Genomic DNA, 57671 nt, shown 5'->3' with positions numbered 1-57671 from the left:
TCTATCCCAATCCCGAAGACTAAAATCAGCGCCAGCGCATGAAACAAGCTTAAGGGCGAGCCGACTAAGCCTAAAATGGCCAAGGTGAGTAAGGCGGCCAGCGCGGGTACGGCGACCACTAGGGCGGCTCTTTTAACGCCAAAGCTCAGGCTAAATAGTAAGAGGGCGATAACGAGTGCTAGCCCCAATAACTTCAGGGTAAGCAGGCGATAGTGGCCCATCACGGTGGAAATATCCGCGACCTTATCTATAAGCTGTACCTGCGGATCCTCGGCAAAGCGCGCCTTGAGGGCCGCAATATCTTCAATACCACCAAGCAGCACTATAGCGCCATGGCTATCATTCCCTAGGTTGGTATTATCTAGACTGGTCGCTGACTCTGTTGAGTGCTCAAGCTGTGCGAATCCCTGCGGTGCAAGCCAGAGTGGCGCTAACTGTTTGCCTAGGCCCAGCTCGAAAAAATCCGCCGGGGTGATATAGCTATCCTTAGCGGCAAGATAGGCGGCAGAAAGCTCAGGTGCTAGGTTGTCATCGAGGCCAATGTTGTTTAGCACTGTGGTTAATTGCGATTGGTAAATCTTGCCCTGTAATTGATACGCTGCATCCTGCTTTTGCTTGCTTGGCAGATAACGGCTAAGGCTGACATAGTTGCCCAGCTCTTGCTGTTTAATGGCGGCATCGAGCTGCGGACTGAGGGCTTCGAGTCGTTGCAGTAAGGCTTCTTCGCTGGAGGCGCGCACCAATAAAAACTGATTATCCGTGCCGCCACTGAGTAATTTTCTGAGCTTGTCTTCAGGTTCAGTCACGCTCGCAGGGCTTTGCTGTAAATGGCGAATATCATCATCGACGTTAAGCTTGCTGATCCCCAGCAGACAAACTCCCGCGAGCACTAAGGCAAACAGACTCAATCCCCATGGCGAGACCAGTTTATTGGAGAACCCAGTGAGTTTCGCAAGATAAGCCTGTGCCAGAGTTAACGGGCGTTCTCCCGAAGGCAACTTGCTGCCCGCCAATAATGGATAGGCGAGCACTAACGTCAGGTAGGCGCCGAGTAAGCCCGAGGCGCAGAAAATTGCCACCTGCTGCATGCCGGGAAACGGCGCTAAACCGATACCAACATAGGCCAAGGCGCTGGTGATAAAGGCGAGTGACACTGTGGGGAAGATATAGGCCACGGTCGCCTGCGCGCTACGCTCATTATCGCTTAACCGCTCGCAGTAAAAATGGAAACTGTAGTCTATGGCAATCCCAATCAGGCTAGTGCCAAAGACGAGAGTGAGTAAATGCAGTTCTCCGAACACGCTTAAGGTAAAGGTCACCGCCAGCAGCAGGCCGCTGCCTATGGTCACCATCGCCAGCAAGAGTGGCATCACGGAGCGAAAGGCGAGCCAAACAAATAACACTACGCCGAGCAAAGAGGCGAGACCGAGAACAGAGATTTCGCTCTTCGCGGTATTGGTAGCCTCTATGGCATGGAACAGCGCGCCCGCCTGTAACACTTTAACGCTGGCATATTGGGCGCTGACGGCATTCAGCGCTTGAGTGAGTGCCGCTTGCTGGCGTAACTGCGCATTAGGGTTAAAGGCGCTATCTGTGCCTTTTGCCATCACAATGGCGGCCACGCCTTCACTGTTATCAACACCTTGTTTGGTATCAACACCTTGGTTGGGATGAGCAAGTAAAATCCCTTGGCTGGCGCTCAGTTTCGAACTAGGCGCAAGGGCGAGCAAATTGTCGGGAAACAACAGCAAAGGATCTTGGGTCAAGAGTTGGCTATTGGCATAACTAAAGGCGTTGTAGAGCTGCTGAGTGGCCGAGGCGATTAAGTGCTCGAGGCCATCATGGCTTAAGGCTTTGGTTTGTTCAGGGGTGAGCAGTTTAAAGCGATAGGGGAAATAAAATTGCCCTAGGGCTTCACCCATCTGCAGATCGGCGCTGCGAATATCGGTAAAAGCGGTATGTTGAGTCTTAAGCTGCTCCATCAGGAGTGTTGCCGCCGCAATCGCCTGAGGTTCATCCTCGGCAATCAGGGCGAGATACACTTGATCGGCGAGTGTCGATTCCACTTGTTCGAGGGCGCGCGCCGTGAGTGCATCCTGCTGCAGATGGGGCAACATGGCGAGAATATCGCTTTGTACCTTAGCCCCATTTTGCCACTGTTGCAGCGTCCACAGGCTTGCCGCCAGCATCAAACACAACCAAATAGCGAAGCGCCATTTAGTCGAGGTTTGCATCAGGCTATGGCCAATACGCGTGGCAATCTTGGGCGCCATGATTCTGCCTTACTCCCTTGAACCCGCGTCTTTAGAACTCGTCTGGCTGATGGCATATTGGGCTAACTCAGCCTCACTCAGTGGACCTTGGCGCAGCTCGCTAAAATCGATACGGGTGATATCCTGCGGACTCACACTCGGCTTGGCGCTGAGTAGCACTAAGGCGTGTAAAGTATCGCTGCCTTCGAGCACCATGTGGGCGATAGCCTTCTTCATCAGCGGATCTTTTGGAGTTAATCCCAACTGCCAGTCTGCGCTGCTTGAACTTGAGCTTTCTTGTGACGACTTGTCTTGCGCTAAGGGTTCTTGGGCTAAAAAGTGCAGTTCGAAGTTTGCACTTAAGCCCGAAATATCGCCGCCCAGCATGGCATTCACTAGACTCGGTAACAAATCCCCCATGGCCGCCGCGCTTGCCGAAGCATCGGCTTGGCTGATTTGCACTCGCCCTTGGCTATCTTTTTGGATCAGTTGCTTATCTTTTAAAATTAGCAGGGATTCGAAGGGGTTAAGTTGCTGCCAGATCAGCCCTTGGTCTTTGTCGAATACAAACTGGCCTTGGCTCACTAGCGGCTTTTTCAGCACTTTAAGCTGGCGCGATTGCACAAAGTGGCCGCGCACCGTCTCGCCAAGGTTAAGTTTTTGGCTAAGGGCGAGTAATGCGGCGCTATCGGCTCCTTGGTTAAATAGGGGCTGATATTGGCTCGAACTTGTGAGGTTCAAATCGGCGAGGCTCTGCGCCTGTGCCGAGCCAAACAGCAGTGTGCAGCTTAAGAGTAGGCTTTGGCAGAACCCTAGCCACCACTTAGAACGTGCAAGGAGGGAAATCATTCGCTATCCGCCTTTGCCAGCAGCGGGGCGATTTTGCTGCGGAATATCTCTGGCGTCACAAAGCACATTTCTTGGCTCGTCATATCCACCGCCGCCTGAATGGTATAGCCCTTGGTAATACGCTCACCAGTTGCCGTATCACGGATTTGATAATTGATTTTTAAGCGATTTTCCCACTCGACCAACTCGGCGCGCACGGTAATGTTTTGCTCGAAGGTGCTGGCCTTAACGTATTTGATCTGCAAATCAATAATCGGCCAAGCGTAGTTCGAGGCCTGCATTTGGCGATAGTTGTAGCCTAACTCGTCGAGCAATTTGCAGCGGGCAATCTCGAAATAACGCAGGTAATTACCATGCCAAGTGATCCCCATCGAATCCACATCGTGGAAGGGGATCTGCATGTCCATTTCTATGCTGAGCAAGGCTTTCATCGGCACACTTCCCATTCGCCCGCTTGGATTTTCGCAACGGTTTGGCGCAGCACGGCTTCGAGCGGTCTGTCTTCGACTAATGGCTCAAAATCGGCGCGCACTTGGGCGAGTGTGGTCGCCAGCGAAGGGGTCAGCGAGGCTTCGTCTAGCTCGTTTTGTTTAATACGAAGATCAATGCCTTGAGTCATGGCAAGCAGGGCTGCGGCGGCGACTTGCTCTGTGAGTTGCAATACGCGCATACAGTCACGGGCGGCGATAGTGCCCATGCTGACTTTATCTTGGTTATGGCATTCGGTTGAGCGAGAAAAAACGCTCGCGGGCATAGTGTGCTTGAGCGCCTCTGCCGTCCAAGCTGATACGCCGATTTGCACCGCCTTAAAGCCATGGTTGATGGCGCGGCGTGGCCCAGTTGAACCCGAAAGGTTAGCGGGTAAACCGTTGTTAAACTTAGGGTCCATCACTAATGCCATTTGGCGGTCGATGAGATCGGCGATGTTGGCGACAGTGTTTTTCAAGGAATCCATCGCAAAGGCAATGTGTCCGCCGTAAAAATGGCCGCCATGGAGAATATGCTCGCCTTCACCATCGACTATGGGATTATCGTTGGCGCTGTTAACTTCAGTCTCGATAAATTGGCGCATAAAGGGCAGCGCATCCTGCAATACGCCAATGATGTGCGGCGCGCAGCGGATGGAATATCTGTCCTGCAGACGATCTGAATTGCGGGGGTGAACATGGTGGTTCAAATCTTCCCTAATCCAAGCCGCGATTTGGTTTTGCCCCGGATGGGGTTTGGCGGCAAACAGAATATCGTCGAAATGGTTCGAGTTACCTTTGAGGGTTAAGGACGCCATGGCGGTAATGCGGCTGGCTAAACGCGCTAAATATTGTGCGCGATCAAAGGCTAAACAGGCTAATGCCGTCATCACCGCCGTGCCATTCATCAGGGCTAAGCCTTCCTTAGGGCGCAGCACATGGGGCGTGATGTTCAGCTCGCGGTAAACCTCTTGGGTGGCTCTGCGCTCGCCGTTATAAATCACTTCGCGCTCGCCAACTAACACGGCGGCAAGGTAAGACAGTGGCGTTAAGTCACCGCTGGCGCCGACCGAACCTTCCTCTGGGATCACTGGCACTATATTGAGATTAAGCAAGGTTTCGATGCGCTTTAATAGCTCGTAGGTCACGCCGGATTTACCAATCGCGAGGGAGTTTAAACGGCAAGCCATCACGGCGCGCGCCTGCATCACGCTCAAGATTTCGCCGAGGCCACAGCCATGGAAGCGGGATAAGTGCAGTGGCAACTCATGGACTAAGTCGAGACTCACGTTGACAGTGCAAGAGTCGCCATAGCCGGTGGTAACGCCGTAAACCACACCTTCTTCGTGCAGCAGGCTATCGATAAAGCGGGCGCCCTTTTGGATATACGCTTGGTAATCGGCATCATCACAGAATTTGACTTTAGCACCCTTAGCAACGGCGACGACTTGCTCTAATGTGAGTAACTGACGACCAAATTCGATTGGCGGCTCAGCGGTTGTCGTGTGAGTAACTGCGTGGCTCATAAATGCTCTGTCCTGTCTGTAGTGCGCTCCTGCTCCGGGAGTGCTGCTGTCGTTTGTGGGGCGGGTGTCGCGCGGTTGACCTTGCTATCGTCCCGCCAAAAATCAAAAAAGTTAAACCACTGCAAAGGCTCACGCCTTGCGTAGTGTTCTAGGCGCTCGCTGTAGTTATGCACCGCCTGTTGTAGTCTTTCCATTCGCCCTGCACGTGGCCCTTTGAGGCTGTTGCTAAAGTGCTCTAAATGCACGCGATATCGCCCTTGTTCGCGCAGGCAGAACATCAGATACACAGGGCAATCCAAGAGGCCGGCTAGAATAAATGGCCCCTGCGGGAAGGCTGCCTCTTCACCCATAAATGGCGCGTATACCACGCGTCCTTGGGAGTGGGATGAGGTTCTATCGCCTGCAATCACCACTAACTCACCGTCTTCAATCTTTTGCTGCAGCAGCATAGAGGTGGCGGGATTAAGCTCGGTTACTTGGATCAAATTCAGCGTGCTATCGGGGTTTAATTGCTTGAGTACATTATTAAAGTTTTCGGCATGGCTAGTTAACACCATGACATTCACTTTGACCTTACGCTGGTGGATTGAAATCGCGCGGCACAGTTCGAGATTGCCCAAGTGAGAAACCAATAACACCGCGCCTTTGCCGCTTTCTAGTTGATCAGCCAGCACTTGGCGATCGGGAAAATCCACTTGGCTTAATTGAATGCGGTCGCACCAGGCATCGATTCTATCGAGCGCGGCATTACCAAAGGCGAGAAAGTGGTTCAGGCTATCGCGCCAGCCAATGGGCTGATTCAATTGGGGATGTTGCGGCTCGAGGCGTTGCGCACGGCGCAGAAAATCCAACGAGGCCTCACGGCTGACTTTGCCCGTCAAGAAGAAATAACAAATCACCGGATACATAATGGCGCGGCACAGCCAATGGCCGCCGAAACGGTAGCTTTCGACCAACAGTTTTATGCCCCAATAACTGCCGCGCTCCTTCATCCCCGACCAATGGGTTGAGGCCTTATCGTTTTGGGGTGATTGAGCCTTCTGTTTACGGCGCAGCAGTTGTGGCAGGCGTTTTAACATGCCGAAAAATAATCGGGTATGCAGCTTAGTGATGCGCACATTATCGGCCACACCTTGAAAGTGGCTGACGCCGTTTTCGGGATAAATGACTTTAGTGGGGTGAAACAGGATCTCCACCCCTTGCCAGTAGAGTTTGACGAGGATTTCGATATCAAAATCCATCCGCTCCGTGAGGGCGTGCTGGCTCAATAGCCGCTCGGTGGCAGCCAAGGGATATACCCTAAATCCGCACATCGAATCTTGAATATCAAAGCTTAAGGTTTCGACCCATACCCAAAAGTGGGTGAGGTAACGGCCATAGAGTCGCCCCTTGGGGACGGACTCGTCGTACTCGGGCTTGCCCGAGATCAGCGCATCCGGCTTGGCCTGCGCCTTGGCGAGCATGGCGGGGATATCGCTCAAATTATGCTGGCCATCGGCATCGACCTGTAGCACATGGGTAAAGCCATCGCGATAGGCGCGGCGAAGCCCTGTCATCACAGCCGCACCTTTACCGCGGTTGTAGGGGTGTTGCAGCAGGGTCACCCAGTCGTGTTGCTCAGCCAAGGATTGCAGCAGATAGCGGGTCTCATCGTTGCTGCCATCGTCTATCAAATAGCAGGGCAGATTGAGGGCGGCGAGCTCGACTAAGGTCTGGGCGATCGCGGCGCTATGATTGTAATTGGGGATCACCAGCGCTAACTTGATTGGCGAAGTGCCCATTAAATCACTCGGCGGGACTAGCATTGTGTCGCTCATACCGTCGCTCACAGGGATGCTCCATCATCTTGCTGACTAGCAAAGCTGATACGCCCGGAGGCATAGCGGTGGTCGCCATCGCTGTAGGCAAAGGTTAACTTCTCTTTGGCGGCATTATGACTAATCGCTAAGGTGACTTCCTGCCCAGGCAGAATAAGCTGCTGAAACTTTAGCACTTCTAAATTGGCGACCGCAGCGTTGTAACCAAAATGCTCGCAACCTAAGCGCACGGCCCAATCGAGTTGGGTCACGCCAGGGAGCACGGCTTGCTCGGGAAAATGGCCGTTAAAATATTCGAGATCGGCGGCGACAAAGAGACGCAGTTCAATACTCTCTGGGCCGATCTCTGATGCGAGGATCGGCGGTAAACTCGACTTAATCATGGTCAAATAACTCAACTAGCTGGGCGACGACGCGCTTGCCCTGAGTGTTTAACGGTAAGGTTTCGGGGTAACGCCAGCGGCGTGGTAAAGTCACGCGCTCGAACTGAGTCAGTAGATGCGCTTTTAACGCGTTGTTGATACTGAGTTTGCCCTGCTCTTGGTGCACACTTCTGCCTAATGGCGACAGGGTGATCACCGCCCCTAACTGGGATTTAAACTGGGGCAATACGACCAAGGCAGCCTGCTCGACATAGGCGTGGCTACAGAGCAAGGTCTCCATTTGCGCCAGTGAAAGACGTTTTTCTTCAATCTTAACGATGCGATCGAGTCTTCCCTTGAGCCTGAATTGGCCATTGGCCGTCGGCTCGATTTTATCTTCGCAACGTAACCATTGATCGTCGGCCAAGTAGGGTGACTTCAGCAGCAGGGCGCCATCGTCAGCATCTTGGTCTATGGTAATTTGTTCAAACACTTGCCATGGTTCGTCGGCCTCGTGTTGGCGACGATAGGCGATACCGCCAGTTTCGGTGCTGCCGAATATCTCTATGGGTAAATGGCCATAGCACTGGGCAACCCCTTGGGCGGCGGTGAAACTTAACGGCCCGCCGGAGCTGAAGACTAAGCTAGGTGATCGCAGTTGGCGTTCGTGCTCTAGTGCCTTAGGCAAACGGGATAATTGCGCTGGGCTACTGATGAGGCACAAATTCGGCAACAGTGCGGTGTAGTAGCTTAAGGTTTCTGGGTATTCGATCTGCTCGCTTAAAAAAGGGCGACTGGCGGCTAATGGCCAGAGGATCTTAAACAACAAGCCGTAGATATGCTGATGGGAAACGGTCGAGACCACACTGCAATGGGGTAAATGCTCGGCGAAGGTGTGCTCGAGCACTGTCACTTCGGCATCGAGCTGCCTTAGGCTCTTGCGAATCGCCTTGGGCTCGCCACTGCTGCCCGAGGTAAAGAGCACTAGTTCACCAAAGTTGTCGCTCTCTGGCCAAGGTTTGGTGGGCAGACTCAGCTCTTTATTCAGCAGGATAAAGGCGTGACTCTCGCACAGGGGCTTGTCTGACAATATGCCTTCAAACTGATGGGTCAGTTCACTCAGGGTGCCGGTTTGGGTGTTGGGCGGCAGAATAATTTCCTTGCCCGCCAAGAGTGCGGCACATAAACCCACGGCAAACAGATCGCTGGTATCACTCGCCAGTAACCATTTTTGTTCAGGCGCTTGGCGCAGCTGCTCGTAGAAATGCGCAACCTGATTGGTAAACAGGGCACCTGTGACTATGTCATGGTGATTAAAGCTGATCAGTTGTTGGGCGAATGGCCCTTGGGTTAACCAGTTTTTGAGTAGTTGTGTCATGTCTTCTTCAACCAAAAGCTGCGATATAACCATTCCCCACCGAGGAGCAGTCCCATGAGTACGTATGCAATCAAACCGTTATACAAGGTCCAAGTTGCTAGGCTGGTAAACGCGGCGGTATAGGCCGCCACAGTGCCGTTTAGGATAAATAAGCCACACCAAAGTAGGGTGACTTTTTTAAGATAACCTATGGCTTCATCCGGCAAGTCGGGCTCTTTGAGCCGTGCGAGCCGTTCAATCATGCTCGGGCCTTGGTATAGCGAGTAGCTAAACAGGGCTAACATGGTGAGGTTTATCACCACGGGGTAATACAAGAGCCAGTCGCTGCGTTTGGCGACAAAACTGCCCGCTGTGAGCGCAATCCCCACAAGCAAAGGCAAAACTAAGGTTTTAACCTTTTGCTTTTGCAGCATTAAACGCACTACCAACAAGAGGCATAGCACTAGGGCTATTGTGCCTGCTGGCAGATAATTCAGTCCTAAATACACGGCGACTGGATAAGCAATCAGCGCGAGTGCGGTTAGTACTTGTAGCAGGACACGCATTAGTCTTTAACTAGGCCTTCGATGGCGTTAACGACATCGTTGACTGTGCGCACAGATTTAAACTCGTCGGGCTGAATTTTTTTGCCCGTGAGTTGCTGTAGCTTAATTACTAAGTCGACGGCATCGATGCTATCGAGATCTAACTCTTGATAGAGATTCGCCTCTGGCGTAATCGCATCGGCATCGATTTCAAACTCATCCACCAAAATCGTGGTCAACATAGCGAGGATTTGTTCGCGGTTTTGCATCTTCCTCTCCTACGGACGTTGTGATTCGATGAAGTTAGCTAGGCTGGCGACGCTGTAAAAATGCGCCTTAGTGCTATCCGAGTTGGCTTCGATTTTTACATCAAATTTTTTCTTGATGGCTAAACCCAGCTCGAGCGCGTCGATTGAGTCGAGTCCAAGTCCCTCACCAAATAGCGGTGCATCTGTATCGATATCATCAATACTGACGTCTTCTAAGTCGAGGCAGTCGATGATCAACTGTTTAATTTCGTTATGTAAAGTCATAATTATTTTCGAGTTGTTGTTGATAGTATTGTTCAAGGTCTCGGGTTAATTGCCGAGCCATTTTCGCATGCTCACCCAAAGGGGCTTGGTAGCCTTGGTGAGAAATTGTGTTGCCGATTTCGACGGCCATTCCCATGGTTTGCCTTGGGATCTCATACCAAGGTTGTTCCTTTGTCAAACCACGCACATTAGTGCGCAAAACCACAGGTAAAATATCGGCTTGGGTGCGAATAGCAATATTGGCAGCACCGCGGGCAAATTCGTTAATGCTTGCACCAAATACTGTGCGTGTGCCTTCGGGAAAGATAATCAGATTCGTGCCGCGGGCGAGGACTTCGCGGCAATCTTCGAGCATGAGTTCGGCGCCGCGATTGGGGATATATCCCGCGCAGGAGACGACGCCACGTAAGAAGGGATTGCGCCACAGGCCCTGTTTAACGATACAGCCCGCATTGGGCATCAAGCTGATTAAAACCACCACATCGACCAGACTCGGGTGATTGGCAATCACTATCACGCCCTTGGCATTTCGCAGCAGCTCGGCATTATGGGTGCTGACTCGGATAACTCCCGCCCAAGTCAACATGGCCACAAAGCCTTTAAACATAGTGTGCACGGCTTTTTGCACGCGGATAATCCGCGCCTCGGGCGTGCCCGGCCAAAAACGCAGTAACGGCAATATGGTTAACGAGCTTAACAGTCCACCGAGACCAAAGGCGATGTAGCAACTGACGCCGCCGAACCAACGGGGAATATAGTTGATTCCCGCGCGGCGTTTTTCGGGCAGCGTATAAGCGACATTAAATTCGGCATTGTGTGGCACTGGATTAGGCATGCGTTAGGCTCCAGTGCCAGTGTGACAAGCAGCCGTCAATATTCTGTGAGGTTGCCAGCGCATGAATCAACATGCCATAGGATAGCGGCGTGGCGTTTTGTTGCTGCTCGGCTGTCAGTTGGCTTAGGGTGAGGGTGACGGTTGCACTCTCATCTGCGGGCGCTAGGGTCAATCCTAGGGCTAAGGGCAACTCAAACTCTTGGGTAAATTCATCATAGACTGGCGGGACGGGATCGTCGCCAAACACCAACAACAGTGGCTCAGGCGATTGGTGCAGCTGGGCGAACGCTTCTACCATGGCTTGGGAAAGGGTTTCTGTGCCCGCGGCAATCGAGGTCGAAGGGGCGGTGTTATTGGTTAAAATGCCAAAAATACCACTGCCAGTGTTATGCACCGACTGACTAAAACCTAAGGGGGAAAGCGGTTGTTTTTCAATAATATCTTCGAGCAGGCCAATGGTGCGGTGCAGCTCGCCGTGGCGAGAAGCAAATATCGAGCGACAGTTAGGCGCGGCCTCACATTGGAAGCTGACATCCAGCATCATCTTGGTTAAACGGCTAAAACGTCTGCGCTGCATGGCGGGAACTTGGGAAAGTGCAGGGGAAATCCCCTCGAGGTCATTTTCTTTGCTTGTGTCAGCCGAGTGCTTGCACCAAGTTTGCCAGTCATCACGCTGTGGATACTTTGGCGCCCATGCGCCCCAAGAAAGGATGCTGAATCTGAGTTGCACTACTTTGCCTCGACACTATTTACAGCTGTCTTAGTTATCCCTAACTAAGCGAAAATTTTAATGAATTGATTGGCTTATCGCTATTTTCTCGCTGGATTGACGAGCACAATTCCCCCGTTTATTGAGTGGCTTATTCTACACTAAGTCCTTAGTTTTAATGAAGCCATTTGCATTGTGATGGTTAACAAAATGCAATCAAGTTCGAATTTATCACCCAAGAGTAACATTCGTTGCAGCTGAGGTATTGGGAGGATAGAGGATAAAACCTTGGACTGAACCTGAGTTGAACAAGTCTATAGGTAGTATTTTTAAGATACAAAAAAGGCGCACTAGGCGCCTTTTTAGACAAGCTTGGAGCATTATTGGGCGAGTTGGTTTTCCAATTTACGCAGCGCCGCTTTGACTTTACGGGTGTTTTCAGGCCCCATGCGGATCATCAGTTTTTGCGCGCTCGGCAAGGCCTCTAAATTAGGATCCACAAAGCGGTAGTTCACGCTGATTGAACTCAGCTCGATAGGCTCTTCGATGATAGGGGCGGCGAGCATGATCTTAATGGCTTGCAGCATTCTGTCATTGAACTTGGCGTTACTGTAACCTAACTCGGCAAAGGCCTCATCAAACAGCGGTGTGAGCTGTTTGTAAGTGTGCATTAAGCTTGCTTCATCCATGCTGGCAAGTACAGTCGCGTAGGCATCGTATCTGTGGTAACTCTCTGGATTTAAATACACTTTGCTAGTGATTTCAGACACAGTGAACAGCTTTTCTGGGCCTTTGACTGGGCTGACTTTGCGGGCGAGATCGCCTTGGGCCAAGTTGTCCACAAACACCACAAACTGACGGGCCAAATCTTGGTTCACTAAAGAGGAACCGACCACGTTGTTATTGATGATCGCTAGCGCTTTTTGATGCACAAAGGCATCGCTCTCGGGCAGGCTAGGGACGACTTCTTCAGGCATCGCAGGCTCGGTTGGCGTGACTGTGGTTTCGGTTTCCGGCGTGGTCACCGCTGGTGCTTCATTTTCCACCGGCGCAGTTTCAGGCTCTGTGCTTGTCTCGAGCGTCATAGGTTCAGATGAAGGCGGCTCAGGCAGCACTATCGGCGCATTGGGGATGAGCTTGGGTGAGTCATCTTTAGTGTAGTAATAATAACCTCCTGCAGAGAGCAGCACGACGAGCACAATCGCAATCAAAGCAAAGCGATTACTGCTTGAAGAGGTTTCTTGAGGTGTAATTCTATCATCTTGATTAACTTGCATTTTACATCCTTCGCTTAAGTGTCAAGGTAACGGGGTGAATACATGCAGCTAACATTTAAAGTGCAAGTGCCAACGAGTTGTCGGTGGCAGGTTCATTGTGCAAGTTTCCACGCGCTTGTCCATAGTGGTGAGCTGAACAGGCTGAATTTATTTTACCTTGAAGGGGTTAGCTTAAGGTTTAGGCCTGAACGTATTGTTGCCTGTGTCCAAGCCAGCGATGAATAATGGCATCGACCGATTCTGGGGCCTGTGACATCACATGGCTCGCCAGTTTTTGGATATGTGGGATAAGCGCCTGATCGCGGACAAGGTCGGCGATTTTCAGCTCGGCCAGTCCCGTTTGCTTAGTGCCCAGTACTTCGCCCGGCCCACGGATCTCTAAGTCTTTCTGTGCAATCACAAAACCATCATTACTTTGCCTGAGCACATTTAACCGCTGGCTCGCGGTTTGGCTCAATGGCGCCTTGTAGAGTAACACACAATGGCTCGCCACGGCACCGCGCCCTACGCGGCCCCGCAGCTGGTGCAACTGTGCAAGGCCCAGTCGCTCGGGGTTTTCGATAATCATCAAGCTGGAGTTGGGGACGTCGACGCCGACTTCAATCACTGTGGTTGCCACTAAGAGATGTATGCTTCCCGCCTTGAAATCGGCCATAATTTTTTGCTTTTCAGCACTTTTCATCCGGCCGTGGACTAAACCTATGCTCAGTTCCGGCAGCGCTTGGCGCAGCTCTTCGGCGGTATCTTCAGCCGCTTGGCACTCGAGCACTTCGGATTCTTCAATCAGAGTACAGACCCAATAGGCTTGGCGTTTATCCGTGACTACGCTGTTGCGGACGCGCTCGAGCACTTCATTGCGGCGCGAATCGGGAATGGCGACTGTGGTCACGGGCGTGCGGCCGGGCGGCAACTCATCGATAATCGAGGTGTCCAAATCGGCGTAGGCCGTCATGGCTAAGGTGCGTGGGATCGGCGTTGCCGTCATAATCAACTGGTGGGGATGAAAGCCTTGGTTAATGCCTTTTTCCCTCAGCCCCATCCGTTGGTGAACCCCGAACCTGTGCTGCTCGTCAATGATGATCAAGGCTAGTTTGTTAAAGGTTACCTGTTGCTGGAAGATGGCGTGGGTACCTATCACCATTTGCGCCGCGCCCGATTCAATATCGGCTAAGGATTGCGCCCGCGCCTTGCCTTTAAGTTTGCCCGCCAGCCATCCGACTTTTAATCCCAAGGGTTCAAACCAGGCGGCAAAGTTAGCCGCATGCTGCTCAGCGAGTAATTCGGTAGGCGCCATCATGGCCACTTGGTAACCATTTTCGATGGCTTGCAGGGCGGCGAGGGCGGCGACTAAGGTTTTACCCGAACCCACATCACCTTGAACTAAACGCATCATGGGGTGCGGTTGCTCTAAATCTTTACCAATCTCGGCGACGACCCGTTGCTGGGCGCCCGTCGGTTTAAAGGGCAATGAGGCGAGAAAGGGATTCAATAGCTGGCCGCTGGCGTGCATGGTCACGGCGGCGTCGAGATTGCTGCGCTGCCTGAGTCGGAGCATGCTGAGGTTATGGGCGAGCAGTTCTTCCTGCACCAGCCGTTGCTGCGCCGGATGCTGGCCGAGCTCTAAGTCAAATTGTGATATTCCAGCGTGGGGGCGATGCAGAGTTTGCAGTGCTTGTTTCAGGCTCATGCTGTTGGGCTGCAAATTGGTGGGTAATAACTCGGTCAAACCGCCGTCTTCTAATAATTCGAGGGCTTGCTCGGTGAGCTTGATCCAACTCGCCTGCTTGAGTCCTTCCGTCGTGGGATAAATCGGCGTAAGGGTATCGCTTAAATGAATGTCTTCACCGGGATACACAATTTTGTACTCGGGATGGACGATTTCTGCCTGATGATTACCACGGCGAATTTCACCGTAGGCGCGGATCATTAAGCCATTTTGCATCGCATTGCGTTGCGCCATCGAAAAGTTAAAGAAGCGTAGGCTCATGCTGCCGGTATTATCCCGCACATTGCACACCAGCATGCGTTTACGGCCTTGAATGATTTGCGTCGACTGGATTTCGGCTTCAATGGTGCCGTAATTTCCCGGCATTAAGGCGGCAATAGGATAAATTTGAGTGCGGTCTTCGTAGCGCAGGGGTAAGTGAAACAGCAGATCTTGTACTGTTGTGATGCCGAGCTTGGCGAGTTTTTCCGCCACCCTTTTGGCGACGCCTTTGAGGTCGGTGATCGGAACAAGATCCAATTGCTGCAAGTCGTTAGCGCTCAATCACTGTGAATTTATACATATACTAACAGAGTATAAGCGTAAGGCAATCTTGGGCTTGGCGCTGGCCAAAGGATAAATGGCGATGGGTTAACTGGCGGAGAGGCGTTACACCAAAAGAATGAACTTAGCCGTTAACATTTAAGTTATCTTATTAAAATTAAAATGAATATCCTATAATTGGTTGCGCTGAACTTAGGCAAAAATAAATATTCTTAGTTACCAAGTTCACTTTTTATTATTTTGTGGTTTAATCAAATAATTGGTTACCAGCGACATGCTTTGGTAATTATGCGGTAACAAGGTTGTGAATCGAAATAATAAAGTGACCTCCAGTGACGGAACACATTTGGGGAAACACCGTCGAGGAGAACTCGCTTTTGCGTCTATGGTATTTGAGTTGTTTATTTATAGGCCTGCTGTGTTCCGCATCGCCTGCATGGGCCAAATTAGAAGTGGCTTTTTTTAACCCCGGCGCCGCAACGGATAGCTTTTGGGGTGATGTCGATAAATTAATGCAAGTGGCTGCCACTCAACTCGATATTAATTTACAAATAACCCATTCAGACCGTAATCATTTTAAAATGATTAACCAATTAGAGGTATTATTAAGCTCTACCTCATCCATCCCTAGCCATATTATTTTGGTAAATGAGAAGCAGTCAGCAATAAAAATGTTGCAGTTGCTCTACCACTATCCCATATATGTGCAGCTGATATTGAATGATATTTCAGTGGCCGAGCGAGAAACCTTATTAACGGATCCACATTGGAAAACCTATTTATTACCAGCCATTATTCCCGATAATTACGCGATTGGCGCCGAAACGGCCAAAATCCTATTAAGTGGTTTAAAGGATGAAAACGCGAAGGTTTTATTAATTTCGGGCGATAAGTCGACGCCTGCCTCAGTGCTGCGCACCCAAGGCGCCAATGACTACTTTTTTATGCAGCACAATGCCACTGTGACTCAAACCGTCTATGGCCAGTGGAGCCAAGATATTGCCTATGGGCAAACCTTAACTTTGCTTTCCCGCTATCCCGATTTAAATCTGATTTGGACGGCCAGCGATAATATGGCTATTGGAGTACTAAAAGCCTTGCGGGAAAAAGGACTTCAGCCCGGGCGTGATGTGTTGGTGAGTTCAGTGAATACCTCCGCAGAGATTTTACAGCTTCGCCAATCACAGCAGATCAGCACATTGGGCGGAGGGCACTTTTTAGCGGGCGCATTGGGGTTAGTGCAGCTGAGGCATTATCAAGAAACTTCGCAATATTATCCCGATGCGGACATACAACTTTTTAGTGTCCTTAATCCAGATTCGGAGTTTTATCGACTGTTAGTCGCTAGGGATTGGGCGGGGATTTTTAAGACACAGATTTTGGATAAGTTGCCACAATCATAAATAGGTATCCATGAAGCATCGTAATCATTCCATCAGTCATAGAATGACGCTCACTATTATTGGGGTGAGTTCGTTTTTTGCTGTCCTAACTATGTTGGTACAGTTGATATGGAACTATCAGGAGAGCATAGATAAAACCACGGCGGATATTCGTGAATACTCCGAATCCATCTTACCCAGCGTGGCTAAGTCGCTGTGGGATGTTGACCATAGTTTGTTATCGGATTTGCTGTCTGGCCTTGGGATGATGCCCATGGTGGCGAGCGTTAATTTAGAGAGTATCGATGGCGTTGCCATGCAACTGGGTAAGTCGATTCATTTGGATAATCGTCGGCAAACCCTGTTTCTCTATCCCATTAACTATCAAGATCAGCAGATTGGCATGCTGACGGTCGGTTTAGATACGGACACGCTCTATTACGAGTTGTGGCAGCAATTGATCATCATAGTATTAGGCAACGGGCTGAAAACGCTGTTGATGATTTACTTGATCCTCTCTTTGGTGCGCTTGCTAGTCACCAATCGCCTCTCGGCACTGGAGCGGTTTGCCAATCAAATTAACCTGCACTCCCTCCCTAAGCTCAATGTGCCCATGAGTGTGATGCAAAGCCCCGATGAGATTGGCCATGTCGCCCAGTCACTACAGGCCATGTATCAACGCATCCGCAACGATTTGGCAATCAATAAACGCCAGCAACGGGCGCTGCAACAACAGCAAAACCAGTTAGCGAAGCTGGTCGATGAGCGGACTCAAGAACTCAATTGGCAATCCAAGGCAAACCAGCTGTTAGCCGAGATGTCATTGCAATTTTTAACGACAGACACCTCTCTATTAGATGAATACTTGGCCGATGTCTGTGGCCGCATTGGTTGCCTATTTGATGTTGAACGGGTGAGCATTATTGAATTTACCCAGCAGCACGCCCGTTATCGGAGTTTTTGGAGCTGCGAGTTGCAGGCGGGCAAGGTCCAAGATATTTCCATCGACAGTGTGGCTGTGCTGGCACAAAAATTTACCTCAGAGTCGACCTTAGTCATTGAATCAGTTGCTGAACTGGCGAATGAATCGCCAAAGGAATATCAAGCCTTGTGCTCGGTCGGCATCTGTTCAATTGCCGCCTATGCGATTAAAAATAGCAATCAACTCTTGGGGTTACTCTCGTTTTCTATGGTCAGTCGTCCATTAAACTGGAACGTGCAAAAGAAGGTAATGCTGACTCAATTTGCCGCGGCACTGAACGAATTATTACTGCGTGAGGAAAAAGAGCGACAGATGCTCAGCCTGCAACAGGCTTTAGTGTCGGTGAATGCTCAGCTGCGGGTGATGGCCGACACCGATGAGTTAACCGGATTAAGCAACCGCCGCCCCTTCACTCAAACCCTAGAAACCTTGCTCCAGCAAAACACTCCGTTCGGCCTGCTCATGTTGGATGTCGATTACTTCAAGAGCTACAACGATACCTACGGCCACCTCGAGGGCGATGCGGCGCTTAAGCGAGTGGCGCAGGCGTTAACTCAGAGCGATATCTTGCCACAGGAGAGTTTGCTTGCCCGTATTGGTGGTGAGGAGTTCGCGATTGTTCTGCAACAGATTTCACCAATTCAATTGGAGGCGATAGCCAACCAGCTCTGCTACCAGGTGGCCGCCTTGGAGATCCCTCATCGAAGCTCCCCAAAGGGCAAGATCACCCTCAGTATTGGTGGGGTGTATTTTCCTAAGGAGAGCCAGGATAGCTTAACGTTGTCGGAGGTGCTGCGCCGTACCGATATTTGTCTGTATCGCGCTAAAGATCAGGGGCGCAATACCGTGGTGATTGATTCGAACCATAAGTGACTGATAATTGAGGCACGGCATCACTGCTTGTCTTGAGCATGGCGCGGCGCCGATTTATTTCTGCTTTTGGCCTGCTATAATTGCCGCCCTTTAATTTCTAACTCTAGGTTCTGGCGTGTCAAAACGGGGCAAAAATACGGCAAGTGCAGTGTCGATTTTCAATATCGATGATTTGTCCACTTGGCAAAAATATCGCAAAGGCTTGTGTGATAGCTGCCATGCAACCTGCTGTACCCTGCCCGTAGAAGTCACTGTGAGCGACTTAGTGCGCATGGCCTTAGTGGACGAGTTTGAAGCCGAGGGCGATCTCAAAGTCATCGCCAAGCGTCTGCAAAAAGCGCGCATCATCGACAACTTCAACCACAAAACCGCCATTTTTACCTTGGCCCGCATGGCGAACGATGATTGCCTGTACCTCGACAGCAAAACCCGTCGCTGCACCATTTATCATCAACGCCCCGAAACTTGCCGCAATCATCCGCAAATCGGCCCTAAAGCGAATCACTGCCCTTATCGTCCCCGTGAGTAAGCTTTTGAATATGGAATTGGTACAGGGCTTCGAGTTGATGGCTGTCTCGCATCGCTTGTACCTGCCGATTAAATTCACGCGCAATCAAGTCTTTATTGGCTGAACGTTTTGAGATCAGCATATAAAAAGGCTCCAGTTGGGTGTTGGGGGATACCTTAGAGGTGAGCGTTTTAGGCAGTTCGCCCGACTGAGTTAAAGCGAGGCTACCAGCTAAAATCTCCTTACGGGCGATGAAGAATTTACATCTGTGTTTCAACAACATTTCTGGGAGATGTTGCAGAGAATTGATTTCGCTGATGGGCGTTTCTTTTCGCCAGCCAAAGTTATCGTAATTGAAGCCCTTGATGCCGCAAACCGTGCCAAAATCAGCCAACTGATTGATATCATTTATATGAAATTGCGGGTCTAGTTCGGCTTTCAAATAAAAATAACTGGGGGTGAGGTAATAATAAGCAATAGATGGGATATAATCAGTCGCCCTTTGTCGGTTGAGCGATGCGCTCATTGCGGCATCTATGCTGCCATTTTGAACGTCCTTCAAACAGCGTAACCAAGGCAAAGCCTGTACTTCATAATCAATTCCAATGGGTTTAAAGGTGCGTTCTAGCAGGTCGATATCGTAGCCGCTAAGCGTGGAAGTCTTAATGCCATCTTGCCGAATAAAATAATTAAACGGTGGATATTCAGTCTCTTCGACACAAAAGCGTAACCTTAATGGGGAAAGCTCGTCGGCGCCATAGGCAGCAGGCGAGAGCAGAATCACGCATAACAAGGCGATTAGCGGATATAATAAACGCATCATACTTTTTAAACGCAGTGGCGAGTTTTTTAAAGTGTAGCAAAGGGCTTAGCGGCAGCAGGGTTCTTTATTGCCACAGGCTAGAGCCGCTTTATTGGGCAAAATTCAACTGATCCGCGAAAATCACTGCGCGGGTTGGTGCAAGTAAGTCTAGTGTGAAACAAAAGGTGTTACATGAGTCTCTTAGATAACGTGATGATTATATTGTGCTTAATTGCCGCGAGTTGTTTCTTTTCCATGTCAGAAATTGCTTTGGCCGCATCACGGAAAATCCGTTTACGTCAGTTAGCCGATGAAGGCGATGCCAGAGCTGAAAAGGTACTGCATTTACAGTCGTATCCCGGCAGCTTTTTTACTGTGGTGCAAATTGGCCTGAATGCCGTGGCCATCATGGGCGGTATTGTGGGTGAATCTGCATTTCGTCCGTATTTTTATCAATTCCTTTCACCTTGGTTAGCCGATCCTTGGTTGGGTCAGGTGAGCTTTTTGATGTCGTTTTTACTCGTTACCAGTGCCTTTATTTTGGTGGCCGATTTAATGCCTAAGCGTATTGCGATGGCGATGCCTGAGCAAGTTGCCTTGGCTGTCGTTGGCCCTATGAGTTTCTGTATCGCGATCCTTCGTCCATTGGTGTGGTTTTTCAATGGCATGGCCAGCGCGATTTTTAAGTTGCTGCAAATACCCACGGCCCGAAATGATGAAATTACTTCCGATGATATTTACGCGGTCATGAACGCGGGGGCAGAAGCTGGTGTACTCGATAGGGGAGAGCAACAGATGATGGAGAACGTGTTTGAAATGCAAACCGTTTCAGTCACTTCTGCCATGACGGCCCGTGAGAGCTTAGTGTATTTCCTGCTGCAAGACAGCGAGGAGGATATCAAACGTAAGATTGCCGAAGATCCTCACACTAAGTTTTTAGTCTGTGATGGCCAATTGGATATGGTCAAAGGTTTTGTAGATGCGAAGGAGCTGCTGATCCGGGTGATCAACGGCGAGAACATCACCTTAAAGGACAACAGTCTTGTGCATACCTCTTTGATTATTCCCGATACCTTAAGCCTGTCCGAGGCGATGGAATACTTCAAAAATAGTCGCGCCGATTTCGCCGTGGTGATGAATGAATACGCCCTAGTTGTGGGGATTGTCACCACCAACGATCTGCAGCGCGCTGTGATGGGGGCCTGGTCGCTACACGAGAGCGAAGAGCAGATTATTGCTCGCGACGGTAATTCTTGGTTAGTAGATGGGGTCACGCCCATTACCGATGTGATGCGCGCCTTCGATATCGAAGAGTTCCCCCACAGCCAAAATTATGAAACCATCGCCGGTTTTATGATGTATATGCTGCGTAAAATTCCTAAGCGTACCGACTTTGTTAACTATGCCGGTTACAAGTTTGAAGTGGTGGATATCGACGCCTACAAGGTCGACCAACTGCTGGTAACCCGCATCGATGGCAACGATAAGTTGATGTCGCCAGATACCTAATCTTATCAACATCATAAAAAACGGGACTCAGTCCCGTTTTTTTATTTTTAGCCCAAAACCACCTACTTCAGTAGGTGGTTATCATCATTTGAGGCTTTGCCTGTATACCTACCCATGTTAAATGCATCTTTGATTTTTAGCGAAGTCAAAAGAGGCAAATAACATGAGTAGATACGAGCAAGCATCGCATGTGTTCTGGCGATGTCAATATCATATAGTCTGGACACCAAAGTACCGCTTTCGGATATTGAAAGGTAATGTCGGAAAAGAGGTTTATCGATGCATTCAGGTTTATTGCCATCAAATGGGATGCATAGTCATGGAGCTAAATGTTCAAGTTGACCATGTTCATTTAGTGGTGAAGGTACCTCCGAAGATATCGATATCGAATGTAATGGGGGCGTTAAAAGGTAAGATAGCGTTGAAAATATTCAGTAAATTTCCTTACCTACGTAAGAATAAACTTTGGGGAAATCATTTTTGGCAGAGAGGATACTTCGTCGATTCGATTGGAATTAACGAGGAAATAATCCGTAGATACGTTAGGCATCAAGAGAAAGTAGAGCGGCAAGAGCAGGGTCAACTTGCTCTTGAATAAAGGCCCCCTTTTAGGGGGTTAAAACAAAGCCACCTTCTTCAGAAGGTGGATTCTTTACATCGCTACTAAAATTTAGATTGCTTCTAAAAACGCATTCACTATTGGATCGTCCAAGCGTTTGACCTTGCAGCAACAACCCAGCTCAAAGGGGGCAATGTTCACGGGGGAGGCTAATAGCTGGATCCTATCCCGCACCGGGCTGTTATTGATCACTACCTCTGGGGTGATGCTCACGCCACACCCGAGCGCCACCATGGATGCAATCGCTTCTTGTCCCGACACCTGCGCATAAATATTGGGGCTTATTCCCATCTGTTTGAACCAATTATCGGCGCGGCGCCGCCCAGGGCCATGGTCGGGAATGATAAAGGGCACCCGCGACCAGTCGATGGGGGCTTGGCTTATCTGTTGCTGCACCGCGCAGCGCATGGTTGGCGCGATTAAGGACAAAGGCACATCGTCAATCTTGGCGAAATGCAAGGTGGCAGGGAAGGGATCCGGCAGCGCGGCAATGGCAATATCGGCGCGATTTTGTTGCACTTCGGCCAGTGCATTGGCGGCATCCCCTGTGGTCAGGGCTATCTCAACAAAGGGATGCTCCTGCCGAAAACGTTCCAGCAATTGCGGTAAATGGCTGTAGGCGGCAGTTACTGAGCAATAGAGATTTAAGGTGCCGCGCAGTACATCCTGTTTGAGATCGATACTGTGTCGCAGGTTGCGCCAATGGTGCAGGGTCTGCTCGGCGAACAATTTAAACTCGCGCCCCGCGTGGGTTAAGGTCACGCTGCGATTATCCCGTTCGAATAACTTGGCGTTCACTTCTTCTTCGAGCCGCTGCAAGGCGCGACTTAAGGTCGAGGGACTGACGTGCATCTGCTCCGCCGTCTTGGCGAAGTGCAAACTGTCACATAAGTGCAGGTACAATTTGAGGGTGCGTATGTCCATAACCTCGTCCTATTGGCCGCTTATCAAGGCTGTTGTAACCGAAAATGACATTGCATAAAACGCAATGTGAGGTTTCGAATATATCATTTTAAGCAACGATAGCCATAGGTTATAGTGATTTCAATCACAACCAGTCATTAACAAAAAGTTGATATTGGTTGAGTCCCAAATTCCCGACTGAAAGGTGGTATCTCAGATGGCTAACTATTTTAACTCTCTGAATTTACGTCAACAATTAGCACAGCTTGGCCAATGTCGTTTCATGGACCGTTCTGAATTCAGCGACGGCTGCAATTACATCAAAGATTGGAAGATTGTTATTTTAGGTTGTGGTGCTCAGGGTCTTAACCAAGGTCTGAACATGCGCGACTCAGGGCTGAATATTGCCTATGCCCTGCGCCCTGAAGCCATTGCTCAAAAACGTGCCTCATGGCAAAAAGCCACAGATAACGGCTTTAAAGTGGGTACCTTTGAAGAGCTGATCCCAACGGCGGATTTGGTACTGAACTTAACGCCTGATAAGCAGCACTCCAATGTGGTTAGCGCTGTGATGCCACTGATGAAACAGGGCGCAACGCTGTCTTATTCCCACGGTTTTAACATCGTTGAAGAAGGCATGCAGATCCGCCCCGATATCACAGTGGTGATGGTCGCGCCTAAATGCCCAGGCACTGAAGTGCGTGAAGAATACAAGCGTGGTTTTGGTGTACCAACACTGATTGCCGTGCACCCAGAAAACGACCCTAATGGAGATGGTTTAGAGATTGCCAAAGCCTATGCGAGTGCCACAGGTGGTGACCGCGCTGGCGTGTTGCAATCTTCCTTTATCGCCGAAGTAAAATCGGATCTGATGGGCGAGCAAACAATTCTGTGCGGTATGTTGCAGACGGGCGCCATCTTAGGTTACGACAAGATGGTGGCCGATGGTGTTGAACCTGGCTATGCCGCTAAGTTAATCCAACAAGGTTGGGAAACCGTGACCGAGGCGCTTAAGCACGGCGGTATCACCAACATGATGGATAGACTTTCTAATCCAGCCAAGATTAAAGCGTTTGAAATTGCAGAAGATTTAAAAGAAATCCTGCAACCCTTATTCGAAAAACATATGGATGACATCATTAGCGGCGAGTTCTCTCGCACTATGATGCAAGACTGGGCCAATGACGACGCTAACCTGCTGCGTTGGCGCGCCGAAACCGCCGAAACAGGCTTCGAAAATGCCCCAGTTTCGAGCGAGCATATCGACGAGCAAACCTATTTTGACAAGGGGATTTTCCTGGTTGCGATGATCAAAGCCGGTGTCGAATTAGCCTTCGATACTATGGTGTCGGCGGGGATTGTTGAAGAGTCAGCCTATTACGAATCACTGCATGAAACGCCGCTGATCGCTAACACCATCGCCCGTAAACGTCTTTATGAGATGAACGTGGTGATCTCGGATACCGCAGAATACGGTTGTTATCTGTTCAACCATGCTGCCGTGCCTATGCTGCGTGACTATGTAAATGCCATGTCGCCAGAGTATTTAGGTGCGGGTCTGAAGGACAGTTCTAACAACGTCGATAACCTGCAGTTAATCGCCATCAATGATGCGATTCGCCACACCTCTGTTGAGTACATTGGTGCGGAACTTCGTGGTTATATGACTGATATGAAAAGTATTGTTGGAGTTTAATCGATAAAGGCCAGGCCCCTAAGGATGTGGGGCTCGGCGTGGCAAATTTATTCCTGCTTCGTAGGTTGTCGAGCGGGCAAAACCGACATGGGTTAGTTGGCGATAAGGTTCACTAACGCGCGTTTGTTAACGTTTCACTTTGTTGTTTTGCATTGTCTCGGCAGGGAAGCTGAATTTTTTTGACATTAGATAATTTTTTATTGTGTTTGGCTGTCGCTTTATGGTAAAGCTAATAACTCGCGGCGGGACAAGGTTCCCAAGGCAAGCATCGCTCAGGCTTAAAAGTGAGGAGCGATAAGAATTTCAGCGATACACATACAGAACACCGATTAGGAACCCATATTGATGTTTAACCAAGCTGCCAAGCTCATTCTCGTGATTATTACCGTAGTGATTATTAAATCACAGCGGGGGCGGCGCATGGCAAACTGGTAGACCTAAAAGGTTAAAAGTTTCGAAAGAACCCCCCGCTCCGAAAGGACCGGGGGGTTCTTCGTTTTCAGGCCCGAGGTTTTGGAAATGAGGTTTCGAAATAGCACAAATTACGAGTCGATTTTCGGCAATTTAGGATCAAGGTAGCGAGAGAGAATATGGAACCAGGGCAGATGATTAGAGGCGCAGACGCAGTAATAAAAGTGTTGGCAGCACATGGTGTTACCACAGTATTTGGTTACCCAGGTGGTGCCATTATGCCAATCTACGATGCCCTCTATGGAAGCCCTGTCGAACATCTCTTAAGCCGCCACGAACAAGGCGCCGCCTTTGCCGCCGTAGGTTACGCTAGAGCCAGTGGTAAAACTGGCGTGTGCTTTGCCACCTCAGGCCCAGGCGCCACCAACCTAATCACTTCACTTGCCGATGCGTTATTAGATTCTGTGCCAGTTGTCGCTATCACGGGTCAGGTTTCAACCGCCGTGATTGGCACAGATGCGTTTCAAGAAATCGATGTATTGGGCATGTCCTTAAGCTGCACTAAGCACAGTTTTATGGTGACGGATGTCAACGATCTGATCCCGACCCTGTATCAAGCCTTCGAAATCGCGGCATCGGGTCGACCCGGCCCAGTGCTGGTGGATATCCCTAAGGATATCCAAATCGCGCAACTGGAATATCGCACTCCCTTGCTGGCGGTGACCAATGAGCCACAGGCGAGCGCCTGTGAGATTGAGGCGGCCCGCGCCCTGTTAGCAGAGGCGAAGCAGCCTATGTTGTACGTGGGTGGTGGCGTCGGGATGGCGGGCGCCGTCGATCAACTGCGGGAATTTATCAAAGCCACGGGTATGCCATCGGTCGCGACGTTAAAGGGCTTAGGCAGTATTGCCCATGGCACTCCAGGTTATTTAGGCATGTTGGGTATGCACGGCGGAAAGGCGGCCAACCTAGCGGTGCAGGATTGCGATTTATTAGTGGTTGCTGGAGCGCGCTTCGATGACCGAGTGACAGGCCGCTTAGCAACCTTTGCCAATAAGGCTAAAGTCATCCATTTAGATATAGACGCCGCCGAGCTGGGCAAACTGCGCCAGCCCGATGTGGCCATCGCCGGTGATTTACGTCAGATTTTCCCCGCTTTAGCTATGTCACTGAACATCACGTCTTGGCAAGCAGAGGTTGAACATCTTGCCCGTAAACATCAATGGGATTATCAACATCCCGGCAGCTTAATTTATGCTCCTGCCATGCTGCGCCGCCTTGCTAATAAACTGCCCGAAGACAACGTAGTGTGCTGCGATGTGGGCCAACATCAAATGTGGGTCGCCCAACATATGTGGTTCCGCCGCCCTGAAGATCACTTATCCAGCGCTGGTTTAGGCACTATGGGCTTTGGTTTACCCGCCGCTATCGGCGCCCAAGTCGCCCGCCCGGATGCAACTGTAGTCACAGTGTCTGGCGATGGCTCTTTTATGATGAACGTGCAAGAGCTGACCACCATCAAGCGCCGCAAATTACCGGTGAAGATCCTACTAATCGACAACCAAAAACTGGGGATGGTGAAACAGTGGCAACAGCTATTCTTTGAAGAGCGCTACAGCGAAACCGATCTGTCAGACAACCCCGATTTTGTGCAACTCGCTTCGGCCTTCGATATTCCCGGCCGCACGATTTTCTCTTCCGACGAAGTGGAAGAGGCCTTAACCGAAATGTTAGCGGCTAAGGGTCCCTATTTGTTACACGTAGCAATCGACGATGCTTTTAACGTTTGGCCACTGGTGCCCCCCGGCGCATCAAACAGCGATATGATGGACGAAATGGAGAAACAAACATGATCCACTCCCTAGAATTAACGGTTCAACAACGCCCAGAAGTGATAGAACGTGTACTACGTGTGACTCGTCACCGTGGTTTTACTGTCACCCAAATGCAAATGCGGATGAACGACGATGCGAGTCTGTCGCTGGATATGGAAGTGGACAGCGAGCGCGCCATCGAGCTGCTCAGCAATCAATTGAATAAATTGATTGATGTCACTCAATGCAAGGTCTTGTTACCGCTAAACTTGCAACAACAAAAAGTACACGCATAAGCATCCAGTGGCTGCGGTATTAGCACTGCAGCAACGCCCTAAGGGCACGATTTTCGATTTGAGATAAGGGATAGAGTCAATGCCAAAGTTACGTTCAGCAACCAGTACCGAAGGCCGCAATATGGCGGGTGCCCGTGCGCTATGGCGCGCCACAGGGGTGAAAGACAATGATTTTGGTAAGCCGATTATTGCGATTGCCAACTCCTTTACTCAGTTTGTCCCCGGCCATGTGCACTTAAAAGATATGGGCTCTCTGGTGGCGGGCGCCATCGAAGAGGCGGGCGGTATCGCCAAGGAATTCAACACTATCGCTGTGGATGATGGTATCGCCATGGGCCACGGTGGCATGCTCTACAGTCTGCCTTCGCGGGAGCTTATCGCCGATAGCGTCGAGTATATGGTCAATGCCCACTGCGCCGATGCGCTGGTTTGTATCTCTAACTGCGACAAAATCACCCCCGGCATGTTGATGGCGGCGCTGCGCCTCAATATTCCCGTGGTGTTTGTATCGGGCGGGCCGATGGAAGCGGGTAAAACCAAACTGTCGGACAAGCTTATCAAACTCGATTTAGTCGATGCCATGGTGGCGGCGGCCGACTCGAGTGTGAGCGATGAAGATAGCGCTAAAATCGAACGCAGCGCTTGCCCTACATGTGGTTCCTGTTCGGGCATGTTTACCGCCAACTCGATGAACTGTTTAACCGAAGCTTTAGGTCTGTCGCTGCCGGGTAACGGCTCCATGCTCGCGACCCATGCCGATCGCCGTGAGTTGTTTTTAGAAGCGGGCCGCCGCGTAATGGCGCTGACCAAACGTTACTACGAACAAGATGATGCCTCGGCACTGCCGCGCAACATCGCCAGCTTTAAAGCCTTTGAGAACGCCATGGCGCTGGATATCGCCATGGGCGGTTCGTCTAATACTGTGTTGCACTTATTGGCTGCGGCGCAGGAGGCGGACGTGGCATTCACTATGGACGATATCGACCGTATGTCGCGCCAAGTGCCGCATCTGTGTAAGGTGGCGCCGTCGACCGCTAAATACCATATGGAAGATGTGCACCGCGCCGGAGGTGTGATGGGCATCTTAGGCGAACTCGACCGCGCCGGACTGCTGCATACCGATGTGCCACACGTTGCCGCCGATGCGGGGGGCAATCTCAAGTCGGTGCTCGCCAAGTACGATGTCATGCAAACCCAAGATGACAAAGTAAAACAATTCTTTATGGCGGGACCTGCGGGCATTCCTACCACTAAAGCCTTTAGCCAAGACTGCCGCTGGCCATCGCTGGACGATGACAGGCGTGAAGGTTGTATCCGTAGCCGCGAATTTGCCTTCAGCCAAGAGGGCGGTTTGGCCGTGTTATCGGGCAATCTGGCCGACAATGGCTGTATCGTTAAAACGGCGGGTGTGGATGAGTCTAACCTGACCTTTACTGGCAGCGCTCGAGTGTACGAAAGCCAAGACGATGCTGTCGCTGGCATCTTAGGTGGCGAAGTGGTGGCGGGTGATGTGGTGGTTATTCGTTACGAAGGGCCAAAAGGCGGCCCAGGCATGCAAGAAATGTTGTACCCCACCAGTTACTTAAAATCTCGCGGCTTAGGCAAGGCCTGCGCGCTGATCACCGACGGCCGTTTCTCTGGTGGAACCTCAGGTTTATCCATCGGCCATGTGTCGCCTGAGGCGGCGGCGGGTGGCACGATTGCCTTGATTGAAAACGGCGATCGCATCGAAATCGATATTCCTAAGCGCAGTATTAAGCTTGCGGTGAGTGATGCCGAATTGGCTGCGCGTCGTGAAACCATGCTCGCCCGTGGGCCAATGGCGTGGAAACCGCTTTCGCGTCAGCGTTATGTGTCGATGGCGCTCAAAGCCTACGCCATGCTTGCCACCAGTGCCGATAAGGGCGCGGTGCGCGATCGCAGTAAGTTGGAGGACTGATATGTTATCTCTCGCATCGTCGCAAACGGAGCAGGCTGAGGCGCAGGCCTCTCAAGTTCAATCCTCTCAAGTTCAGTCCGATAAGGCGCAATCGAGCACTTCAGCCTTAGAAAAGAGTCAGCTTGCGCAAAGCTACCTGCAAAAAATCCTGTTGTCGTCGGTTTATGACGTTGCGAAAGTGACGCCACTCTCGAGCCTGAATAAACTCTCGGCGCGTTTGGGCTGCCAAGTATTTTTAAAGCGTGAGGATATGCAGCCTGTGCATTCCTTCAAGCTGCGTGGCGCCTATAACCGTATCGCCCAGTTAAGCCAAGCCGAATGTCAACGCGGCGTAGTGTGCGCCTCGGCGGGTAACCATGCTCAAGGCGTGGCCATGTCGGCGGCCAGTCGTGGTGTGGATGCAGTGATTGTGATGCCCGAAACTACGCCGGATATCAAAGTCGATGCGGTGCGTCGTTTGGGCGGTAACGTGGTGTTGCACGGCCAAGCCTTCGATCAGGCCAATGGCTTTGCGATGGAGATGGCACAGCAGGAAGGTCGGGTGTATATCGCCCCCTTCGATGATGAAGCCGTTATCGCAGGCCAAGGCACTATCGCCCAAGAAATGCTGCAACAGCAGCGCGACCTTGAAGTGGTATTTGTGCCCGTGGGCGGTGGTGGTTTAATTGCCGGGATTGCTGCTTATTACAAGGCGGTGATGCCAAAGGTTAAAATTGTTGGGGTAGAGCCTGAAGATGCGGCCTGCTTAAAAGCGGCGATGGAGGCGGGCGAGCCTGTCACACTTGCGCAAGTCGGCTTGTTTGCCGATGGGGTCGCGGTTAAACGTATCGGCACTGAGCCATTTCGCTTAGCTAAGTGGTTTGTGGATGAAGTAGTGACGGTAACGTCCGACGAAATCTGCGCTGCTGTAAAAGATATTTTTGAGGATACCCGCGCTATTGCCGAACCTGCGGGTGCCTTATCCCTTGCGGGGCTTAAAAAATACGTCAGTACCAATGCCGCAGGCGAGAGTGGTAAGGGTGAAAAAGTCGCGGCGATTTTAAGTGGCGCGAATGTGAACTTCCACAGCCTGCGGTATGTGTCTGAGCGCTGTGAGCTGGGTGAGCAAAAAGAAGCCGTGTTGGCGGTTAAAGTGCCCGAGCGTCCCGGCAGCTTCCTGCGTTTTTGTGAGTTGCTCGAAAAGCGGGTGATGACCGAATTTAACTATCGCTTTAGCAGTCGCGATATGGCGGTGGTGTTTGCGGGTATTCGCCTGACTAAAGGCCATGGCGAATTAGAGCAGATCATCAATACCTTAGAAGATAATGGCTTCGAGGTGCAGGACTTATCCGGTGACGAAACCGCGAAATTACATGTGCGTTATATGGTCGGTGGTCATCCGCCAGAGCCGTTAGAGGAGCGCCTATTTAGCTTTGAGTTTCCCGAGCATCCCGGTGCGCTGCTGAAGTTTTTAACCACCCTGCAGAGCAAGTGGAATATCAGTTTATTCCATTACCGTAATCACGGCGCGGCCTTTGGGCGAGTGCTGGCGGGGTTTGAAGTCCCCGAGGGCGATGCCTTGCCGTTTCAGCAGTTTTTAACTGAGCTGGGATTTGTCTATCAAGAAGAGACGCAAAGCCCTGCTTATCAACTGTTTTTGAATGCCGGAAAAGGAAAAAAGAACCTGCCTTTGTAGTCACTTAGCTTTAGGTTACAACTTAGGCTAAAGGAGGGGCGCACAGGCGCCCCTTTTTGTGGTAGTTTGGTTTAACAAGTTAAGAGTGAATGCTCTAGTCCCACAATAATCAGACCTCGACCCTACGCATTAAGGAGACATGATGTTACCTGCACCGCATTTTTCTGCCTTTAATCCGCCTCGCCGCATTTTGATGGGGCCAGGTCCATCGGATGTTTATCCTGAAGTATTAGCCGCGCAGGCAAGGCCTACCGTTGGTCACCTAGACCCATTATTTGTTGGCATGATGGATGAGCTTAAGAGCCTGATCCAATATGCGTTTCAGACCAAAAATGAAATGACGATGGCGGTGTCGGCCCCCGGCAGTGCGGGCATGGAAACCTGTTTTGTAAACTTAGTCGAACCCGGCGAAAAGGTGATTGTGTGCCGCAATGGTGTGTTTGGTGAGCGTATGCGCCAAAACGTCGAGCGCGTCGGTGCGATTGCGGTGCTGGTGGATAATGAATGGGGTACGCCTGTCGACCCTGCTGCCGTTGAAGCGGCGCTTAAAGCCAACCCCGATGCTAAATTCCTTGCTTTTGTGCATGCCGAAACCTCAACAGGCGCATTGAGTGATGCTAAAACCCTGTGCGCGCTGGCAAAACAATACGGCTGTTTATCGATTGTCGATGCGGTCACTTCCCTCGGCGGTGTGGAATTAAGAGTCGATGAATGGGGAATCGATGCCATTTATTCTGGCAGTCAGAAATGTCTCTCCTGCGTGCCGGGCTTATCGCCTGTGTCTTTCTCGCCCAATGCGGTGGAAAAGCTTAAAAACCGTAAAACGCCAGTGCAGAGCTGGTTCCTCGATCAAAGTCTGGTCATGGCCTATTGGACGAGCGCTGGTGGCAAGCGCAGTTATCACCATACCGCGCCTGTTAATGCACTTTATGCCCTGCACGAGTCGCTGCGTTTATTGGCGGCCGAAGGTTTAGAAAATGCGTGGAAGCGTCATCAAGACATGCATTTAGTGCTGCGCGCCGGCCTTGAAAAACTCGGCCTGAAATTTGTGGTCGCCGAAGCTTCGCGTTTGCCGCAACTTAATGCCATTTACATCCCCGAAGGCGTTGATGATGCCGCCGTGCGTGCGCGTCTACTCAAGGATTACAACCTTGAAATCGGTGCCGGTCTTGGTGCTCTAGCGGGTAAAGCTTGGCGCATCGGTTTAATGGGCTTTGGTGCCCGCCGTGAGAATGTCGCGCTCTGTTTGCGCGCCCTAGAAGAGGTGCTGAACTAATATGTCAGTTTCGCGTATAAGGATGTTACGCAGTGTGAGTTTGCGCTCAGTGAGCTCACGTTTATTGATTGGCGGTTTGATTCTGATCTTAAGTGGTTGCGCCTCCAGCAATATGAGTAATACCAGTTGTGATTTTGTGCGAGGTACAGCAGGCAATCAGAGTCAACGCGAGGCCAGCGGTGATGATAGCAATGCCAGGCAGATGGATGTGGGCATTGGGATTTTAACCGCGATCTTCGGCAGTATTAGCCGAGCACTTTCTTCCGATGATAAATCGGATGAGAAGTGTGTTTAATCGGTGAGTTCTAGTCGTCTTTGATTGTTTATAAATCCCCGTAATGCGGGGATTTTTTATAAAGACAGTATCGTTCTTTAGTGCTGGGAATATTGATTAAGCACAGTCATTTCAGTGACACGCCGTGAATATGTCCCTATAGGCTCGACGGCGGCATCCATGCCGCCAACGGTCACTTCCATGGCAGTGCTTAATCCGGTTAAGCCCTTGGTATACCATGTAGTCCTTTGTTAACACGTTAACAATTCTTAGGGTTCGCGTTGCTGGAAAGTTTTTTATTACATTGAATATGATATGTTCTTAATATTTAATGTTCATCATTTCAAAAACATAAATAGATATTTTTTACGGGGATATATGAAAAAAATATACAAATATATGCCTTATCGGCGAGAATTTTTTTCTAGCTTTTGTCCCCGAGCAAGTCAACGAGGTGTCCTAAATGATCCATTTGAGCTAAGTCCTGCACAAGACTTAATTGATAAGGTACTTCGTGATGGTTTAGGGGAGGACTTCTTTGAACAAGCGGAACAGTTTTCATCAGATGCTAATTTTAACGAAGTTGGTGTAATTTCATTTACTGAAAACTACAATAACCTACTAATGTGGTCACACTATGCTAATGAGCATAAGGGGATTGTTATTGAGTTTGATTATGAAAAATTGGGATATTATTTTAATTACAAGCTATCAATGTCAGACACTATTGAACGTGTTCTATATAACAGAGAGCGGTTTTCACCCCTGCAGAAAGGTGTTTGTGTAAAAGATTTGTTGCTTACCAAAAGTGATGACTGGATTTATGAGAAAGAGCACCGTATTTTACCTAAATTACGTGATGCTGACTTTGTTCGGGTAGATAGGGTCTTGTTCGAGCAGCTGCATGATTTTTATGATGATCTATATGTTAGATTATTTAAAATTATTTCAGAAGATGACAAATTTATAACATTTCAGGTTAATCCAGATGAGTATGAACGTTTTGACAATCAAGAGTATGACGGAAACTCAACTGATGATAATGAAGAGATGAAGTTTAGTCCCAGTGAAACAATTCTTAATGAAATATATGGTTCATTAGCGGTAATGCCTTCCTCTGTTTTTTTATTTCAATTGCCTGTTGATTGTATCTCTGCAGTGTTTCTAGGTTGTAGGACTTCTCCGACTGACATTGAGGAAATTAAAGACTTGGTAAAAAATAAAAATATTCCCACATTTCAAGCGGAGTTAAGCAAAACGCACTTTGCTTTGAGCTTCAATGAAGTTTAATTTCATATAAATTCATTAAGAGTTTTCTGAGTTACTTTGATGGTGCTAAGTGAGTAAATTAATCTTATTTCTCGTTTTTATCCTATCTATTCCTGCCGTAATTATTGGCGCATTTGTATTCGAGGATATTGGCGGGCTGCTGTTAATCTCTTGGTTTTCTTTGGTGCTTGGGCTGATTGGGATTGCTGGGATATTAAGATTTAGGCAAGAGCAACTGTTAGCTTATGAGCTGGTTGAAGGGACGGTTGTTTCGCTGCAAGAGAATAATCGATATAGCGATGAGCCTGAGCACTTTAGGGATCAGCAAGTGTTTATTAATCCGGTGATTGAATATTTTTGGCGAGGGCAGCGCTATACCAGTGGCGCGCTGATGAATTACAACGAGCATGCCTACAACCGCTTTGGGCCGAAAATAGGTGATAAGGTGAGTTTATCTGTGCCTATTCAACATCCAGAAGCGGCTATCGAACACAAGTTCCTCGCAAGATACAGTCATTTGATTATTGGTGTGATGGCGCTTTTTATATCAGCTGTCTTGGCCACATTGCTGTTGACGGAAATCGTGGCATTTACGCATGGCTGAAGTGATTGCTCGCTTAGGCTCATCCTAATAAAAACGGCATCTACATAAGTTGCAGATGCCGCCTGTCGCACTGAGTTAGCCCTTAAGCTGGCTTTATACTTTTTATCCGATGGGCTGCTCTTTACTTCTTGGTCTGAACTTTTCCACTAAAAATATACTTAAGCTGCTAATGATGGCGGCGAGTACAGTCGAGAATAGCACATCCTGCGGCCAGTGCATGCCGAGTAACATGCGGCTGAGGCCCATTAATAATCCCCAAGTAAATAACGCGTTGGCAAATAGCGGCAAACCCGCGATTAGCAAGTAATAGCTGGCGGTGAGCACTAAGGTGACTGCGAAAATTGTGTGACCCGAAGGGAAGGAATAACCGATTTCATCCTCCCAATGTTGGTGAATGTTAGGAGCGAGTTTGACCTCGGGCTCCATGGTGTGTAGTTCGGTTAGTGCCTCGGCGATGGCCTGTGAACGCTCAGGTTTGGCTAATTGATAAAAAGTGTGTGGATTAAGTTGCGCTTCCTCAGGGAGGCCTTGGTCGGACAGATATACTAGGTTCGGTCTTGGCTCTTTAAACAAGGCTTTAAGGGTATGACTGGTGCTCAGGCTGATGACTTGGCTGAGGCTAATGGCTAAAAACAGGCTAATAAACAGCGCTTTTGGCATATAGCGATAGGCGAGTGCCAGTACCACTAACACGGTCGCCACTCCATAGGGCGCCGTGCCTGTGGTGGTGAGCCAATATAAGGCCTTGGCTAAGGGCGATTGCAGGTCGATTAGTGGAAATAATTGATTTTGAGTGAGTAACAGTAAGCTTGGAATGGTTGCCAACAGTAACCAGACAAGGGCTAAACGACGTAGAAGATAGGCTGGATGAGTCAAAATATTCGCCTCCGAGTAAACCACATAGGCTACATGCCACGTTTGGGCTTGCCAATAAAAAAATCCCGACAGCAAAAAGTGCGCTGTCGGGGGTCTTCAAGGGTGGAGCGGTAGGTGCTATTGCACCGTATTCTTGGGTTGATGGCGGGTCACGAACATCAAAATCAGTAACACTACGAGTAACAATCCAGTGCCCATCAGTAGGGCGTAATCTTCTAGTTGCAGTATCGAGTACAGCACCGCATACAAGCTCACCAGCATAGTGCCGACAATCGCGCCACGCTTAAGGCTGGCGGTGGCACTGCCCACATATGCGGATACCGACAACACTGGAATACAGGCGGCGATCAAATAGGCTTGCAGGAAGGCAAGGTGCTCCGAGAGTGATAATAACAGCAGGTAGAACAGGGCCATGGCGCTGCCAACCAGCATGTATTGGACTGTGCTTAGGCTGGTCTTTTGACCCAGCTCGAAAATAAATAACATGATAAAAGTCAGTACGATAAACAGCAGACCGTATTTGACTGAGCGCTCAATCTTGCCGTAATGGGTCACAGGCTCAAACAGCATGGCATTGGCCACGACTTCTGTGAGTGTCGACTGGTTACTCTTAATAAATTCTTGCGGATAGTTACGGGTTAAGTGACTGATATTCCAGCTGGCAGTAAATCCATTAGCGGTGATTTCGCGCTCTGCCGGGAGTAAGCCTTTAAAACTCGGGTGCGGCCAGTCGGCATGGATATTCAGCAGGGTTTGTTCGCCTAATGGCAGGGCGCTAATTGACTGTGAGCCGCGCAGCGTCATGGCAAAGTTCACACTAAAATCACTCGCTTCGCCGACTTGGATCCCTTGGTTAAAACCTTTCTCTAGACCGCCAGTCGTCAAGCCTGTGCCCGACATCAGCGAGCCAGAGAGTAGGACTGAATCGCCTGTTACCTCAATTTTTTCCACTTTATCAATTGCTTGATTCGATGACACCCCAAAGACTAAGCGGGCATTTTGATTATCGAAGGCGATAAGGTTTGGAATATCGTAACGGTTTAAGCGAAATTCCGCCTGCCCATTAAGTGCAGCGTTATACACTAAGGATTGATAAATGCCGCGGGTGCGGAAATCATGTTTTAAATCTAAATCGAGGCTGAGTTTTTTCGGCAGGATAACCAGCTCGTCCTGATAGGTGCGCTTTACTTCGTGGCGAGTTTTGCCATCGTTACTGACTTCTTCCTGCATCACAAAATAGCTGTAGGGGATCACCAACGCTGGGCCTGAGAGCGTTTGTTGTTCGCCCCATGAGCGGCCGATTTCATCGACCACACTGTGGTACAGGGCTTCGCGATCGGACGTCATGTCCATGATGATCCCAAGTGGTAGCAAGGCTACAATCGATAGAATGCCAATAGTTAAGGCTTTTAATAGCGTGGTGTTTTTCAATGCCGCTCCCTTTGCTGTGGCAGGCTGTTCCTGTGCTGACATATCTGTTCCTTGATCACGATTGAGTTTTTTAAGGAGTGCGCGCGCCACTAAATAGATGGCGCCGCCAAATAGCGCCAAACTCAGTAACGTGAGCACCCAGAAAATAATGTTAAACATGGATTTCATTCCCTATGAAATACGCGCGAGTCGCCACGGTATTCTGTGGTGCTAACTCGATATTACGGCGGCTATTAAAACAGATTTGCCCGCAGGAGTTGCGGGCAAGTTGCTGATCAATAGTGGCAAAATTATGGCAATCGCCCAGATTCGAGCTAAATCCTAGGTCGCTGCTTGGGGCTTTTGGCCAAACTTGGGGTGTTTTGCCTCAAAGTCATCTTCCTTACGGATATGTTTGAGTAAGGTCTCAAGACATTCCTTAAAGATGTCGGTTTGCTCCGAATAGACGGCGGCATGGTGTGAAAACCATTGGTGTTTTTCACGCTCACGATTATTGGCGTCAGGCCAAATACGTAGCTCATACTCATCGCCAATCACGACAATCGCATAGTCGATGGCACCATTGGTAAAAGTAATGCATTGGGGTAGATATACGGACTGCTCACCTTTGAAGAGCTCGTACCAAATGGCTTCGCTACGCCAAGAGACTATGGGCAAAGGTGCTTTGATGGAGCAGCCAATCGATTGATGCTGGTTAAACAGGACTGCCTTAATATCCTCTATGGCAAAAGGCTGTAAATCGCCATTTTTGTCAGCGAGTGAGTACAGCATATTCATCAAAAAAGGCAGCTTAGTGCCATTGCCAGTTTTGCGGCCGCAGAGTTTAGCTTCGCGGTAATAGATATTCATTCATCAATCCTTAATGAGGGGCTAACCTTGGAGAGTGCATCGCTCGCCTCGAGGTAAAGCGATAGCCCTTAGCCAGGAAATGCCTTATGTTAACCGAAGTTGTCGGCAAGCTGGCAAATTGGCGCCAAGTTTGCGAAATATACGACAAAAGTGAGACAGCTATCCCTTTGATATTTAGCCGATAAGGGTATCCATTTGAGATAGCTATTCGCTTTTAGTACCTTTGGAGAGTGCATGTCGAGCCCTTTTTCACCCCGCGAGTGGTTACAGCTGAATATGCAGCAGCAAGGTTTACTGCAATCTCACTCGTCGGTGAGCGAGCTGATTAGCCGCCTTGGTTATGTGCAGATCGACTCCATCAATGTGGTCGAGCGGGCACATCACCATGTGCTGCATAGCCGGATGCCGCAGTATCAAACCATGATGCTGGATATGGCGTTAGCGCAGGGGGAGATTTTTGAATATTGGTCCCATGCGGCGGCCTATTTGCCGATTACCGACTACCGCTTTAGTTTGCAGCGTAAACAGTTGCTACAAAATGGCGGCAAACATTGGTTTGAGCCAGACGATAAGGTGATGCAGGAAGTGCGCGCCCGCATTCGCGCCGAAGGGCCACTTAAAGCCAGTGACTTTGAGCATGCAGAAGGTAAAAACGGTGCCTGGTGGGACTGGAAGCCCGCCAAAAAAGCGCTAGAGCAGTTGTTTATGCGCGGCGAGCTAATGGTGGTGCGGCGGGAGAAATTTCAAAAATGCTATGATCTTACCGAACGTGTGCTGCCCGAGCATATCAATACCCAAGCGCCTAGCGAGGCCGAATTTGCCCGCCATTTGATTGAGCGTTACCTCGATGCCCATGCCTTTGGCTCGGCGGCGCAAATCGCGTATCTGCGCAAAGGCATAAAAGCCAATGTGAATGAGCAATTAGCCGCAATGCTGTCCCAAGGTGAATTAGCGAGCTTTAAGGCCGAAGGGCAATGGTATTTTTATCGCCCCGAGCTGCAAATAACCGCTGCAATGCCTAACCGAGTCTGGTTACTCAATCCCTTCGATAATCTATTAATTCAGCGGCAACGATTAAAGCAATGGTTTGATTTTGATTATCAAATTGAAGTCTATGTGCCCGCCGAAAAACGCCAATATGGCTATTACTCCCTCGCGATTCTGTGGCGCGACCGCTTCGTTGGTCGAGTAGATGTGAAAGCCGAGCGGCAAAGCGGTTTACTACTATTACAGCAGCTGACCCTAGAAGCTGAATTCGATGGCATGGATGATGACTTTTGTGCGGCATTTGAGGTGGCAGTCACTGAGTATGCGCGCTTTAATGGCTGTAGCCGCTGGAAACTGGTGAAGGCTAACCATAAGGCATTTAAACAAAAATACGCACGGCAGCAGAAGATCTAATCGGGAGCTTTATCGTTATCTGGGCGCTTGTCTTTAGATGGTACATCCATCCAGTGAAAGCACAGGTACAGCAGTGCTAAAAAGAGCAGTGGCAGACTGGCATAGCCCAAGGATAATGAACTGTTTTCACTGCGCGCGAGCCAATAGCTGGGAATGTACACTAAGGGATAAGCTAGGGTTCCCCACAAAAAGCTTTTATTCATCAGCCGGTAAAACCAATGCACTTTAATCGTGGTTTGGCTGGCAAGCCCCATCAGGCTTGCGAGAACCACAAAGGGATAACTTAGCAGTGGCAGGCCGCCAAGGAGTAACAATCCCCAAAGGAGATAGTCCTGATAGAAAGTGGTGCTTGCGGTATCCATTGTCTTCTTCCCTGACGATTCGAACTCGAGCGCTTAAGTCTTGGCGCCCACAACTTTCTCACTCGGTAAGCCCTTGCTGCATCTTAAGCCAAAAGCCTTGTTGGCACAGATTGCTAAAGGACTTTTGCTGCGGCGAAATCGCGATATCGGCCGTCACGACGCGATAGCTGAGCCAATAATCGGCACAAACCGCGTCTGACTCATCAATCTGTGTATCTTGCTCGCTTAACAGACTGACCACAACCCCGTTGTCGAAGTGATACAAGGTCAAGGATTCGCATATTTCAGCATTAGCATCCTGATAACTGTGCTGCTCTTGGGTGTGGCTCACCACTGAAACCGGGCTAGGATAACCTTGAATGGCGAGAATGTAGCTGGCGAGTTGTTGCATTATTTCCCTAAGTGACTCAATGCTTGAACTGTTAAAAACAAAAAAGCACAGCTGCGCTATCGCTAACTGTGCTCTTTCACACATGCATTATCAGTTAGTCCGCGGCGTTCAGCTTTTTCTCAAGCTCATTAACTTGCGCCTGCAGAGCTTCTAACTTCTCGCGGGTTTTCAGTAGTACATGCTGCTGTACTTCAAATTCTTCACGGGAAACCAGATCTAACTTGAGCAATTGATTTTGCAGCACTTGCTTGCTGCGTTCTTCAAATTCACCGGCAAATTGCTTAAGACCGCTGGGCAAACTATCGCTCAGTTGCTTCGCCATTTCTTCGATTTTCTTTGGATTGATCATAATCTTGTCCGCCTCTTTGCTGAATGGATGAATTGTAACTCAGTACGTTAGCTTTCAAAAGTAAAGCCGCGGATTGGGCCCTGCTCATCGCCACGATTGCGCGCTTTGTCACGGCGGTGTGATAACGATTGCAAGGGGATTTGTTGGCCTTAAAACCTTAGCTTCTGCTATGATCCCATCCCCCTTCTGAAGACTTGTTTGGATATTGCGCGAAGATGAAACTCAATCCTGCCCAAAATGATGCTGTTCATTATGTTTCGGGTCCCTGCTTAGTGTTAGCGGGCGCGGGCAGTGGCAAAACACGCGTAATTATCAACAAGATTGCCTACCTAGTACAAAAGTGTGGCTACAATGCGCGAAATATCGCGGCGGTAACCTTTACCAACAAAGCGGCGCGCGAGATGAAGGAACGGGTCGCACAATCTATGGGGCGCAAAGAGGCTAGAGGGTTGTGGATTTCGACCTTCCACACACTGGGGCTTGAGATTGTAAAACGTGAGCATAAAGTGCTGGGATTAAAGCCTGGGTTCTCGTTATTCGATGATCAAGACACGCTCGCACTCCTTAAAGAGCTGACTCAAAAAGAATTACAGGAAGATAAAGACTTACTCAAAGCTCTTGCGGGGGCGATTTCCAACTGGAAGGGTGGGCTGATTATTCCCGACCAAGCGCGCAAGTTAGCAAAGGATGAACAACAGCAGTTGTTTGCCATGTTGTATCAGCGTTATGCCCAGCATATGAAAGCCTACAACGCCTTAGATTTTGATGACTTAATTCTGCTACCGACCTTATTACTAAGGCATCACGAGGAAGTGCGTACGCGCTGGCAAACCAAGATCCAATACTTGCTGGTGGACGAATATCAGGATACCAACACTTCCCAGTATGAAATGGTCAAGTTACTGGTGGGCGAGCGCGCGCGTTTTACCGTGGTGGGGGACGACGACCAGTCCATCTATTCATGGCGCGGGGCTAAACCGCAGAACTTAGTGTTGTTGGGCAAAGATTTTCCCAAGCTTAAGCTGATTAAACTCGAGCAGAATTATCGTTCTAGCCAACGTATTTTGCGGGCGGCTAACATCCTTATCGCCAACAATCCCCATGTGTACGATAAGTCGTTATTTAGCGAGTTGGCTTATGGTGAGCCGATGCGGGTGCTGTTTGCCGCCAATGAAGAGCAAGAAGCTGAGCGTGTCGTCGCTGAAATCATTCGCCACAAGTTTGTTGGTCGTACCCAATTTGGTGACTACGCGATTCTGTACCGGGGGAACCACCAGTCTCGCCTGCTCGAACGGGCGCTGATGACTAACCGTATCCCCTACAAGCTAAGTGGCGGCACCTCGTTTTTTGCCCGTGCCGAGATTAAAGACATCATGGGCTACCTCAAATTAGTGGTAAATCCCGATGATGATAACGCCTTTTTGCGGGTGGTAAACTTGCCTAAGCGCGGCATTGGTCCATCGACCTTAGAGCGTTTGGGTAACTTCTCCAACGAGAAACATATCTCCATGTTTGAGGCAATTTTTGACCCTGAGCTGAATCATCATTTACCGCCTAATGCCATGTCGGCCTTGTATCAATTTGGCCGTTTTATTGTCGATACCGGGGAGCACGCCGAGCGAGGCGAGCCAGTTGAGGCGGTAAAACAATTGATCCGTAAGATTAATTACGAAGACTATTTATACGAGACCAGTACCAGCGCCAAGGCCGCTGAGATGCGGATGAAAAACATCTCCGAGCTCTATCGCTGGGTGACGGAAATGCTCTCGGGGGATGAGTTAGAAGAACCCATGACCTTGCCTGAGGTGGTTAACCGCTTGACGCTTAGGGATATGATGGAGCGTAACAGCGAGGATGAAGGCGGCGATCAGGTGCAGTTAATGACGCTGCATGCCTCTAAAGGGCTGGAATTCCCCTTCGTGTTTATGGTGGGGGTTGAGGAGCGCATTCTGCCGCATCAAACCAGCATAGATGAAGATAACGTCGACGAGGAGCGTCGTCTGGCGTATGTGGGGATTACGCGTGCTCAGCGCGAGCTGTGGTTTACTCTTTGCCGTGAGCGTCGCCAGTTTGGTGAAACCATGCGCTGCGAGCCGAGCCGTTTTCTGCATGAGTTACCGCAGGATGACCTTATTTGGGAAAACCGTAAACCGCAGCAAACCGAACAGGAACGCATGCAGACTGGCCGCAGCCATATCTCAAATTTAAGGGATATGTTTAAAAAGCAGTAATCACAAGATTCATCATGTGATTACTGCATTCAGGCACAAACCTGTTGTGTGGTGTCTGACAATAAAAAAGGTGAGGCTAAGGCACCGCCTTGGCCAAAGCGATAACCTAATGCGTGGAAGATTTTTATCTGCTCTGCGGATTGTATTCCGTCGACAAAGGTTTGTAAGTCTAAGGTCGAAGCCGCTTTCTGGTAAGCTGACATCAGCTTAATATGTTGCTCATCCTGCAATTGTTTAGTGATGTTGGCATCGAGCTTTAAACCCTTAATGGATAAGAATAACAAGCTATTTAATGAGCTGTGGCCACTGCCGTAGTGGCTGATCCCCAAGTTCACGTCCAGCTTTTTCAACAACTCAAAGCCATTAATGTGATTCTCTGTTTCCAGCACTAAGGCCTTTTCATTAAAAAACAGCCATAGCTGTGGCAGCGCAAGCTTAGTCTGCTTTAGGGCGTTTTTGAGTCCACGCAGCGCGTGCTTATGCTTTAGATGTTGGCTCGATAGCATAAGGTGTAATTCGACTTTATCGCCTTGGCTGGCAAGAAGTTGATGATAACTCTTATCCAGCAAGCTAATCGTATACTTATCCAATTCGACCATCAGGTTCGCTTGTTCGGCTAACTGGCTGAGGATCTCCTGTGGAATGGTGCCCCACTGTGGATGTTCCCATGTCAAACGGCATTCTAAAGCTTGGGTTTGCAGTGTCTGTAAATCGACAATCGGCCAAAACTGCAGTTGTAACTCACCGGTTTGTAAAGCCTGCTTAAAATCATTCTCGAAGGCAATGTCCTGCATCTTTTGCTGGGAGGCGCTATCGTCGAAGATAACATAACAGCCTTTGCCATTCGCCTTGGCTTGGTACATGGCGGTGTCGGCATTGCGCAGCATGGATTCACTGGTATCTAGCTTATTGCCGCTGATGGTGATGCCAATACTGGCACCTGAATGAAACTCGATTGCCCCTAAGGTATAGGAGAGTGAGATTTTTTGAATTACTCGCTCGGCAACATCACGGGCATCGTTAATACCATTAATGCTATCGAGCAGGATGACAAACTCATCGCCACCGAGTCTGGCTAAGGTATCGTTACTGCGAATACAGGCGCGTAGGCGGGTTGCGGTTTCAATTAAGAACCTGTCCCCCTCTAAATGCCCCATAGTGTCGTTGATTTGCTTAAAGCGGTCGAGGTCGATAAAGAGCAGGGCAAACTGCTCTAGGCTATGGCGCCGCACGTGCTTTATGGCTTGGTTGAGTCGCTCCATAAACATGGCGCGATTTGGCAGCCCTGTGAGCGCATCGTGCTTGGCATCATGGACTAGCTTGGCTTCCATATTGCGGCGTTGGCGGATTTCTTTTTCAAGATCCTTATTCAACTCGGCAAGAGCAGTGGTACGTGCCGCGACTTTTTCTTCTAATTCTTCATAGCTGCGGCGCAAAGATTCTGCCGTTAGCTTTTTCTCGATGGCTGCGCCGATATGCTGGGACACAAAAGTCAGCAATTCCAAATCTTTAGTTTGGTAGTTTTGGGTCATGCTGAAGCTGTAGATGGTCAAGGCGCCACGCACTTCATCATGGATAAACAGTGGAATACCTATCCATTGATGCATTGTTTGGGTGTGGTTTAGTGCGGGGGCTTTAGCGTAAAGTTCGCCAGAGGTGATTAAGTCATTGATATCATTTTGGTCGAGTAATAATGGGCGCTTATGTTTAAGCACATACTCGGTCAACCCATCCTGCAAGGGTCTTGAACCTGGATGTTGGTTACCTAATTGCGACACGTAAAACGGGAAGGTTAAGTGAGTGCCTTCTTCATTCAGCAGAGCGATATAACAGTTATTGGCTGGGATAAGATGGCGAATCACATTATGCAGTTGGGCATAGAAGTCAGGGTTATCTGAGCCTGAGCTTGCAAGCTCAGCAATCTCAAATAACGACTTTTGTAACCGCTCGGCTCTGCGGCGCTCATACACTTCTTGCTTGAGTTTATCGTAGGCTTGGCTGAGTTCCTTAGTGCGTTGCTGAATGGCTTGTTCTAGTTGTTCTTGATGTTTAAGCCTTTCCATCACGCCGGCAATGTGATGGCAAATAAAGGTCATTAACTCGACCTCGATATCGCCGTAACTCACGTTGGTATCATAGGTTTGCACTACGAGTACCGCGGTCACTATGCCTTCATGTTTTATGGGGACGCCTAGCCATAGGTGACAAGGCGAGCCGAGATTGACTATCTCGCCCGCTTGAACCAGCTCGTCCACTTTAGTCTCATCGCACAATACGGTTTCACCAGTGCGAAAGACATAGCCTGTTAAGCCCTGTTGTAGCAGGGTGGATAGCGATTGCCCGGGATAGAGTTGGGCGGGGTGGGCGTCTTTTTCATCGGCGAAGAAGGGTACCGAAATGTCCCCGCTATTCACATCTAGAGTGGCAATAAAAAAATTATCGGCAGAGATCAGTTGCTTTAGGTGGTGATGCACACCTAGATAGAACTCTTCGAGGGAGGGAACCTGAGTCGCAATATGGGATAATTCGAGTAACGCATTTTGAACGACTTCGGCACGCTTATACTTATGCGCCAAATATTTGAGGCGATTAAGTCTCTTTTTTAAGCGTTCAACCTCATGAGCTCGAGGCGGGGTAGTTCCATCTTCATCCCTAAACATGATACTCACTAATCAGTTCTGCGTTAATTGTTTACCAAACGTTATAATTAACATGAAATACCGTAACATCCAAGCCATATTTACGATGGTGTTTCGTCGAAAAAGCATGCGAATGTATCAAAACTTGAGCAGTCAGTAAAAAAAGTGCAAAACAGCTATAGACTCAAGGGCTATTTGTCCATACTATATGCGGCGCTAACCAAGGCGAGCGCCCATAGCTCAGCTGGATAGAGCGCACCCCTCCGGAGGGTGAGGCCGAAGGTTCGAATCCTTTTGGGCGCACCATTTCTCCGAATGAGTTGTGAGCTTGAAGGTTAGCAGTAAAGTGAAAGTCAGTGGTGATTGTAGCTCAGTTGGTAGAGTCCCGGATTGTGATTCCGGTTGTCGTGGGTTCGAGCCCCATCAGTCACCCCATTTCATTTACATCTCGGTGATTAGCGCAGTCCGGTAGCGCATCTGGTTTGGGACCAGAGGGTCAGAGGTTCGAATCCTCTATCACCGACCACATTCTTCGCATAACTAGCGCGCTTGATTTTTCAGGCAAATAGTTAACAGTTACGGTGATTAGCGCAGTCCGGTAGCGCATCTGGTTTGGGACCAGAGGGTCAGAGGTTCGAATCCTCTATCACCGACCAATTACATTGAAGCCTCAGAATTCCTTAGGAATCACTGGGGCTTTTTTGTATCTGTCTCTCTGCTGTATACCTCTGTTTAAGCCTTGCGAGCAGTCGTTATTGCACTTCATAGTTTGTGATGCCCCAAGCGATTCTCCCCGCTCAAATAATTAAGGCTCCCGTAGGAGCCTTAATACAAAGATATTCGACTTAGTCGATATTCTCTGGCGGAACGATAAAGCCTTGATAGGCGTCAGTTTTAAGCTCATCAAAGCGTTCTAACTGCGCTTTTTCTTGGATACCTGTCACTATCACCTGAATATCCAATCCTTTGGCGACATTGATAATGGCGCGGCAGAGCTCGCTATTATGTGAGGCCTCGTCATAGTAGGAGAAGGATTGGTCGAGCTTGACGTAACTTGGTCTGAGCTCTTGAAGGTACGACATTGAGCCAAATTGGCGACCAAAGTGGTCGATACCAAATTTAGCGCCATTATCACGAATAATATTGCATAACAGCACACAGGACTCTAAATCGCTATAAACGCCTGCTTCGGGGATTTCAAAGCAGATGCGCTCGACCTGTGGCATGCTGCGCAGGAAGTGATTGAGCCAGTCGTGGAACTGGGTATCGCTAATACTCTGATGCGTCAGGTTGATTGCCAGTGGCTCATAGTTACGCTCAAGTAGTTTTTGCTCATATACTTTCTCAATCAGGCACTTATCGAGCAGTGAGCCGAGGGATAGCAGTTCAATATAGGGCATAAACTGGCCAGCGTGGGCCACCTTATCTCCCAACTCAAGTTGACAGTAAAGCTCGCGCTGGGCGACACCATCACCATTACAAAACTGGATAGGCTGCCAACGGAACTTAAACTTCTTATTGCTGATGGCATGGCTTAAGTTGTCGCGCCACTGTTCACGGGTAAACAGCTGTTGCTCTGTAGTTTCGAACCAATGGAAGGATTTATGTTCCTTCAGGGCTTTTTGCAGCGCGTTATCCGCCTGCGCCAGAATGTCTGACACCTTCATCTGACCGATGCGTTCAGCGACACCGATGGCAAAGTTCTCATTGGGCTTACAGCCTGCTTTAGAGATTTCTTGGTTGATGGTGCGGATCAGGGTTTGCAGGTACTTACTGATTTGATCGTGCTCGACATCGGTAACGAGGAAAGCAAATTCAAACGCGGCAATACGCGCCACCACGGATGGGGTGATCTCATTGAGTTGCTGAACCAGTTTTTCGGCTAATAGGCGAATGGTTTCATCCCGAACTTGATAGCCATATTTGCTGTGTACTTCTTCGAGCCAGTCGAGCTTAGCTAAGAATAGGGCACCACTGCTCGGTTCGCTTAGCCAACCATTGAGGCGACTGACCACATATTGGCGATTAGGCAGCCCAGAGGCGGGATCGGTGAGGTTCTTTTTGCGTAAAGAGCCGACTTCTTCATCGAGTGATTGGAACAATTGCTTGAGCTGGGCTGACATGCTGTTGAATGCGGTAACCAAGTCCTTGAGTTCAGTGGTTTTAGGCAGCGGCATATCGGGGCCAAACTGGCGGGCGGCAATCTTTTTGGCATGATCAGATAAGGCATGCAGTGGTTTTAAGATCCAGGTTAAGCCTAATCTCGCGGTAAAAATGGCGACTAAAAAGAGTAATGAGAAGGCGATAATGGTATTAGACATAATTCGCCACAATTCATGGTAACCAAAACCTGGGTGCGCGGTAATTTCTAGCTGAGCGAGCTGTAACCATCCTGAGGTGATAGTGCTTTCTTTTTTGATGGTTTTAAATAGATTGAGATTGATGAACCATTGAGGCACGTCTTCAATTTTGAGTGGGTTGTTCCATTCTTGTTGTTTGCCATCAACCATCCAGGTCAGCTTAATGTTCTTGTAATAGCCGCCCTCAAAAATCACATTAACTAAGGTTTCGGCTGCGGCGGTATCGCCTGCTTGCAGTGCTGGAGTAAGCATGAGTCCAAGCGAGGTACTGGTATTGTTTAGATCCGATTCCATTTGCTTGGTCAAAAAGCTTTGTGTCTCAGTAAATTGCACATAGCCAAGGCTTGCAACAACCAGCAAGAACAGGCTAAAAAGCAGCGAATATATCTGTCTAAACAGTGTCATCTTTGGTGCTACTCCAGTTTTAATTTGGGCTGCCTGAGTCGGTCAACCCCTAACCTATGGTTAAGGTCATTCCATTTTTCGAGTCGTGTCGACGAGCCTGCTAACACACCTCGTCCCTGTTCTTTATTTAGCCATAACTGTTTACCGTTAAAGCTGTAAACAGGGATGAGATCTTTACGCTGAGTCGCAGGTTTAATGACATGGTCTAGGTTATCGAGAACTAAAGGGACTGACGAAGGGGTGTCATAGTAAGCCAACACCATATGATACTGATTCACGCTCGTGGCCTTAACCATAGTGATCCGCATCTTATCTTCGGGCACACCTAATTGGAGTAGCGTGAAATATTTGGCAATGGAAAAGTCCTCACAGTCGCCACCATTTACGCCAATAAACTCCATTGGAGTCGCCCAGTAGTTTGATTCTCCCCATAACTTGATGTCATCGACGAAGCGGAATAAGTTAAAAAAGTTGTTCACTTTTAAAAGTTTATCTTTTTCGTCGAGCGTGCTGGCTTCGGCCACCACTTTAAACCAAGCTCTTGCACGCATACCCGCGCGCTCACCATAACGCTTCTCCAGCGTTGAGGTAATTTTGGCTTCATCCAGCTTTTGGGTCGGGCTGGCATATAAACAGCCGACCGCAAGCGCAGACGCGATTAGGCTTAAGCGACAGGCCCGCAAAAACGAATTGTAATCCCTTAGCCTGCCGTTCATAGCCTAGTCTGTTAGCCTTTATTTAGTGGGTTCATCGACAGAGTAAATCGTCCATTTCATATCTGTCGTCGTATCATCACCGGTCACTTCCGCGACTACGCGGCGGTTACGGGTTTCAGCATCAGGCGTATGCTCGAGTACCAATGGACGGCTAGAGCCGTATCCAATGGCTGTGAGTCGAGATCTGTCGATACTGAAGCGGTCTGCTAGCACAGCTGTTACGGCATCAGCACGTTCTTGAGAAAGTACGGCGTTTCTTTCATCTGTCCCAGTGCGGCTAGTGTGACCTTCGATGGTCACTTTAGTCGTGGGATATTGATGTAAAAACATCGCAATTTCTTCAATCTGTGGATAGTACTCTGGTGCAATATAAGCTGAGTCGTTTGGAAACAATACATTGATTTCCTTACGCTCATTAATTGCTTTTACTTGACCGCAACCATAATTATCCGTACCTGCCCCTTTGGCGGTGTCGTTGCAACGCTCACGTGCTTCAATGACGCCATCCCCGTCCTTGTCGGACAGATCATAGGCCTGAGTCGTGGTCATTTCTTCAATATTAACTGTATCCCGCATGGAACAACCAGCTAAAAGCGCCACGCTCATAAATAGAATTAGGGTTTTCATTGGTTGGCTCCTCCCTCGTAGTTGCGCTCACCACGCCATGCTTCTGGGCGAGTAACTTTTAAGGAGTCAAGTAAACGTCCAGTAGAGTTGAGTACGCGATATTTTGCAATGATTTCATCGTATTCGGCTTGTAAGTAATCTTTACGTGCCTCAAACAGCTCGTTTTCGGTATCGAGTAAGTCGAGTAAGCTGCGTTGGCCCAAGTTAAACTGTTGGGCATAAGCAGATTGGGTGTCTTTTGCTGCCATCACATGGTCGCGGATATATTGCTTCTGTGGGGCCAGCATTTCATAGGCGTTCCACGCCAAGTTCACGCCTTCAACCACTTCACGCTGCGCGCGTTGACGGATTTCTTTGGCTTCACCTAACTTGTAGGCCGTTTCTTTTTCGCGGGCGAGGTCTTTACCGCCTGCGAACAGGTTGTATCTCACTCTCACCATAGCAACCAGATCGTTGTTGTAACCGCCAACGTTTTGGCTGGCTAACGCGCTAACGCCGTCTTCACCGCCCACATCGTTGTTCCAGTTACCGTTTAACTCTAATGAGACTTGTGGATAATAACTGGCTTGCACCGACGAACGTTCGTTCTCGGCAGCACGAATATCATTGGCTGCGGATTTTAAAATCGGGTGGTTTTCCTGCGCGTCGGCAAGACCCGAGTTAAGATCTTTCGGCAGTAAGTCTGCATCCGGTACGGGTTGGATCAAATCAACAGGATCGGCCGCAATCACACGAATAAATTGTGCTTTGGCATCGAGCAGATTATTACGTGCAGAAATCACGTTTGCATTGGCACGTGCAAGACGGCCAGTGATTTGCGAGAGATCTGCCGTCGAACCTAAACCTGAATCGGTACGCTGTTTGATTTGCTCATAAATATCTTTGTGGCTGTTGAGGTTTTTCTCAGCCAATTTGAGCACTTCATCGGTGCGCAGATAGTTGAGGTAGACCTTACTGACATCAAGTGCCATGTCTTCTGCTGCGGCAAGAAGCGCCCACTGGTCTGCGCTGGCTTCAAAGCTGTAACGATCAACTTCACTGCTGGTATAAAAGCCATCAAATAGCATTTGCTTTAAGCTCACACCAAACTCACCACGGTTGAGTTCAGCAACTCCTTTGCTATCAACATCACCCACATTCGGGCGTCGACGAGTCGATACACTGTCGGTTTGTTCATAGCCATAGCCACCAGTGACATCAATTGTTGGCATATAGCCCGCAATCGCTTGATTCACTTGCTCTTCTCTGGCCTTGAAGCGGTTAAACGCAACGCGCAAGTCAGGATTTGTATCAAGTGTATGTGCTACCGCTTGTTCGAGCGTTTGGCTGTGAGCCGATAGCGGTAACAGGATAACTGATAATACAATCGCTAGTTTTGAACATTGAAATTGTTGTCTAACTGAAGTCTTCATTGCAAACCTCCCGGTTTATAACAGGCTTAACGCTCTCTGAGCGCGGTATCCTTAGCCCTTAAAATTGGATTTAAAATGTACTCAAGAATGGATCTTTGTCCGGTGATAACGTCAACGGTCGTTAACATTCCCGGAATAATTGGCATCTGTGTGCCATCGTCTTTTACTAAACTGGATTCTTCTGTTCTTACCTTTATAAGGTAGAAGCTATTTCCTTCATCGTCCTGTGAAGTATCGGCACTAATATGCTCGACTGTACCTTTTAGGCCGCCGTAACGAGTAAAATCGTAGGCCGTGACTTTGACGACCGCGGGCAATCCTGTGTGCAGAAACGCAATATCTTTTGGTAGGATTTTGGTTTCAATCAGCAGTTGGTCCTCTGAGGGAACGATTTCCACGATATCGACACCAGGCTGAACAACACCTCCTAAGGTATTGATATGCACAGACTTGATGGTACCGTTAACAGGGGAAGTAATAATTGCTTTACTCACTTTATCCTGCGCACCCACTTGAGCCTCGTTCATACGTGATAAGCGTGTTTGGGTTTCGTTAAGCTGCGCGCGAAGATCGGCGGCATAAACGAATACGGCTTCACGGCGCTTAAGAATCGCTTCGTCTAATGCGGCCTTCAGCTTAGGTCTGAGTAATCGTAAGGAGTTTAGCTCTCCTTGGGCATCATTAACGGCACGCTCAAGCTTGAGTAATTCGACTTCGGGCACTATGCCTTTTTTGGCGAGTGGCCGAGTGAGTTCGAGTTCCCTCGAAATCAACTGCATACTGGTCGTTAGGGTGGTGGTTTTTGAGGCGAGATCATCAATTTCCTGCTGTCTTTGCTGGATTTGACGTACCAAAATCTCCAATTGGTTACTCAGGTTGTCTAAGCGGCCGTTGTATTCTTCTTGCTGTCTTTTCACTAGCGCTGGCTCAGCCTCGATTAGGCTTTCAGGAAAGACTAGGGCTTTCTTGGTGACTTTAACTTGTTCGCGCCAGTCTGAGGTCATGTCTGAGATCAATATGCTGTCTAGCTCGGCACGCATACGGATGGCATTGGTTTTTAAACCAAAAACCTCTTGCTCTTGTTGAGCAAAGTCGGAGCGAAAACGTGTGTCATCGATGCGAACCAAAGGTTGGCCTTTAGTGACGACATCGCCTTCTCGCACATACAGCTCCTGCATGATGCCGCCATCGAGGCTCTGGATCACTTGCACTTGCGAAGAGGGAATGACCTTACCCGAACCCGTGGTGACTTTATCCAACTTGGCAAAGCCTGCCCATAACAAGAAGCAGACAACCATAGCAGCCAAGGCCCAAATAATGAGTCTGTGCCCACTGGGGGCATCCGTCATCATGGCGCCATAAACGTCATCCACCATGTCCAAATCGTTTGCGGTTAGATTTTTACTCATTGTTTAGGGCCTCCAGTCACTAGGCCAAAATTGAGCTTTTCTAACACTTCGGCTTTAGGACCGTCGGCAACCACATGGCCACGTTCCAGCACAATAATTCTGTCAACCAGTTGTAATAAATGCATTTTGTGAGTGATCAGCAGTAAGGTTCTGTCCTTACTGACATTTTGCATAGAGCGAATAAATTGCTGCTCGGCACGCGCATCCAAACTGGCTGTGGGTTCATCCATTAACAGTACTGGTGGATCGTTAAGTGTGGCACGGGCAAGGGCAACGGTTTGTCTTTGACCGCGGCTCAGTGACATGCCGCCTTCGCCCACCTGCTGATCCAGACCCTCTGCTTCTAAGTGAGTGAACTGGCTAACACCGGACAGTTGGACTGCACGGATCAGTTGATGCTCGGTCACTTGGCGAGTACCGAATAGAATGTTATCTCTGATAGTGCCATGGAAAAGGGTGACGTCCTGCGGCAGATAGCCAAAGTTACGGCGCAGATCGCTAGGATGAATTTGCGCCGAGTCGACGCCATCGTAACGCAGGCTTCCGGTTGTGGGTTGAAATAGGCCAACCAAGAGTTTGGCTAAGGTACTTTTGCCCGAACCATTGCGGCCAATAATAGCGATGCGTTCACCTGGATTGATGGTGAGCGTCATAGGGTAGAGCACAGGTTTTTCTGAACCGGGATAGCTAAAGCCCACGTGATCGGCGTTGATTTTACCCATCAAACGTTGTTTGCTGACGAGGTGGCCCTTGTTCTCGAATTCGTCTTCTTGCACCATTAGTTCGTTGAGCTGGCGCAGTGCGCTAGCGGTATGGTTCGCGCGGGTCATCAAACCGGCTAGCTGTGCCATCGGTGCTATGGCTCGGCTCGATAACATCACTGCGGCAATAATACCGCCCATGGAAATGGCATTATCAGCAACTCGGTATACCCCTAAAATCACTACGCATACAACCGTAAATTGCACGATGAAGTTAGCCATATTGGAGACTGAGTTAGAGAGTTTTTTCGATCTCAATTGCCAGTTAGCACTATGGCCGATCATTTGCTGCCAGCTGCGCTGAACAATCCCTTCGGCGCCGTTGGCCTTAATTGATTCCAGAGCTGAGAGGCTTTCGATCAGATGACCGTGTTTTAAGCTAGAGAACTTATTACCTTCTTCAATCGCTGCTTTTAGCTTAGGTTGGGTATAAAGCGTAAAGCCGATAATAATCAAACCACCCACCACGGGAATAACCGCTAAATCCCCCGCCACAATGTAGATGATGATGAGGAAGAAGAGTGCAAATGGTAAGTCGACCAAGGTTGTGATGGTCGCCGAGGTTAAAATTTCTCGAATATTATCAAACTCACCCAGCTGCTTGGCCATACCGCCAATACTCGGTGCTCGCCGCTCAAGCGGGATACCAATCGCTTTTGCAAACAGTCGAGATGACACTATGATGTCGACTTTTTTACCTGCAACATCAATCAAATAACTTCGAAGTTGTCGCATGATTAAGTCAAATAGGTAAGCGATAGATGCACCTATGGCTAATACCCATAGGGACTCGAAGGCTAGGTTAGGCACAACCTTGTCATACACATTCATGATGAACAGCGGGGAGACTAACGCAAAGATGTTGACTAGCACCGAAGCGATTAACGCATCTCGATAAATGGGCGCGGAGTCTTTTAAGGTTTGTACTAACCAGTGGGTTTTATTGTCGTGTAAGTAAACGTCGAACCCCATATCGCCACGGTATTCCTGTTTTACAAGGAATAAATAGCCGACATATAAGGTTTCAAGTGACTCTATTGTGAGCACTTCTTCACCGCCGGTTTCAGGCAGTTGGATAACCGCTCTATCGGACTCGAGGTTGAGTTCACGCAGGATACAGGCTTTCTTGTCTTTTAAGAGCAAAATACATGGCAGCAGTATCGGGGATATTTCGTTTAACCCTTTGCGCGATAGTTTTGCCGCTAATCCAGCACGAGATGCCGCTTGCGGTACTAAATCGGGAGTTAATGCTGCCCCAGACAAGGGCAGACCTGCCGCAAGTGAATCACTCGAGCATGGATTTCCAAAGTGTTCAGTGAGCAACACTAAACAATCAAGTAGAGGGTCGACTATTACCCGCTGTGAAGCGGAAATAGTCCACTGCTCAACTTTTTCTGAGGCTGTAACAGGCACCTACTTATCTATCCTTTGATTTTTATTTTATTATCAGAAGTATGGGTCATGATGGCCTATATTTCTATAGGCCATATGAACTGATTTCCTAAGGAATGATAGTACCGTTGTTGTTATGAGGGTCTATTAATGATGTAACACCCTGTGGTGCATCAGGTGTGACAGGCGCCGCATCGATGATCAGAGGGCCGTTACCATTAGTACCCAGTAGTCCATTGATGACGCCTGCATTGTCGGTAGCACTATATTGGCTAAACAGATTAACTCCATCCAGTACGATATGTTGATCGAATACGCCATCTTTGTTTGCATCGATATCAATGACAGTTGAACCATTGTTATCTAAGCTAAAGTTCAGATAGCTTTCTAGAGTATTAGCGGTTTCTCCTTGGAGTAGGTCGCTAAGATCCAGCTTATCTTCTCTCACATTAAAGTCCATGATGTGGTCTGTACCTTGGTCCGCATCTGCATAGCGCCACAGGAAGGTATCATTACCGCTATCTCCACGTAGAACGTCATCACCGAGACCACCAATCAAGGTGTCGTTACCTGCTCCTCCACGAAGTGCGTCGTTGTGGCTACCACCATCAATATAATCGTCCCCAGTGTGTCCGTAGAGGATGTCTGAACCTGACTGACCATAAATTCGATCGTTGCCACTACCGCCATTGACCACATCAGCTCTTTGGGAAGATACGTCGTTGGTTAAAAGCAGGCCATCACCATCAACTATACTATTAGAGCCACCTAAGGTACCTGTCATGATATGGTGAGTCAGCAAGTCATTAACTGATAACTCTAGGTCATCGTCAGAACCGTAGTTAGCGGTACCCGTCCTGCCTGCGTAGATAACATCGTCACCTTTACCTGTTTCGATATGATCATTGCCGTCACCACTACTTACCACCTGAGCGTTACTATTGGTATAACTCTTGTGGTTACCAAAACCAGCAGATATCTCCTCACCAGAGTTATTAGTAACAAAACCACCGTGTGAGCCACCAAGTGTGACATTTAATATTTTCTGACTTCGATTGGATGCACTTTCTCCATGCTCGACAATGATTGTGTCATTTAAGCTTGAGCCTTGAGTTGAAACCAAGTTAGCGTCAGCAATATTAATACCATCAGCATTGACTGGATTAACATCAATCTTCAAGGTGGCACTTGCTTTATCACCGTCGCCATCTTGAGTGGTGTAGGTGAAGGTTTCGATTGCTCCTGCGGCTGGAATGGTGTTTGCACTCGCCGTTAACTGATAGTGGTAAGTACCATCAGCATTAAGGACTAGATTACCGTAGGTTCCTATTATCGTTGTGCCAACTTGACCAGAAACGCCAGTATTAGTGTGGTCTCCCGTTGCAACGCCAATTACGGTCAGCGCACCATCAGCTCCTGCCACATCATTCGTAAGCACATTGCCATCAGTGTGAGGCAGAGTGTAGCCATTTCCAGCCACCATGCGTACGACTAACTCATAGCTAGTAGCGGCATCCTCATTGGTGTAGATAGAGGTAACAATATTACCATTGCTATCTTTGAAACCAATCACTTGCATTGTGTACATTTGGCCTTCGTAGTTAAAAGTTACACTAGTTTGGCCGACAGTAACGATATCGCGAGACGCAATAGGGTCGTTACTATTTGGAGTTTCATTATGGCTAAAGTTAAGTGTTAATGTGACTGGTGTGACTACGCCATAGGCATCTGTCACGTTAAATGTCACTTGCATTGTGGCGGCAGTGATAGACGTGCCTGAACTAATCGAATAGTTGTAGTGTGTAAAAGTACCTAACACTATGTCTTGGTTTAAGGATAATGAGCCATTTAATGCGGCATCATTATCGGCAAAACCATAACCTGATTGACTACCAGAGGTAGAACCCCAGCGGAGTTGGTCGTAACCGCTATCGTTGTCAGGACCATCATATTTGTTGACATAGGTTCCGCCTGTGGTACTGGTCCAGTTAGCCACAATGCCTGAGAAGTTAAAGGAATCAACCACCACATCAAGCTGAGCCGTGTCGTTCTGGGCCAAGTTTACATCGTCTGCGACAGTCACTGTCACGTTGGAATGTGCGGTATTGCCGGCGCCGTCGACGGCAATCACCTGAATACCATTTACAGTTAGGTTGTTGGTATTTACGCTGTGTGGCAGGTTCGTTAACAATTCTGCGGTAACAGTCACATCACCTTGCTCACCCGCATTAATACGGTCCCAATCTAGGGTTAAGCGAATCGCTTCGCGCCCGTATACCGTACCGATCAATTGGCCTTGATCATTGAGTGCCCAATGAATTTGAGCGTTGATGCCCACCACAGAAATATTACTAATATCACCAAACTGGAAGCTGCCAATCGAGTTGCTACCAGACTTAAAGCTCAGAGTTTGAACACTTGAATCAGGAGCACCCGCCTGTAGATCAGCTTCATTCAAGGTTGCAAAAGTATTCGGCGTCAGTGCTACTGGCGCAAGCGGTGTTGTACTTGGTGGATCTAAATGTACATTCAGATTACCTGATGAATGATCCCCATCACTGTCAGTTGCAGTCACAACAAAACTCAAATCGATGCTTTGGCTTGAACTGACAATGGTTTGTGCAGTGGTGCCAGTAAACTGGAAGCTGGTTCCAGCTAAGGCAGATAGCTCAATGTAAGCAATCGAACCTAAGTTTTGGATCAATTGACCACTAGAAATATTGCCTTCGCCTAATAGGTGGCCTTGTTCATCGAATGCTTTAAAGTGGATTTGTGAAGCTCCGGTAAAGTTGAAGCTTGCACTAGCTGCATTTTCTGAGTAATCGACAATTAATACTTCATGGCCACTAACACTTGGATTATCAACACCGAATCCATTATTAGTACCATTCACGCGACCAACGTGACCATCTTCATCACGCGCAGTAAGTGTAAAGGCAATATTTGCGCCAGAGGGAACCTTCGTGATGTCGTTGTAAACACCATAACCATGAGTGACCGGATCATAAGTGACATACACCGCTTCACCAATACCGCCTTGTCCTCCAACGAGTCCAGCAATTTGGATTGTTGAAAGCTTATCAATACCCTGATTCATATCGAGAGTGTACTGACCTGTAGTGGCGTTGGTTGTTAAGGTAAAGATTAATGCCTGATTTGCGCCACCGGTATAAGCGGAAGTTGTACCGTTGGTATCGGTATAGGCGATCAGGACATTCGGGTGAGCTGGGTCAACATAGTAGTAAACTTTAAGTCCACCTGCTGTAATGCCTGAGGACGCAAAGGTTGTGCTTGTGCCATTCCAGCCAGTCACGTTTGCACTCAGGCTTACGCTGTAGTTATCCGTCGCAGTATGATCATTACCATCTGCGCCTAAGATATTGAGGGCGCCAACAATATCGGCTGCCGTAGCACTATTGACTCCTGAGCCAGTGCTTGGGGCAATATTAATGACGTCATCATTGATGGTAATAGTTACATTACCAGTCAATACGCTGCTATCAGCACCCACAGCTTCAATGATGATTCCACTGATCAGTGAACTGAGATTTTCGCCACTTAATCCATTAACCTGCTTGATGTTGTCTAATAACTCAACATTAACAGTAACTTGGCCCGTCTCGCCAGCTGCAAGTCCTGATGTCACAGGAGTGCCACTTAGAGTGACTTTAATTACTTCAATACCACCGATGGTGCCTATTAACGCACCATTTGCGGCTAGCGCCCAAACGATGCTGACACCTACAGCAAGGTTAGTTGCCGTAGAGATAGAGGAGTCGTTAAAACGGAATTGTGTAATATTCTGATTACCCGCAGTGAAGCTAATAGTATTAGAGAAGGTATCAGGAATATTATCGCGTAGACTGCTTTCATTAACTATAACGTTGCAATTGTTAGGTTGATATACAGTCGCAGTGTCAGAGCCCTGTGTAGAGGTGTTACCTACAGCATCGGTTTGCGTTGCAGTAACAGTGATGCTTTGACCAGCAGTAGGCGCGGTTTCGCTCCAGCTGATAACGCCGTTAGCGTAGGTAAAGTTACCGAAGGTAAGGGTACCGCTGCCATTATCAGTGAAGTCAGCAAAGTTCAGTTCAATCGCGGCACCACCATTGATGGTAAGCGTGACATAACCGCCGGCTTCAAAATCAGTACCATTGATTGATACTGTCAGTTGTACGCCATCACTGCCCATCTCTGCTGCCGTCAACAGACCATCACCTGGATTACCGTCATCGACAATTAATACCGTTGGCGCATTTGGTGCGGCAGTTTCAATCACTACATCTTGGGTGACGGTTTTGCTGTTGCCGGCCACGTCGGTGACGGTGGCGACCACAGGGTAGGTGCCGTCAGGCAGCACGGTGCCGGTCAGGTCCACACTCCAGTTACCTTGCGCATCAATCACTAAGCCGTTAGCGGTGGTGTAAGTC

At 49.0% G+C, this 57671-nt stretch carries 45 protein-coding genes, 4 tRNA genes and 1 pseudogene (1 of these 50 running past the window's edge); 20 read left to right on the top strand and 30 right to left on the bottom strand.

Translation table 11 applies throughout. From position 1 onward, the window contains the following. From L2713_RS15080 to recG, 14 genes are all read right to left on the bottom strand, one after another. Positions 1–2273, bottom strand: the 5' portion of a protein-coding gene (locus tag L2713_RS15080; protein ID WP_248968435.1) for an MMPL family transporter. It extends 250 nt beyond the left edge of the window; 2273 of the gene's 2523 nt are visible here — the first part of the coding sequence; it begins with the start codon at positions 2271–2273; the stop codon falls past the left edge of the window. A 9-nt stretch (positions 2274–2282) separates the two neighbouring features. Beyond that, a complete protein-coding gene (locus L2713_RS15075) occupies positions 2283–3101 on the bottom strand; it encodes an outer membrane lipoprotein carrier protein LolA (protein WP_248968434.1) in 819 nt (272 codons plus the stop codon). Further along, positions 3098–3532 carry an acyl-CoA thioesterase gene (locus L2713_RS15070; protein ID WP_011621149.1) on the bottom strand — a complete coding sequence of 145 codons (435 nt, stop codon included), beginning with the start codon at positions 3530–3532 and terminating at the stop codon, positions 3098–3100. The genes L2713_RS15075 and L2713_RS15070 overlap by 4 nt, the downstream gene beginning before the upstream one ends. Continuing rightward, positions 3529–5094 (bottom strand): HAL/PAL/TAL family ammonia-lyase, encoded by a 1566-nt coding sequence (locus tag L2713_RS15065; protein ID WP_248968433.1) that lies wholly within the window; start codon positions 5092–5094, stop codon positions 3529–3531. The genes L2713_RS15070 and L2713_RS15065 overlap by 4 nt, the downstream gene beginning before the upstream one ends. Further along, on the bottom strand, positions 5091–6899 hold the full coding sequence (locus L2713_RS15060) for a glycosyltransferase family 2 protein (protein WP_248968507.1): 1809 nt from the start codon (positions 6897–6899) through the stop codon (positions 5091–5093). Before L2713_RS15060 ends, L2713_RS15065 begins: the two co-directional genes overlap by 4 nt. Positions 6900–6919: 20 nt before the next feature. Continuing rightward, positions 6920–7294, bottom strand: coding sequence for an ApeI family dehydratase (locus tag L2713_RS15055; protein WP_011621152.1), 375 nt, complete (start codon positions 7292–7294; stop codon positions 6920–6922). Further along, on the bottom strand, positions 7287–8651 hold the full coding sequence (locus L2713_RS15050; RefSeq protein ID WP_089068670.1) for an AMP-binding protein: 1365 nt from the start codon (positions 8649–8651) through the stop codon (positions 7287–7289). Before L2713_RS15050 ends, L2713_RS15055 begins: the two co-directional genes overlap by 8 nt. Continuing rightward, positions 8648–9196, bottom strand: a complete 549-nt coding sequence (locus L2713_RS15045) for a COG4648 family protein (RefSeq protein WP_011627439.1) — start codon at positions 9194–9196, stop codon at positions 8648–8650. The genes L2713_RS15050 and L2713_RS15045 overlap by 4 nt, the downstream gene beginning before the upstream one ends. Next, positions 9196–9444 (bottom strand): acyl carrier protein, encoded by a 249-nt coding sequence (locus tag L2713_RS15040; RefSeq protein WP_011621155.1) that lies wholly within the window; start codon positions 9442–9444, stop codon positions 9196–9198. The genes L2713_RS15045 and L2713_RS15040 overlap by 1 nt, the downstream gene beginning before the upstream one ends. A gap of 9 nt (positions 9445–9453) precedes the next feature. Then, positions 9454–9708, bottom strand: a complete 255-nt coding sequence (locus tag L2713_RS15035) for a phosphopantetheine-binding protein (protein WP_011621156.1) — start codon at positions 9706–9708, stop codon at positions 9454–9456. Next, a complete protein-coding gene (locus L2713_RS15030; protein WP_248968432.1) occupies positions 9695–10543 on the bottom strand; it encodes a lysophospholipid acyltransferase family protein in 849 nt (282 codons plus the stop codon). Before L2713_RS15030 ends, L2713_RS15035 begins: the two co-directional genes overlap by 14 nt. After that, complete coding sequence (locus L2713_RS15025; protein WP_248968431.1) at positions 10536–11273, bottom strand: beta-ketoacyl synthase chain length factor; 738 nt, start codon at positions 11271–11273, stop codon at positions 10536–10538. Before L2713_RS15025 ends, L2713_RS15030 begins: the two co-directional genes overlap by 8 nt. Positions 11274–11632: 359 nt before the next feature. Next, positions 11633–12529, bottom strand: a complete 897-nt coding sequence (locus tag L2713_RS15020; protein ID WP_248968430.1) for a DUF3014 domain-containing protein — start codon at positions 12527–12529, stop codon at positions 11633–11635. A gap of 178 nt (positions 12530–12707) precedes the next feature. Further along, a complete protein-coding gene (recG, locus tag L2713_RS15015; RefSeq protein WP_248968429.1) occupies positions 12708–14783 on the bottom strand; it encodes an ATP-dependent DNA helicase RecG in 2076 nt (691 codons plus the stop codon). 392 nt (positions 14784–15175) lie between these two features. On the opposite strand from recG, the gene L2713_RS15010 reads away from it, so the two are divergent. From L2713_RS15010 to L2713_RS15000, 3 genes are all read left to right on the top strand, one after another. Continuing rightward, complete coding sequence (locus L2713_RS15010) at positions 15176–16201, top strand: ABC transporter substrate-binding protein (protein WP_248968428.1); 1026 nt, start codon at positions 15176–15178, stop codon at positions 16199–16201. Between the two features lie 10 nt (positions 16202–16211). Continuing rightward, positions 16212–18035, top strand: coding sequence for a sensor domain-containing diguanylate cyclase (locus tag L2713_RS15005; RefSeq protein WP_248968427.1), 1824 nt, complete (start codon positions 16212–16214; stop codon positions 18033–18035). A gap of 115 nt (positions 18036–18150) precedes the next feature. Then, positions 18151–18564, top strand: a complete 414-nt coding sequence (locus L2713_RS15000) for a YkgJ family cysteine cluster protein (protein ID WP_248968426.1) — start codon at positions 18151–18153, stop codon at positions 18562–18564. Here L2713_RS15000 and L2713_RS14995 read toward each other — a convergent pair. Then, complete coding sequence (locus tag L2713_RS14995) at positions 18527–19327, bottom strand: substrate-binding periplasmic protein (RefSeq protein ID WP_248968425.1); 801 nt, start codon at positions 19325–19327, stop codon at positions 18527–18529. The two genes, L2713_RS15000 and L2713_RS14995, sit on opposite strands and share 38 nt — an antisense overlap. Positions 19328–19537: 210 nt before the next feature. Between L2713_RS14995 and paeA the strand changes: the two genes are divergently transcribed. Both paeA and tnpA read left to right on the top strand, forming a co-directional pair. Then, positions 19538–20854, top strand: coding sequence for a polyamine export protein PaeA (paeA, locus tag L2713_RS14990; protein ID WP_011621165.1), 1317 nt, complete (start codon positions 19538–19540; stop codon positions 20852–20854). Between the two features lie 163 nt (positions 20855–21017). Further along, positions 21018–21452, top strand: coding sequence for an IS200/IS605 family transposase (tnpA, locus tag L2713_RS14985; RefSeq protein ID WP_248968424.1), 435 nt, complete (start codon positions 21018–21020; stop codon positions 21450–21452). Positions 21453–21524: 72 nt separating this feature from the next. Here the strand turns inward: tnpA and ilvY are convergent, their stop codons facing one another. After that, positions 21525–22397, bottom strand: a complete 873-nt coding sequence (ilvY, locus tag L2713_RS14980; RefSeq protein ID WP_011715584.1) for an HTH-type transcriptional activator IlvY — start codon at positions 22395–22397, stop codon at positions 21525–21527. A 196-nt stretch (positions 22398–22593) separates the two neighbouring features. On the opposite strand from ilvY, the gene ilvC reads away from it, so the two are divergent. The 9 genes from ilvC (at position 22594) to L2713_RS14935 (ending at position 33630) form a co-directional block, all read left to right on the top strand. Further along, positions 22594–24072 (top strand): ketol-acid reductoisomerase, encoded by a 1479-nt coding sequence (gene ilvC / locus L2713_RS14975; protein WP_248968423.1) that lies wholly within the window; start codon positions 22594–22596, stop codon positions 24070–24072. Positions 24073–24662: 590 nt separating this feature from the next. After that, positions 24663–26336: an acetolactate synthase 2 catalytic subunit gene (gene ilvG, locus L2713_RS14970; RefSeq protein ID WP_248968422.1), complete on the top strand. Its 1674-nt coding sequence runs from the start codon at positions 24663–24665 to the stop codon at positions 26334–26336. Beyond that, positions 26333–26593, top strand: coding sequence for an acetolactate synthase 2 small subunit (gene ilvM / locus L2713_RS14965; protein WP_011621169.1), 261 nt, complete (start codon positions 26333–26335; stop codon positions 26591–26593). The genes ilvG and ilvM overlap by 4 nt, the downstream gene beginning before the upstream one ends. A 79-nt stretch (positions 26594–26672) precedes the next feature. Continuing rightward, positions 26673–28532 carry a dihydroxy-acid dehydratase gene (ilvD, locus tag L2713_RS14960; protein ID WP_248968421.1) on the top strand — a complete coding sequence of 620 codons (1860 nt, stop codon included), beginning with the start codon at positions 26673–26675 and terminating at the stop codon, positions 28530–28532. Between the two features lies 1 nt (position 28533). Further along, positions 28534–30207, top strand: a complete 1674-nt coding sequence (gene ilvA, locus L2713_RS14955; protein ID WP_248968420.1) for a threonine ammonia-lyase, biosynthetic — start codon at positions 28534–28536, stop codon at positions 30205–30207. A gap of 142 nt (positions 30208–30349) precedes the next feature. Continuing rightward, the gene (locus L2713_RS14950; RefSeq protein WP_248968419.1) at positions 30350–31483 is read left to right on the top strand and encodes a pyridoxal-phosphate-dependent aminotransferase family protein; all 1134 of its coding nucleotides are present in this window, start codon (positions 30350–30352) and stop codon (positions 31481–31483) included. A gap of 34 nt (positions 31484–31517) precedes the next feature. Next, positions 31518–31778, top strand: coding sequence for a hypothetical protein (locus tag L2713_RS14945; protein WP_239000481.1), 261 nt, complete (start codon positions 31518–31520; stop codon positions 31776–31778). A 357-nt stretch (positions 31779–32135) separates the two neighbouring features. Beyond that, positions 32136–33047 carry a DUF2971 domain-containing protein gene (locus L2713_RS14940; protein ID WP_248968418.1) on the top strand — a complete coding sequence of 304 codons (912 nt, stop codon included), beginning with the start codon at positions 32136–32138 and terminating at the stop codon, positions 33045–33047. Between the two features lie 49 nt (positions 33048–33096). Then, positions 33097–33630 carry a DUF3592 domain-containing protein gene (locus L2713_RS14935; RefSeq protein WP_248968417.1) on the top strand — a complete coding sequence of 178 codons (534 nt, stop codon included), beginning with the start codon at positions 33097–33099 and terminating at the stop codon, positions 33628–33630. A 102-nt stretch (positions 33631–33732) separates the two neighbouring features. On the opposite strand, the gene L2713_RS14930 is transcribed toward L2713_RS14935, so the two are convergent. The 3 genes from L2713_RS14930 to L2713_RS14920 form a co-directional block, all read right to left on the bottom strand. Beyond that, positions 33733–34506 carry a phosphatase PAP2 family protein gene (locus L2713_RS14930; protein WP_248968416.1) on the bottom strand — a complete coding sequence of 258 codons (774 nt, stop codon included), beginning with the start codon at positions 34504–34506 and terminating at the stop codon, positions 33733–33735. A 117-nt stretch (positions 34507–34623) separates the two neighbouring features. Then, positions 34624–36096, bottom strand: coding sequence for a cell envelope integrity protein CreD (creD, locus tag L2713_RS14925; protein ID WP_011627421.1), 1473 nt, complete (start codon positions 36094–36096; stop codon positions 34624–34626). Positions 36097–36258: 162 nt separating this feature from the next. Next, a complete protein-coding gene (locus L2713_RS14920) occupies positions 36259–36786 on the bottom strand; it encodes a hypothetical protein (protein WP_248968415.1) in 528 nt (175 codons plus the stop codon). A gap of 234 nt (positions 36787–37020) precedes the next feature. Here L2713_RS14920 and L2713_RS14915 point away from each other — a divergent pair, with 234 nt between their 5' ends. Next, positions 37021–38187 carry a winged helix-turn-helix domain-containing protein gene (locus tag L2713_RS14915; RefSeq protein ID WP_248968414.1) on the top strand — a complete coding sequence of 389 codons (1167 nt, stop codon included), beginning with the start codon at positions 37021–37023 and terminating at the stop codon, positions 38185–38187. Here the strand turns inward: L2713_RS14915 and L2713_RS14910 are convergent. The 3 genes from L2713_RS14910 to ubiK all read right to left on the bottom strand — a co-directional run bounded on the left by L2713_RS14910 (position 38184) and on the right by ubiK (position 39289). Further along, a complete protein-coding gene (locus L2713_RS14910; RefSeq protein WP_248968413.1) occupies positions 38184–38549 on the bottom strand; it encodes a hypothetical protein in 366 nt (121 codons plus the stop codon). The two genes, L2713_RS14915 and L2713_RS14910, sit on opposite strands and share 4 nt — an antisense overlap. Before the next feature lie 58 nt (positions 38550–38607). Further along, the gene (locus L2713_RS14905) at positions 38608–38940 is read right to left on the bottom strand and encodes a hypothetical protein (RefSeq protein ID WP_126512299.1); all 333 of its coding nucleotides are present in this window, start codon (positions 38938–38940) and stop codon (positions 38608–38610) included. Positions 38941–39034: 94 nt separating this feature from the next. Next, positions 39035–39289, bottom strand: coding sequence for a ubiquinone biosynthesis accessory factor UbiK (ubiK, locus tag L2713_RS14900; RefSeq protein ID WP_011621181.1), 255 nt, complete (start codon positions 39287–39289; stop codon positions 39035–39037). A 215-nt stretch (positions 39290–39504) separates the two neighbouring features. Between ubiK and rep the strand changes: the two genes are divergently transcribed. Beyond that, the gene (gene rep, locus L2713_RS14895; protein WP_011621182.1) at positions 39505–41520 is read left to right on the top strand and encodes a DNA helicase Rep; all 2016 of its coding nucleotides are present in this window, start codon (positions 39505–39507) and stop codon (positions 41518–41520) included. A 29-nt stretch (positions 41521–41549) separates the two neighbouring features. On the opposite strand, the gene L2713_RS14890 is transcribed toward rep, so the two are convergent. Beyond that, positions 41550–44180: a sensor domain-containing diguanylate cyclase gene (locus tag L2713_RS14890; protein WP_248968506.1), complete on the bottom strand. Its 2631-nt coding sequence runs from the start codon at positions 44178–44180 to the stop codon at positions 41550–41552. Between the two features lie 208 nt (positions 44181–44388). Between L2713_RS14890 and L2713_RS14885 the strand changes: the two genes are divergently transcribed. The 4 genes from L2713_RS14885 (at position 44389) to L2713_RS14870 (ending at position 44815) form a co-directional block, all read left to right on the top strand. After that, positions 44389–44465: transfer RNA gene (locus L2713_RS14885), tRNA-Arg, on the top strand. A 53-nt stretch (positions 44466–44518) separates the two neighbouring features. Then, a tRNA-His gene (locus L2713_RS14880) sits at positions 44519–44594 on the top strand. A 14-nt stretch (positions 44595–44608) separates the two neighbouring features. Continuing rightward, positions 44609–44685 (top strand) — tRNA-Pro (locus tag L2713_RS14875). A 53-nt stretch (positions 44686–44738) separates the two neighbouring features. Next, positions 44739–44815, top strand: a tRNA-Pro gene (locus L2713_RS14870). A gap of 189 nt (positions 44816–45004) precedes the next feature. Here the strand turns inward: L2713_RS14870 and L2713_RS14865 are convergent. The 7 genes and pseudogenes from L2713_RS14865 to L2713_RS14835 all read right to left on the bottom strand — a co-directional run. Further along, positions 45005–46924 (bottom strand): bifunctional diguanylate cyclase/phosphodiesterase, encoded by a 1920-nt coding sequence (locus L2713_RS14865; protein WP_248968412.1) that lies wholly within the window; start codon positions 46922–46924, stop codon positions 45005–45007. A gap of 8 nt (positions 46925–46932) precedes the next feature. Further along, positions 46933–47640 carry a transglutaminase-like cysteine peptidase gene (locus tag L2713_RS14860; RefSeq protein WP_011621185.1) on the bottom strand — a complete coding sequence of 236 codons (708 nt, stop codon included), beginning with the start codon at positions 47638–47640 and terminating at the stop codon, positions 46933–46935. An 18-nt stretch (positions 47641–47658) separates the two neighbouring features. After that, positions 47659–48267, bottom strand: a complete 609-nt coding sequence (locus L2713_RS14855; protein WP_248968411.1) for an OmpA family protein — start codon at positions 48265–48267, stop codon at positions 47659–47661. Continuing rightward, positions 48264–49679, bottom strand: coding sequence for a TolC family outer membrane protein (locus L2713_RS14850; RefSeq protein WP_248968410.1), 1416 nt, complete (start codon positions 49677–49679; stop codon positions 48264–48266). Before L2713_RS14850 ends, L2713_RS14855 begins: the two co-directional genes overlap by 4 nt. 26 nt (positions 49680–49705) lie before the next feature. Then, on the bottom strand, positions 49706–51088 hold the full coding sequence (locus L2713_RS14845) for an HlyD family type I secretion periplasmic adaptor subunit (RefSeq protein ID WP_086904749.1): 1383 nt from the start codon (positions 51086–51088) through the stop codon (positions 49706–49708). Then, positions 51085–53262: a type I secretion system permease/ATPase gene (locus tag L2713_RS14840; RefSeq protein ID WP_248968409.1), complete on the bottom strand. Its 2178-nt coding sequence runs from the start codon at positions 53260–53262 to the stop codon at positions 51085–51087. The genes L2713_RS14845 and L2713_RS14840 overlap by 4 nt, the downstream gene beginning before the upstream one ends. 88 nt (positions 53263–53350) lie before the next feature. Further along, a pseudogene (locus L2713_RS14835) lies at positions 53351–57658 on the bottom strand (choice-of-anchor K domain-containing protein); the annotation flags it as partial. Between the last annotated feature and the right edge of the window lie 13 nt (positions 57659–57671).

It is taken from the genome of Shewanella seohaensis, from assembly GCF_023283775.1.
Lineage (GTDB): Bacteria > Pseudomonadota > Gammaproteobacteria > Enterobacterales > Shewanellaceae > Shewanella > Shewanella seohaensis.
This window is presented reverse-complemented; position numbering and strand designations above follow the sequence as displayed.

What these genes read in the sequence shown, in the direction of transcription:
- L2713_RS15075 (WP_248968434.1), bottom strand. Translation starts at nt 3,101, where the DNA reads ATGATTTCCCTCCTTGCACGTTCTAAGTGGTGGCTAGGGTTCTGCCAA.
- L2713_RS15070 (WP_011621149.1), bottom strand. Translation starts at nt 3,532, where the DNA reads ATGAAAGCCTTGCTCAGCATAGAAATGGACATGCAGATCCCCTTCCAC.
- L2713_RS15065 (WP_248968433.1), bottom strand. Translation starts at nt 5,094, where the DNA reads ATGAGCCACGCAGTTACTCACACGACAACCGCTGAGCCGCCAATCGAA.
- L2713_RS15060 (WP_248968507.1), bottom strand. Translation starts at nt 6,899, where the DNA reads ATGCTAGTCCCGCCGAGTGATTTAATGGGCACTTCGCCAATCAAGTTA.
- L2713_RS15055 (WP_011621152.1), bottom strand. Translation starts at nt 7,294, where the DNA reads ATGATTAAGTCGAGTTTACCGCCGATCCTCGCATCAGAGATCGGCCCA.
- L2713_RS15050 (WP_089068670.1), bottom strand. Translation starts at nt 8,651, where the DNA reads ATGACACAACTACTCAAAAACTGGTTAACCCAAGGGCCATTCGCCCAA.
- L2713_RS15045 (WP_011627439.1), bottom strand. Translation starts at nt 9,196, where the DNA reads ATGCGTGTCCTGCTACAAGTACTAACCGCACTCGCGCTGATTGCTTAT.
- L2713_RS15040 (WP_011621155.1), bottom strand. Translation starts at nt 9,444, where the DNA reads ATGCAAAACCGCGAACAAATCCTCGCTATGTTGACCACGATTTTGGTG.
- L2713_RS15035 (WP_011621156.1), bottom strand. Translation starts at nt 9,708, where the DNA reads ATGACTTTACATAACGAAATTAAACAGTTGATCATCGACTGCCTCGAC.
- L2713_RS15030 (WP_248968432.1), bottom strand. Translation starts at nt 10,543, where the DNA reads ATGCCTAATCCAGTGCCACACAATGCCGAATTTAATGTCGCTTATACG.
- L2713_RS15020 (WP_248968430.1), bottom strand. Translation starts at nt 12,529, where the DNA reads ATGCAAGTTAATCAAGATGATAGAATTACACCTCAAGAAACCTCTTCA.
- L2713_RS15005 (WP_248968427.1), top strand. Translation starts at nt 16,212, where the DNA reads ATGAAGCATCGTAATCATTCCATCAGTCATAGAATGACGCTCACTATT.
- paeA (WP_011621165.1), top strand. Translation starts at nt 19,538, where the DNA reads ATGAGTCTCTTAGATAACGTGATGATTATATTGTGCTTAATTGCCGCG.
- tnpA (WP_248968424.1), top strand. Translation starts at nt 21,018, where the DNA reads ATGAGTAGATACGAGCAAGCATCGCATGTGTTCTGGCGATGTCAATAT.
- ilvY (WP_011715584.1), bottom strand. Translation starts at nt 22,397, where the DNA reads ATGGACATACGCACCCTCAAATTGTACCTGCACTTATGTGACAGTTTG.
- ilvC (WP_248968423.1), top strand. Translation starts at nt 22,594, where the DNA reads ATGGCTAACTATTTTAACTCTCTGAATTTACGTCAACAATTAGCACAG.
- ilvG (WP_248968422.1), top strand. Translation starts at nt 24,663, where the DNA reads ATGGAACCAGGGCAGATGATTAGAGGCGCAGACGCAGTAATAAAAGTG.
- ilvM (WP_011621169.1), top strand. Translation starts at nt 26,333, where the DNA reads ATGATCCACTCCCTAGAATTAACGGTTCAACAACGCCCAGAAGTGATA.
- ilvD (WP_248968421.1), top strand. Translation starts at nt 26,673, where the DNA reads ATGCCAAAGTTACGTTCAGCAACCAGTACCGAAGGCCGCAATATGGCG.
- ilvA (WP_248968420.1), top strand. Translation starts at nt 28,534, where the DNA reads ATGTTATCTCTCGCATCGTCGCAAACGGAGCAGGCTGAGGCGCAGGCC.
- L2713_RS14950 (WP_248968419.1), top strand. Translation starts at nt 30,350, where the DNA reads ATGTTACCTGCACCGCATTTTTCTGCCTTTAATCCGCCTCGCCGCATT.
- L2713_RS14940 (WP_248968418.1), top strand. Translation starts at nt 32,136, where the DNA reads ATGAAAAAAATATACAAATATATGCCTTATCGGCGAGAATTTTTTTCT.
- creD (WP_011627421.1), bottom strand. Translation starts at nt 36,096, where the DNA reads ATGTTTAACATTATTTTCTGGGTGCTCACGTTACTGAGTTTGGCGCTA.
- L2713_RS14920 (WP_248968415.1), bottom strand. Translation starts at nt 36,786, where the DNA reads ATGAATATCTATTACCGCGAAGCTAAACTCTGCGGCCGCAAAACTGGC.
- L2713_RS14915 (WP_248968414.1), top strand. Translation starts at nt 37,021, where the DNA reads ATGTCGAGCCCTTTTTCACCCCGCGAGTGGTTACAGCTGAATATGCAG.
- L2713_RS14910 (WP_248968413.1), bottom strand. Translation starts at nt 38,549, where the DNA reads ATGGATACCGCAAGCACCACTTTCTATCAGGACTATCTCCTTTGGGGA.
- L2713_RS14905 (WP_126512299.1), bottom strand. Translation starts at nt 38,940, where the DNA reads ATGCAACAACTCGCCAGCTACATTCTCGCCATTCAAGGTTATCCTAGC.
- ubiK (WP_011621181.1), bottom strand. Translation starts at nt 39,289, where the DNA reads ATGATCAATCCAAAGAAAATCGAAGAAATGGCGAAGCAACTGAGCGAT.
- rep (WP_011621182.1), top strand. Translation starts at nt 39,505, where the DNA reads ATGAAACTCAATCCTGCCCAAAATGATGCTGTTCATTATGTTTCGGGT.
- L2713_RS14890 (WP_248968506.1), bottom strand. Translation starts at nt 44,180, where the DNA reads ATGTTTAGGGATGAAGATGGAACTACCCCGCCTCGAGCTCATGAGGTT.
- L2713_RS14865 (WP_248968412.1), bottom strand. Translation starts at nt 46,924, where the DNA reads ATGACACTGTTTAGACAGATATATTCGCTGCTTTTTAGCCTGTTCTTG.
- L2713_RS14860 (WP_011621185.1), bottom strand. Translation starts at nt 47,640, where the DNA reads ATGAACGGCAGGCTAAGGGATTACAATTCGTTTTTGCGGGCCTGTCGC.
- L2713_RS14855 (WP_248968411.1), bottom strand. Translation starts at nt 48,267, where the DNA reads ATGAAAACCCTAATTCTATTTATGAGCGTGGCGCTTTTAGCTGGTTGT.
- L2713_RS14850 (WP_248968410.1), bottom strand. Translation starts at nt 49,679, where the DNA reads ATGAAGACTTCAGTTAGACAACAATTTCAATGTTCAAAACTAGCGATT.
- L2713_RS14845 (WP_086904749.1), bottom strand. Translation starts at nt 51,088, where the DNA reads ATGAGTAAAAATCTAACCGCAAACGATTTGGACATGGTGGATGACGTT.